Here is a 57,671-nt window from a genome sequence, read left to right as displayed (position 1 = left end):
GCTCGGCATTAAGGTCGACAAACGCAAAATCGAGCTGGAAGATCCGATTCGTTCGCTCGGCGTTACACAAGTATTGGTTAAGCTTCATCCGGAAGTAAAAGCAAAGCTAAGCGTTCAAGCGTCAGAGGAATAGAAGCGGGGCGTATGCTCACGAAGCGGGCTTTCTACACAACTAAGCTTATACTTAAGCTATATATTATGTAGAAAACCTTTAGGAGGGACCAATGAGTACAGAGCTGATGTTTGACCGTGTTCCACCGCAGAACTTAGAAGCTGAACAAGCTGTCATCGGGGCAATATTGCTGCAAGCGGAAGCGCTTATTACAGCGATGGAGCGGGTGCGCAGCGAAGACTTCTATAGCGGTCCCCATAGACAAATTTATGAAGCGATGGTCGAGATCGCTGAGAACAACCAACCGGTTGACCTCGTAACCTTGACCGCGCATTTGCAGGATCAGCATCTTCTTGAGGAGATTGGCGGCGTCAGCTATTTGGCGAAGCTGGCCAATTCCGTGCCGACTGCGGCGAACGTCGATTATTATGCGCAAATCGTCGAAGAGAAGTCGATGCTAAGGCGCTTGATCCGAACCGCAACGAATATCGTCTCCGACGGTTATGCCAACTCCGAGGATGTTGGCGTGCTGCTCGGCGATGCAGAGAAGAAAATTCTCGAGATATCCAATCGCCGCTCCGGCAGCGGCTTTATCTCCATCCGTGACGTACTGATGGAGGTCTTCGAGAAGGTTGAGCAGCTTTATCAGGATAAGGGAGGCACGACGGGCATTCCGTCGGGCTTTACCGACCTTGACCGGATGACTGCGGGCTTCCAGCGAAGCGATTTAATTATCGTTGCTGCCCGCCCTTCTGTAGGTAAAACGGCATTCGCGCTTAACGTGGCGCAAAATGTCGGCGTCCGCGCCCGCGAGACCGTGGCCATCTTCAGTCTGGAGATGTCAGCCGCTCAACTGGTTCAACGTATGATCTGTGCTGAAGCTAACGTTGATGCACAGCGCATGCGTACAGGCCACCTGGAAGGCGATGATTGGGAAAAGCTGACGATGGCCATCGGTTCCTTGTCCGAAGCGCAAATCTTTATCGATGATACGCCGGGGATTACGGTAGCCGAGATTCGTGCGAAATGCCGCCGTCTGAAGAAGGAAAAAGGCCTTGGCATGATTATGATCGATTATTTGCAGCTCATCTCTGGCCGCGGTAAAGCAGGCGAGAACAGGCAGCAAGAGGTATCCGAGATTTCACGTACCTTGAAGCAAATTGCTCGTGAGCTTGAGGTTCCCGTTATCGCACTCTCGCAGCTCAGCCGGGGCGTTGAGCAGCGGCAGGATAAACGTCCGATGATGTCCGATCTCCGGGAGTCAGGATCGATTGAGCAAGATGCCGATATCGTATCCTTCCTGTACCGGGATGATTATTATGATAAAGAGTCGGAGAAGAAGGATATTATCGAGATTATCATTGCCAAACAGCGGAATGGACCCGTTGGTACAGTAGAGCTGGTCTTCCTCAAAAAGTACAATAAATTCGTAAGTATTGATCGCGCGCATCAGGATCCGATGCAAGCATCATGAATTCCCGAACAATTGCATGTGCAACTATGCAATTGTTCGTTTTTTGTTTGACTTCTAGCAGTTGGACTGCTACACTATTAATGCTGTCTTTTGACTGGTATCACAAACCCTTTAAACGAAGGAAATTTTGTGCTGCAGCGTAATGACGGTAATTTTCGGTGTTCATAAACACCGGACGGGGGTATGATTATGTCTACGGTAGTTGTTGTTGGTACACAGTGGGGAGACGAAGGTAAAGGCAAAATCACTGATTACTTGGCAGAGGGAGCCGACGTCGTCGCTCGATACCAAGGGGGAAACAATGCCGGACACACGATCCTTATTGATAACAAAAAATACAAATTGACGATGATTCCATCGGGTATTTTCAATCATAACAAAACTTGCGTAATCGGCAACGGAATGGTTATTAATCCGGAAGCGCTGATCGACGAAATTAACTATATTCATGAAAATGGCTTCTCTACAGAAAACCTGAAAATCAGTGATCGCGCACATGTCATTATGCCTTATCATTTGATACTTGATGGTCTAGAAGAAGACCGTAAAGGCGATAACAAAATCGGCACTACACGCAAAGGCATCGGCCCTTGCTATATGGACAAAGCGGCACGCAACGGTATTCGTATCGCTGACCTGATGGATGCTGAGGAATTCGAAGCACGCGTTCGCGCAATCGTTGTGGAGAAAAATCAGCTGATAGAGCAAGTGTACGGCGGAGAGCATCTGGATGCAGATGCGATTGTACGCGATTACTTAGGCTTTGCGGAAATTTTGCGTCCTTACGTTACGGATACGTCTGTTGTACTTAATGACGCTATCGATGCGGGCCAAAAGGTATTGTTTGAAGGTGCGCAAGGCGTTATGCTCGATATCGACCAAGGAACTTATCCGTATGTTACATCTTCCAATCCATCAGCTGGCGGGGTATGTATCGGATCTGGCGTTGGCCCTTCAAAAATTCAACAGGTTATTGGCGTTGCTAAAGCATACACTACACGTGTAGGCGATGGCCCGTTCCCAACCGAACAGGATAATGAAATTGGTCAGTTGATCCGCGACAAAGGGCATGAATACGGCACAGTAACTGGCCGTCCACGCCGCGTTGGTTGGTTTGATACGGTAGTGGTTCGTCATGCTCGCCGCGTGAGCGGTATTACGGGTCTTTCCCTTAACTCGCTTGACGTGCTTACAGGACTTGAAACGGTGAAGATCTGCACAGGCTACAAACTGCGCGGTGAGGTTATCGAGACTTATCCGGCAAGCTTGAAAATGGTATCGGAGTGCGAAGCAGTTTACGAGGAGCACCCAGGCTGGACAGAGGATATCTCCAATGCGAAGACGCTTGAGGATCTTCCTGTAAATACACGCAACTATTTGAACCGCGTATCTGAGCTTACGGGTATTCCAATCGCTATATTCTCGGTTGGGCGCAATCGTGAGCAAACAAATCCGGTACGTCCGATTTACGAATAGGATCATGACAAGGGTGGCCCAAGAGGCCATCCTTTTTTTTATTTATTGGACAAGAATGTGTTCAGCACAGGGAGGAAACATGATAAGATAGCGTCCGCCATAGGATCTAAATTTATGTGGAACTCAGAAATATAATCCATGATAAGAGAATGCTTGTCCAAAATGTTGACCATAATGATAGATAGCAGATTATGGAAGACAAAGTGATCGATAGGTTAATGGTCGCTGTTGAACGGAGGGATTAGCATGAATATGTTAAAGAGCGTAGGATGGCTCGCCAAACTGGTGGCTGCGGGGTTAATATTAAGCTTTTTGTCGATATGGACGACGGGCTATATCGTCACAAGCTATGTGGAAACACTATTAAAGCAGTTTAATTTGCCGCTGGAGGTGCCTCCTATGGCGATGTCCGGCGTATGGGGGAAGCTATGGGGGGCAGATCCGCTCGTAACGACTGATTTGGTAGAGAAAGAGAAGGAAGAGACGACGCCAGAGGAAGCAGAATTACCGCAAAATGAGCATGAAACCGTTCCTGAGGACGAATCTCCGGCCGCGGTGGATGCTTTTGGCCAAGCGACGGACCCTCCGCTCACCGATATTGGAATCGGTGGAGGCACGCAGGCGGGCGGCAGCACAGCACCGGAGACCGGCGGGGTACAGGAAGGCGTAGCAGGTATAGTCGATACGGAAACAGCGATGACAACGGATGATTTGACTGAGGTCAAAGATCAAATGAGTGATCAAGACAAAGAAGTTTTATTCGGTTTATTAATAAGCAAATTGCCGCAAGAATCGATGCAAACCATCTCGCAATATATCGAAAATGGTCTTACGGAGCAAGAGCTGACAGACATTCAACAAATAATGGCACAGCATCTCGACAAGACCGAATACGGGCAAATGATGGATATTCTGAAAAAATATTAATATATTGAAGCTAGTGTAAAGGTTGCTCCAATTGTTGGGCGTATGTTAAAGTATTAGGCGAGTGATCCGACAGGATAATTCGTCTTTTTTTATGTCGGAAACCGGAATAAAAGTTGCATAAGCGCGAAAAGGAGCCAATCATGACCGTTTTCAGGGACAAAGGTCGGATTCGGAAAGTATGGGATCAAACGATTCAATATTTTCAGCAAGACCGATCGCAACACTTGAAGGGCAAGACACAGCAACAATCCGCAAGTGAAACAGAAAGCAAGCCATTTTGGCGCAAGAAGCCGGTTCAACTAGCGGGCGGGGCGCTCGTACTCCTCACAGTAGCAGGATTTAGCGGAATCCAATATGTCCAAGCAAACACAGTCGAATTTTACAACGTATATATAAATGGAACAGCCGTTGGTACCGTACACGATCCAAACGAAGTCGAGCAGCTCGTTCTGCTAGAAACCGAAGAACTGCAGCAAGCTAATCCAAACCTGAATATGGTACTGGATACAGGAACGATTGCATATGAGCCAGAGAGCGCGTTCAAAGCAGTGCCTGCTACCAACGAAACGTTGGACAAGCTGGAGGGAATGTTCACCTCTCATGCCGTTGGCGTGGAAGTGAAGATTGATGGCAAAGTAATCGGAGTTGTAAAAGACCAGCAGACGGCAGATGATGTTTTGCTGCGTGTTCAAAGTAAATTTGCGCCTGAACTGGCCGCTAAGATGAAAAATGCAAAAGAAGTAAAGTCACTCTCGTTCAATGCAAATGAAGCCGAAGCCGACCAAAAGCCTGCATCCAAAGAACCAGGGCGCGAGGTAACAGAGGTTGAGTTTATTGAAGCTGTCATGATGGAGAATATCGATACGGATCCGCAGCAGATCATGGAAGCCGAAGCTATTTACAAGCTGCTTGTGCAAGGCAGCATCCAACCGACCAAATATACAGTACAAGCTGGCGACTGTGTAGGCTGTATTGCACAGAAGTTTGATATCTCGCCTGAGGTTATTTACAAGAACAACGCATGGATCAAGGATGACAAAATTACGATTGGCGATGTACTGGATTTAACGGTGCTTCAGCCGGAGTTGACCGTAAAGACGACCGAAAATCTGGTGGAGATCGAAACGATCGAACCGCCAGTTGAAATTAAGAAAAATGAGGATATGCGTGTTGGTGAATCCAAGACCATTTCCGAAGGTACGCCAGGTTCCAAACGAATGACGTATCGGATCGTGAAGCAGAACGGTTATGTCGTAACCGAAGAGCTGCTTACGAAAGAAGTGATTAAGGAAGCAACTCCGAAAATCGTAGAACGAGGCACAAAAGTTGTCCTGGGCGAAGGCTCTGGCCGCTTCGCGATGCCGGTTTCCGGTTCACGATTAACAAGTAAGTTTGGCCAGCGTTGGGGACGCATGCATAACGGTGTCGACTTCACAGGCAATAAGAGCATTATGGCGTCCGATACCGGCGTAGTTGAGTTTGTCGGCACGAAGCCGGGCCTTGGAAAAACGATTATTATTAACCATAAAAACGGTTATACCACCGTATATGGTCATTTGAGCTCCTATAAAACAAAAGTTGGCGCCATTGTCGAAAAAGGCGAAAACATTGGTATTATGGGAAGCACAGGAAATTCGACAGGCGTTCATTTGCATTTTGAAGTGCATAAAGACGGCGTATTACAAAATCCGCTGAAGTACTTATAACTTATAACCAATTTAACCCAAAGCTAATCACTTTTGCATCCTGCAAAAGTAATTAGCTTTTTTTAGTTATTTGGGCAGGGGTAAGACAAGCCCTGGGGGTGTCGAACGTCGCTACCCTAGGAATAAAGTTTCATAGTTAAACCCCGAGTATATATGGTATTGTGACCATGCCAGCTAGATGAAGTAGAAAAAGGGAATAGGCTGAAGATCGACGCGATTATGCGGTCGGTCTTTTTTTCTTTTGGACGGTTTCCAGAAGATGAAAATGACCGATTGGCTGATCAATTCCTCTAAGCCCGCCAATAAAGGAAAAACCTTGCTAACATGAGGGAAGTTTCATTGTGAACTAAAGGATAACGTGTGTTAAAATAGAATTTAATACTAAAGGACAAGCGACGGGCGGGTGTAGCGATGCACGGAAAAATATTAGTGGTCGATGACGAACAGCCGATTGCAGATATTATAAAGTTTAATTTGGAAAAAGAAGGACATCAGGTAATTTGCGCGTTTGATGGCGGCGAAGCGGTACGGCTTGCGTTCGAGGAACAGCCGGACCTTATTTTGCTGGATTTGATGCTGCCGGTTAAGGATGGCATGGATGTATGCCGCGAAGTGAGGGCTAAGCTGCAAATGCCGATTATTATGCTTACGGCTAAAGATACCGAAATCGATAAGGTGCTTGGGCTGGAGCTTGGCGCAGATGACTATGTGACAAAACCGTTCAGTACGCGGGAGCTGCTTGCACGGGTGAAAGCTCATTTACGCAGACAGCAGAAACCGGCGGCGACTAGCGGAGATAACGCGGGGGGCGCCGCAGAGGGCCCAGCCGAGCAAGAGCAGCAGGGATTTAAGCTGTTCAACCTGTTTATAGATACCGATATGTACGTGGTGTACAAGGATGGCGAGCCGCTTGACCTGACCCATCGCGAATATGAGCTTGTTCATTATATGGCCCGCAACAGCGGAAAGGTCATGACACGCGAGCATTTGCTGCAGGCTGTATGGGGCTTTGAATATTTTGGCGATGTACGGACTGTTGACGTAACGATCCGCAGGTTGCGCGAGAAAATCGAAGATGACCCTAGTCGTCCGGAATATATTATGACAAGGCGGGGCCTTGGCTATATGATGCGCAACTCCAAAACCGGAGGCTTCGGAGCAGGATGAAGGGCAAAAGCTTCTTCCGCACGATCCAGGTCAAGCTGGTTATTATCTATCTGCTTCTGATTCTGGTAGCTATGCAGCTCATTGGCGTGTATTTCATAAGCACGGTCAAGCATTCGTTGATTGACAGCTTCACGAAAAACTTGAAGGAGCAGGCGGACATCCTCTCTAAGTTCGCCGCCCCAAGCCTTGCCGCCAAGCCGGATACGGAAGGTGATTCCTCGGAAAGCACAACAGAGGATCTTAGCTTGGTTGTTCGCAACCTATTCAGTATCAGTGGTGCTGAGGTGCAGGTGCTCGATTCAAGCGGCAAGATGGTAGCGACCTCGGTGCAAGGCAATCAGTCGAACATTGGGAAGAAAAACAAGTCGCTTGCGGTTAGCCGAGCCCTTCAAAATATTACTGACAATGAACAAGAAATTATAGATGAAGACAATACGCGCAAGAAAATGATCGCACAGCCGGTAACGATTAATGATAACAAGGTCGTTGGCGTTGTTTATGTGGTCGCCTCAATGAATGAGCTGTATGAAACGGTGAACCGGGTCAACCAAATTTTTTTCTCGGGCACATTAATTGCGCTTGGCTTGACGGGCGTTCTTGGCGTGCTGCTTGCCCATACGATTACGAGTCCCATTCAGGGGCTTACGAGGCAGGCGGAGGCGGTTGCGCAAGGGAAATTTGATCTGCAGGTACCCGTGCTTGGCGATGACGAGATTGGCAGCTTGAGCACCGCCTTCAACGATATGACGATTCGGCTCAAAGAGGCGCTGTCGGTCAATGAAGAGGAAAATGAGAAGCTGACTTCGATTCTCTCCAATATGAGTGATGGCGTAGTCGCAGCAGACGAGAATGGCAGAGTGATCGTGTGGAACCGTAGAGCGCTTGAGCTGCTCGACAAACGTACCTGCGATGGGTTTATGCTGTCAGAGCTGTTCGAGCTATCGGAGCAGGGGCTGGAGGAGCTTCAGCAAGGGCGAGGACAAACGCTGCTTATTGAACGGAACTTCGACGAGCATGAGCCTGATGATGGCAGCGAAGGCGTGCTGCGTGCCACATTTACGCCCATTCACCGACGTGACAAAGGCATTACAGGCACGATTGCAGTGCTGCAGGATGTAACGGAGCAGGAAAAGCTGGAGCAGTCACGCCGTCAGTTCGTTGCGAACGTATCCCATGAGCTGCGTACGCCCCTGACGACGATCAAGAGTTATGCGGAGGCACTTAATGATGGGGCTCTTGAGGAACGGGAGCTGTCCGAACGTTTCGTCGGCGTTATACGCAATGAGACAGAGCGGATGATCAGGCTGGTTACGGATCTTCTTCATTTGTCACGGCTGGATTCCAATCAGGCGCCGCTGCGGAGAAGGCAAACGAATATTCACGATATGCTGGACGAGGTCGCAGACCGGTTCTCCTTTCAGCTTAGGCAAAAGTCGATTAAGGCCGCGGTTTGGGTTGATGAGGGACTGGAAACGGCCTGGCTGGACCGTGATCAGATTGATCAGGTGCTTGATAATTTATTTTCTAACGCAATCAAATACACGCTGGACGGTGGAACGATTCAATTGACGGCGAAGAGGCCGGCCGACTCGGCATTGCTTGCGATTAGCGTAAAGGATACGGGAATTGGTATTCCGAAGAAGGATCTTAACCGCATTTTTGACCGTTTCTATCGGGTAGACAAGGCGCGCTCGCGCAATATGGGCGGTACGGGCCTCGGACTTTCGATTGCCCGGGAAATTGTGAAGGCGCATGGCGGCACAATTGCCCTTGATTCCGAACTGAACGAAGGAACGACAGTGACCTTCACACTCCCGCTGCTTAGTGAAGGGGGCGAGCTGGCATGAAGGAAAAAATAAAAACAACGGCGCTTATCGGTCTTGTTGTGCTTAGCCTTCTCCAAAGCTATTTGCTCGCCTATAGCATGCCTGGACTTGGCGTAACCGTCAGAAGCGATCAGGATTATGTGATTACGGAGCCGATAGGAACGGCCAAAAGCGTGGAGAGCGTTATTTTTCCCGAGGAGCTTGTTATCCATTTAGGGGGCAATAAGCATACCGTTATTTATCCGGGGACGCAGTTCTATGAAATGATTCTGAATCAGCGTATTCAGGGTAGAGAATTTAAGGGTTTCCAGCGCAGCCCATCCGATGTGCTGAACTGGGAGGAAATCCGCAAGAACGATATTGGAATCGAGCTGAGGTTCGACAATGGCATTCCTGTAGAGCTCTTGCAAAAGCTGCTGAAGCTTGAAGGAGACTTGCTGTTTCTGAATGAAACCATTGATCGCATATGGATATTCAAGACGACGGGCACAGAGGAGATCAGAACCTTCTTCTTCAGCTCAGACGGCCAGATGGTATATGAATCGGTTCGAGCGGATCTGACGGTTCGCGACGTACAGGATTACGTGGGCTTCGGCCAGTTCCAACCGTTGTATACGATGACGGCAGACGGGCTTTATCTTCCAACCGCGCCGATCCAGTCGACCGAAATGGTTTTTCCGTATGAGACGTATTCTCCGGATTTGATGCAGCGCAGCTTGTTCTTCGATCCCAGTACGACAAGGGCGCTTGAAGACCGGAGCGGCTCACAAATCTATACCGATGGCAAGCGAGGATTGAAAGTGGAGCAGAACGGCAAATGGATCAGCTATACCGATCCAAGCGCCCCTCAAATTACGGAAAATGTGCTCAGTGACAACGTGTATGCCTCCGTCGATTTTGTTAATCAGCATGGTGGCTGGGATGGCGTTCACCGTTTCGTTAATGCGCTGCCTGGAGGCGAGGGCAGATCGATTCGCTTCAAGCAATACGTGGAGCAGTATCCAGTTATTGAAACGCCGCCATTCCGATATGGTTATATGAGGCTTACCCTTCAGCAAGGCGTCGTTACGGAATATTCAAGGTCCTTGATTACGCTCGGTCCGAAATCCGAGTCTCGCAAGGTCAGATGGCTGTTAGGCGGAGAGGCGCTTCAGCAAAGCTTAACTAACTACGCCAGACGTAGCGAAGTAGAAGCGCTGTTCCCTGCGCTGCAGGCATCACCGATGGATGATAATCTCATTCGATTCACGCCGGTATGGGCTGTTCGCCTGACGGATGGCACGGAAGAAGTATTGGTGGACGCATATCCAAATGGATATGAACCGCCGCAGGAGCCTGTAGATGCGGATGGGCAAGAAACCGCGGATGCAGATGGCAAGGAAGAAACCGATGCGACAGCAGCAGCTGGAGCTGGTGCGGCGGCGCTGTCCTCTGGTGGGGTGAATCCGCTGAAGGCCAGTGATTGGAATCATATGCGATAAGCAAGGATGGACGGCGGGAGGTGAAGGCGAGTGGATTGGGGACGGGCGAAAAATGTGCTTATTATTTCATTTTTGCTGCTCAATGTTTTGCTGGGGTACCAGCTATGGCTCGATATCAGGGAGCAGCTGAACATGAACGTAAATACGGCAGAGCTGCCGCAGGATAAGGTGCTGCTTATGCAGCAGAAGCGTATTTCTTTAGAAGCCAATCTACCGCTGGAAACGCCGGAGCTCGGAGATTTAACGTATTTGCTTCACTCGGACAGCCGGAAGAACGCGGAGCCTGTTATTTTGGACAAGCCGGTGGACAGCACGATTATGTATAAGAAATCGGAATTAGTAAAGACACTCGGGAGTCGAATTCCTGAGCTTGATCAATATGCATTCGATTTGCTGAACAGCAGTGTGGATAAGTTCATCCTATACCGGGTAGTCGAAGGACGTCCGATGTTCGATGTGAAGCTGACGCTGTATATTAGCAATCAGAAAATAACCTCCTACCTGCAGGACCGAGTGGAGCTGCTTGGATCGGGCGAGGCGAAGCCGGTGCTGCCGGCTGCGAAGGTGGTCGCGAGCTTAATTGAGACCTACTTGCCGGATGGGGCCATCATTTCCGATATTCAACTGGGCTATAAAGGCCAGATCTTTGACTCGGAGAAGCAGGTTTCGGCACCATCTTGGCGGGTAATGCTGGAGAGCGGGCAATTATTTTATGTCAATGCCATTAGCGGTGAGGTTGCAACGGATGAAGAGCAAGGGGAAGCAGCAGCGAACGTGATTCACTAACGGGAGCAGGAGAAGGGACAGGAAAGAGCGATTATGGGACTGCGATTTACAGTACTGGGGAGCGGCTCGACCGGCAATGCGACAATCGTGCAAGGAAACGAGAAAATGGTCATTGTCGATGCTGGGATGAGCGCGAAGAAGCTGGATGAGCTAATGCGGGAGCGGGGAGTGACTGGCCATCAGTTAGACGCCTTGTTCGTGACGCATGAGCATTCCGATCATATTAAGGGTTTGGGCGCTTTTGCCCGCAAATACGATTTGCCGATCTATGCCAATGAGGCAACATGGGCAGCGATGGAGAGGCATGTCGGCACGATTGCTCCGGAGAAGCGCGTATTTATGGAGTCAGGCGAAGAAGTCGCATGCGGCTCGATGCTTGTGCAATCGTATCCGATCTCGCATGATGCGGCAGAGCCAGTAGGGTATTCCTTTGTAGAGGACGGCGAGAAGCTGAGCCTAGCGACGGACCTCGGTTATGTCAGCGAGAAGGTGAAGCGCCAAATTATCGACTCGGACGTATTGGTGCTCGAAGCAAATCATGATACCGAGATGCTGCGGATGGGCCGTTACCCTTGGAATACGAAGCGTCGCATTCTGAGCGATGTCGGCCACTTATCGAATGTAGCAGCTGGCGAAGCACTGCTGGAGCTGATGACCGATCGAACGAAACGTGTCTATTTGGCTCATTTGAGCCTTGATCATAACTTAATGGATTTAGCGATGCTAACCGTGAATACAATATTAGAGGATAACGGAATCTTTTATAAAAAGGATGAACATCCCTTGCGCGCGACTTACCATGACAGGCCTACGCCATGGGATGAAGTGAAGCGGAAATAAGCGATTCCAACTGGGCGTCCAGCGCATCGGCTTTCACGCTTAACTCTTCTCTCGTCAGGATTCCTTTCTCTATGAACAGCTCTAGCATGGCACTTAACGTAAGAACGGTTCGATAGTGGTCATCCTTCAGATCCGCAAGCTTTGCAGCAAGCTGAACATGCTCCCAAGCGGCAGGCGTTTTGGCTTTCATCTCAGCATCTCTCCCTTTGTTGGGACAACGGTTGATGATTTTTATGCAAAATGAAGTATGTTCGTCGTCCGAATCTATTATTATTGTAGTCATTTCTTCCGAAAACATTCCTAGATTCATAAAAAATAGTCTTGATGTCTTGAAACATCGAGAGGAGCGATAGTAATGAGCCTATTCGACGACGATTTTTATTCGACTAAAGTATCCAAGCGTGCTGCTCGTGAGAGCCGTAAGAGAGACTTGGGATTTCCATATAGAAGCGGTACCCGCAAGTGGTCTAACGTCCGTATAGCGTTCGTCTCCTCCATTACGAGCGCGGTTGCCGCAACGCTGCTGTTCGGTGTTTTTTTTGGCGGCGGTCCAGGGATTGGAAACGGGGGAGGCTCCGTGGCTACAGCGGGGACGATCTCTACAGTTGATCCGCTGGAGCGGCCCATTCAGGCATCTGCGAAGGTTCGGCCAGCTGTCGTTAGCGTGATTAATCAGCAAATGTTCGCGCCCGGCATTGGAAATGGCCAAGCGCTGCCCAAGGACTCAGAAGTGAAGGGAACCTTGCGCGAGGCGGGCGTTGGCTCCGGCGTCATTATTAGCAAGAAGGATGGCAAAGCCATTATTATTACGAATTACCATGTCATCGATCAGGCGGCAGCGGTTAAGGTCGTGCTTATGAATGGCGAAACGCGCGAGGCGCGTGTTGTCGGCAAGGATCAGATTACGGATCTTGCCGTGCTTGAGATCGATGCGAAGGGAATTGATGTCGTCGCTGAGATTGGCGATTCCTCGGCTCTTCGCCCTGCTGAATATATTATTGCGATCGGCAACCCGCTGGGACTGGGAGAGTCGGTTACAACGGGCAGCGTGAGCAAAACCAAACAAATCGTGCCCGTATCGCTGAATCAGGATGGCGTTTATGATTGGGAGCAAGAGGTCATTCAGATCGATGCCTCCATTAACCAAGGCAACAGCGGCGGACCGCTCATTGATTTGAACGGTCGTGTGGTAGGTATCAACAGTATGAAAATCGCTGATCTTGGCGTGGAGGGCATCGGCTTTGCGATTCCGATAAACTTAGCGATGCCAATCGTCGAGAGTCTGATCAAGCTGGGCCATGTGCCGCGTCCATATTTGGGCGTATACACGATGGATCTGGAGCAGTATTGGCAGCAGCAGGACTTTGAGGATGCCTTCGGCAAAGCGCTGGAAGGCGAAGATGGCAAGGCAGCCGAGAATGACGCAGAGACGGGTGAGCAAGCTGTTCCGGAAAGCGGAGGCGCGCCCCTGAAGCTGCCGGATGATATCTACTCAGGCGTCATCGTGCTGGAAGCAGTGGGTCCTGCGAAGGATGCAGGCCTTTTGTTCAACGATGTGATCGTCAAGCTTGATAACAAATCAATTGGCAGCACGATGGAGCTGCGCAAATATTTGTACACGCAGAAGAAGATCGGCGATGATATTGAAATCAGCTACTATCGCGACGGACAGCTGAAAACGACTCACTTTAAGCTGGGTCAAAAGGAAGATGAAGAGGAATAGGCTTTGTGCGTTTGGGATGAAAGAAAATGAACTGTGTCGGAGCTTGTGACGGGAGACCGTTGCAGGCTCCGATTTTTTTTTGCGAATGGATGGAATGGGTGTCGATAATTGAGGTAGGCGTAGGGGAGCTAAGCGAAGGTGCAGAATTTGTCGTCTTCACAGGGAGTGCCGTTTTCTGATATGCTGTGTGTAGATAACAAGAGTATTTGCGGGAAAAAGAGGCATGAATATTAGAAATTCGAAAATGTGTGAAAGATGGAAAGATAAGAATGGTTAGTGTAGAAAAGTGGGAAATGGGCAGTTCATAAAGTTATGAAAAAGGATTAAATCATAAAGTTAGTAAACTAATGAAAATGATTAAAGTAAAGCAAGATTAGAAAGAAATGGACAACCATCAACTAGGAATAGGAACGTGCAGATTATGTATTGTGTATGTAAAGAGCATATGGAAACAGCTTTGGACCGATTTGTAGACGAATATGAGGATGCGCCAGACGTAGTGGATCTGAAAGAAACGCAATTTGCGGATTGGGACCCGCCGCGCAAATGCGACTTTTGTGATGAACCGGCTACTTTTTTGGTAGTTTAGAGAGAAAAGTGTAAGAGCAGGATGTCAATCGATGTAGGTGGACATTAGGATAAGGCAGCGTATGGATCGTATGATCCGAGACGATAAAAGGACGTGTACGTTTTGCATATACAAATAGCTGCCGTTGGCAAGCTGAAGGAAAAGTACTTAGTGCTTGGCATAGCGGAATATGCCAAGCGGCTCGGGCCTTACGTGAAGCTCACGCTCACGGAAGTGCCCGATGAGAAGGCGCCGGAGACGATGAGTCCGGCGGAGGAAGCGATTGTGCGCGAGCGAGAGGGCGAGAGGCTTCTAGCGCAGCTGAAGCCTGAGGCGCATGTTGTCGCGCTCGCGCTGGAAGGCGAGCTCTGGTCCAGCGAGGATCTCGCGGGCCAGCTCGATAAATTAGCCACGTATGGGCGCAGCCACGTGGCTTTTGTTATTGGCGGGAGCAATGGTCTTGCTCCCGCGGTGCTTAAGCGCGCCCAGCAGAAGCTGAGCTTTGGGCGCATGACCTTGCCGCACCAGCTGATGCGCCTGGTGCTGGTGGAGCAGATTTATCGGGCTGTGAAGATAAATCGGGGGGAGCCTTATCATAAGTAACGGCGGAAAAATTTTGATGGAAAGTTCGGGTCGCCATATATTCGCCCTGTTTTTAGCCGATGTGATGAACGATAATACACTTAGAATTATGGCTGATAAGCTTCGGAAAACAGGTTGTTTCTGAAGTTCATGAATATGAAGTTAGCTGAAATTTCAGTAAAGGTGATAATATGAAAATTGAAAACTTGGATTTTCAAACATGGTGCAGAAATCATAAGGAAACTCATGTTGCAAAATGGTGTCGAGAAGTTTATCCCTGGGTAGTACTCAGGAATATAGATTTTGAATCTGTCTTTCTTAATGAAAGGCAGATTATTTCATTTAACCACATTGAGTATGAAATAACTGTACTTTCAATTGAACTACAAAGCAACGGTAGGTACAAAACAACTTTTAGGCTAAAGTCAAACATGAAGAGTGGACAGTCTGAGTGGGAGCAGAGGAAATGGGATACGGTTTTTCAAATTATTTATAATAAGGAGGGGGAGTTCATTACAGTGTTTACAAAGAAAGAGGACCCCTCAAAAGACCTTGTTGCTAAATTTATGAAAGGGAGTTTTAAAAGAATTACTGAAAATAAATCCCGCCCAGTTTCACTTTTACTTTTTAATTCATTAATTTCATATTTGATGGAAATGACGTTTCCAAATGCTGTTTATTTAAAAAGATTTGCCGTAGATACTGAAGCAGAGGGGTACAGCAAAATATTTACTATTAAATCTAAATACATATATCCATTGTTTTCGATTGATAGATCACACTGGATATTTTCAAGTTTCAACGAGGAAAGAGCACATAGAATTGGATTGAGGTTGGCTGATCAATGTGAAAAGCTAACCATTATATTTTGTAACCCGACATACACTCGCCATCACCGCTGCAAACATAAGAATGTCGAAGTAATATCACTATTTGAATTCTATAACAGATCATCTGAAAAAATCAGAGAACAATTTGAGAGACAAATAATCTTACTACAAAATCATCTGAGCTTGCCGGAATCCAAAAGTAATGAACTAATTTTAAATGAAATTTCACAACCAAAGTTTACTGAATATGAAATTAAAAAATCGGAATTATTGGAAGCACTCGCAATAATGAAAATTCCTGTTTCCAACAAGTATGTTGCATTTTATTTTTTTGCTGGGATGAATCTAATAAACTCTTGGCTAAGTGTAAATAGAAAGAATCCAGAAATATCTAATAAGGAGGAACAGCTATTCAAGGACATGTATTTTTTTAAAACATATATAAATAAAAGGATTGTTGAAATCATTGAAAATAATATAGATGGAGTTAATGTGTCATTCCAAAATCAATTCTGTTTAATTGAATTATTTAACTTCCAAATTAGTTTTTACAATTTGCCATTAATTGATACACCAGAAAATAGGATTATTTTAGATTTTGTTAGTTCACCTAAAAATAAGTATATTGAATGGAGCGGGAAGCGACTACAACCAGTAGCACCACTTATTTTTTCATTGGCACGCAATTTTAAAAGAGAATTTTACGAAAGTCTAATCAAAGTTAATAGTAATATCAGCTAATACCATATTCGACGCATCGGGGCATTCAGCTCTCTTTCCGCAAGATATATTTAAAGAGGAATTATCGGATAATCCTGTACCGGAGTCTGTAAAATGAATTATGTAAACTTCCGAATCAATTAAAATGGAAATATAAGAAAGGTTGGGGAGAACACATGGGTTTATGGACGAAACTGCAGCTGCGAGCATTCATTAAGGAGAACAAGCTCGTATCCGCACAGGACACTCATAATGCATTAAAAGATCTGTTTGCGGAGACGATCTAAGAGATACTAGAGGCTGAGATGGATGAGCATCTCGGCTACCAGAAACATGAAACATAGAAGAAGCAGACGGCCAATTGCTGAAATGGCAAAAGCAAGAAAAATATCATTAGTGAGTATGGGGAGCAGGAAATCGCTGTTCCTCGCGAACGTGAAGGTGAGGCGCTCGTCGTGAAGAAGCATCAATCCAATGTGACCGGGATTAAAGATTAAATTATTACACTCTATGCCAAGGGGATAAGTTCTCGGGAGATTAAAGATCACCTCCACAATCTATATGACATTGAGGTCTCTCCAACCTTCATATCCGATGTCGCGAACAAGATTATTCCTCTCATTAATGAGTAAAAATCGACCGTTACAAGGCGTTTACACCGTTGTTTTCCTTGATGCGATTCACTTTAAGGTGAAGCAGGATGGTGCTATTGTCAACAAAGCAGTTTACATGGTCATTGGAATCGATCTCGATGGTTGTAAAGATGTACTGGGTATGTGGATCGGAGAAAACGAGTCCTCAAAGTTCTGGCTTAGTGTCCTGAATGATCTGACAAACCGCGGTGTACAAGAATACTCATTACGTGTGTAGACAACTTAACAGGCTTCACAGAAGTGATTTCAGCCTGTTATCCCCTAACAGAAATACAAAAGTGTATCGTCCATCAGATCCTAATCTCCACTCGTTTCGTTTCTTATAAGGACTTGAAGAAGGTAACCGCTGATCTGAAACCCATCTACAAAGTCGTTAATGAGGAGATGACTCTTGTAGAGCTTGATCGCTTCGAGGAGACCTGGGGGAGCAAATATCCGTTTATTATCCGTTCCTGGCGTAATAACTGGGAAGAGCTTGCAACTTTCTTCAAATACCCCCGCAGAGATCCGTATAATCATCTATACCACTACTATTATTGAGAGTTACCACCGTCAATTGCGTAAGGTAATGAAAGGTAAAAGCATCTTTCCAACGGACGAATCCTTACTAAAATGCTTTATCTAGCAACTATAGATGTCACCCGTAAATGGACGGGGCGTGTTCAGAATTGGGGTCAAATGCTGCTGCAACTTTCCGTGTTCTTTCCGGATCGCATTGGCCAGTATTTACGATAGCCCCCTCGAGATGAAGCATTAAGAGAGTTTACACAAAATGTTTGACAGACCCAGAAAAATTGCAGACGGTAAAATTTAATGCTAAAATAAAAAAAATGAAGAATGTTACATAAATTATAACTTTAAACAATTATATTTAGTGAACAAATAAGAGCTTGAAAATTTCTTTTCGAATTCAGTTCACTCTTCAATTATTGCCTCTCGCAATTCTCTTCTGTTACCATCGTTAAAACATAATATAATGTACGAAAAGGCCATCCTTGGAGGAATTAGTTCAGAAACGAACAAACATTTAATCATGATATTTCTTCAAATCGAAAAATTTTAGTTATTTCCTTTTGTTTTTCATTATGGAGCGACCATCAAGATTTTTTTCAACAATTGATGAATTTGAAGAAGTGATAGAAAAAGTTTGTACTTCTTACTTAGTTGTGAGAGATTTATGTATAATTAACAAAAACAACTTTATAATTCAATAGAAGTAATACTTGGATGGCATGGACACGCTGTGGGTGATCTGGCTCGGTCTGCCCGAAGCAGTTGGAGAAATAAAGTTAGGTAGATAACCCTGCGTTGCCAGGTCTTCGAGCTGCCGTTACACTTCTTTAAATCTCTCTGAGTTGTGAGCACAGAAAATGTTAAAAGGGTTCTCAATGTTGTTTATGAATGACCCAATTAATACTGATTGTTAGAACGCATCCGAAGTCGTAATATCTCGTCATAACAACTTATGAAAAACTATTAGGGGTTAAATACATGACAATAGCTGTAATTATTATATTGTTGGTTATAGTAACAATCCTACTATTTTTATTTGCAAAACAAAGAAGAACTATTCAACACTTAAAAAGTGAAATTTCTGGGAATTCGTTGGAAACAGAAAGTACTGATAACGATCTTATCTTCTGGCTTAGGTTTCCTTTATACTGCTGCCTAGTTTTTTGTTGCAGCCTACTGATTCTAATGTTATTAAGTATTACGGGAATTTATAAGTTTTCAACAATACAAATGTTCTTTCTAACGGCTTCATCTTTCTTTTTTGTAGCATCGGATCTATGTCTTATAGGAATGCAAATGGAAGGTAGCAATATTTCCCCTAAATGGATTCAATTTATAGGTAGGGATACCTCTAGAAATGCATATAAAAGGTTCTTTTGGATTGCGTTTGTGTGCTTCATTGTTTCTTTTATTGTTCATCCATTTGAAATTACTTATTTTAAGGAATTAACGGATATTTACAATTCTGCTTTCGGAATAATGTCTCTATGTCTCGTTATTTTTATATATGGTTTAAGAAGTATAGAATCAATGGATAGGTATTTTAAAAAAAGGTAAGTATTGTAACACATTATGTAAGGCTGATAAACTTGAACATAGAAATACGAAGACTTGTACTTTCGTGGAGGAAGTAAGCTTAAAGATAATAATTTTGTAATAGCCGTGGGTCTAGTAACCTCGGTCATTTCTCGTTGCCGAAGCTCTCTACGAGGAGAACTGTACCATAAGTGACGGCGAAAAATTAAAGTGTGGAAAAGTTCATCTCGCCATATATTCACCCTGCTCCTAGCTGACTTAATAGATGATAATTGGATATATAACATGGTTGAAAGGGGGGAGCCGGTTACATATTAGCTCGAGCTTGGGACGTCGTACGCACATGAGCGCTGATTCGAATTAATTAAATCTATAGGTGAAAATAATGAATGGTTCAATTGTAAGGAGAATGAAAAGGTCTCACCAGAAATCAATTGCTGCTTATGATCATTTTTTCGAATTTATTGAAGATATGTTGCTTGTTAGCATTGTGCCAGATAAAATGACAGGTGAATTTATTACTTTGTTCTTGGCCCGATACGTAAAATAAATGGGGCTTTTAAAGTTCTTGTGATAAATGGGTACGAAGAAGATTCACAAGCACATTTAAGAATATTGCTAGAGCAGGCAATAACACTACTGTATATTCTTTTGAATCCTGAAGAAAGAATACAGCAATACAATGATTATTGTTATGTAGATCAACATAACACAATGGCGAAGGTCGAAAAGTATCGACCATTTTACGAAATCGACTATGATAAAGAGGAAATAATTCAGAACTATGAACGAGTGAAAGATAAATTCAAATCCAAAAATCGGTGGAGCAATAAGAATCTCCGAGAGATGGCTAAAGAAGTAGGAAAGGAAGCAGAAGAGTGGTACGAGTTTATTTATTCTTGGAATTCTAGCTATGTGCATAGTGATATATATTCATTAAAAGGTGTATTTGAACATGAGAGTTTGGAAACATCACTCTGAATCTTGGGGCAATGGATTTTAATGCCTCTCTTATTTTTGCGCGTGTTATCCAATTTACATATTCGGTTCTAAATAAAATATGTCGAGTAAATAACGTGGCAACTACTGAAATAGATGAGGTTTGGAAAGTTGCCATGGGGTTGTTAATAGAAGAGTGGGATGTTGAAGGGAAGATTAATTTCGCCTAATACTATATTTACACATCGGGTCATTCGGCCCTTGATCCGCAAATTTTAATTGAAGCGGAATTATCTGATATCCCTGTACCGACTAACCGCCGCGCAACCGTCCCCACCAACAACAAATTCTTCGGCCGTATGACCTACCCGCACCAGCTTATGCGCGTGTTAATTGCTAAAGCGGGTATATCAGGCAATTAGATTAGTCGAGGGGACAGTACCATAAGTTACAGCGAAAAATGGTGGTGGATTTAAGTAAGAGATTATAAGCAGGGAGTGGGGCCTATGGCGAAGAGAAGACCAAAAAAGCAGGGCAAAAAGCGTCTTCGTGAGATTGCAAGTATGAAAGAGCTATCCTCGAATGCAACAAGTTTGGTGAATTTGAAGCAGGCTATGCCGGTTTTAAGTCCATTTCTTAAGGAATTTGGGGCTGAAGTTGATAAGATGGAAGACGCCTTACAAGGCATAGATGGAATGGCTAGACAAACAAGTGAGTTTGTTAGTATACCCGACAGGTTTAATAACTTTTTTGCCGATCATGGCTGGATAATGTACGGCATGATGAATTTTGAAGTTGCGAAGGAAGTAGTACTAAAAGCCGAGGCGGGTAATTTTAAGGAAGCGCTAGATCAGATCATACAATATTATAATGTAGAGACGATAAGATTTCAGATAAAACGACTGAACTCAATTAAAGCTTTTCGACCAAGAAAGGAATTGGCGTTAAAAGCATTGATCGATTATGAAGAGAAACGGTATCACGCATGTGTTCCGGTTGTACTGGCTTTAACGGATGGTCTTGTAAATGAACTACATGAAGATCATAAAGGAATTTCGGCAGGGTCGACTCAATTAGAGGCTTGGGATTCCATTGCTGCTCACAGTCAAGGATTAGGTAAGCTAGTAAGAATTATACGTAAGGGTCGTCGGAAGACGACAACCGAGCCAATTAGTCTCCCATACCGAAATGGTATCTTACATGGGACAGACCTCAGCTATGATAATGAAATTGTAGCTGCGAAAACATGGGCACTTCTTTTTGCCGTTGGTGAGTGGGCTGCAAAGGTGGAACGAGGAGAAACTACAGCCCCGGAGGATAAGCCAGAGGAGTCATTCTTAGATATACTTGAAAAGGTACAAGAAATAGAAAACTTCAAGCAAGAGATTGAAAGTTGGAAGCCACGTGAATCCATCTCTATAAATCACGATTTATTTATCCAAGGTACTCCTGAATACGCGTTGAATGAATTTTTAGGGTACTGGATGCAAAAAAATTACGGAAGAATGACCATGATACTACCACACAAGGTATTTGATACAAAAACTGCACCATTAAAGGTACGAGAGCACTTTAAGAGCCAGTTATTAATTTCATACGAGTTTGTTTCAGTTATTGATGTGGGTCTTTCTAATACGAAAGTCTCTGTAAAATTACAAGTTGAAGAGTTTGGACGTCGGTTAGAGAAGTCTCATGACTTTGTAATGATTTGTGAAGATGACCAGGGCAATCTTGTTAGTCCTAATGCGACCAGATCGAAATGGATTAGTTACACGTGGTATGTTTAAATTTTATAGTGATTTAATCCTATGGAACAAGTGGATCAAGCATCAACACAGGGGGATTGTATGTCAAAATATCTACAATATATTTGCAGTTCTCAGTCAGCTTTTGTTGAACAGGAAATTTCTGTTGATTTGAGTGATGAAGAAATTAAAGAAGTGCATATCAAATTTTCAAGCGAAAGAGACAAGCCTAAAAGAGGGTTAATAAGAATAACCATTTGGTATCAAGAACCAATTGATTATGATAGGGCAAAAGAACTTGGTGACCACAAAATACAAGAAATTATAAATAGCTTGGTATTTGTGAGAGGATTTCAGGTTGGAGAGCCATATCTTATTTCTGAAAACATCAAACCTCAACCGTTGATTACCAACAGAATGTCAATTAAGTTTGATATAATGCTTGATTTGAAGCAAGAACAAATTGATGAATTTATTGGGCTGATTAAAACATCTCAGACAAGTCATATTTACTATGAATTGTATAAGCAATCAATGAATCATCATGATGGTTTGGGCAAATTTATGTTTTTGTATAGTCTGCTAATGGTAATCATAGGAGCTAGCAAACAACAGGAAGTTGATGCACATATTCTTTTAGCTAGCCCTGATGAACTAAATTATAGAAGACAATCAACAAAGATGATTAAACAAAACGGAAACATGGTTAGAAGTAATGCTTTAGAAACAAGGTTCACATGGCTTAGAAATCACTTGGGGCATACTCAAGTAGACAGTGAAATTGCTTTAGCTATTAAAGAAATAAATGAATGTCTAAATGATCTTGATGATATTGTGAAAAATGCCATAAAAGAAAAGATAACTAGGCACATGAATCCCTAAGGAGAATAAACCATGACTATGCCAACTAAAGCCCAGATTTTTGAACATTGGATGGACTGGTTAGATAAGAGGGGATTTGACTGGGGGGAACCGTGTTGTTGGGCTTGCAAACGCGATTTCAATGATACATATGATTTGAACAAGCCCAGTGCTACACGTGAAGAGATAATAAAGAATTGGGAAAGGACACCTCTTCAGCGTTGCCATATCATTGCCCGTCAGTTTGGTGGAGAGGATATCCCGGATAATCTATTTCTGATGTGTAAAAGCTGTCATGACCGGGCTCCGAACACGAAGTCACGTGGGGCGTTTTTGGATTGGGTAGAAAAGCAAGATTACACATCCTTAGTTCAAGAAGATATCATGAGAGAGTTGAGGAATTTTGAACTCTTAGACCTCATTGATAATGTAGGTGAAATGCTGGCAGATAAAGAACTCATGAAACGCTTTTTTAATAATTCTGGTTTTCATATGAATCAGGCTAGAGGCGGGTCGGAGATTACTCTTTCAAGTATATTTGTTCAAATTGCTGAAGAACTAAAAAGACGTAAGTAAGACGCATAGTCTCACACAAGCTCCACCAAGCCAATGACAAAGGAGAACGTCCATCACAGGCGTTCTCCTTTTCGTCACGCATAATCTTCCAGTGCTTCCCTTGCCACTTGTTGCACATAGGCTTCTCCCAAGCCGATGGATTCGTAATACTCTCGCGTCACCGTTTCCATAAGCTCGATCACAGCATCATGCTGCTCCACCGGAACGAACTGTAAAATCGCCGTGGTAATTGCCTGTTCCCTTGCAGCTTAATTTCCTCCAGCCCATAGTGAGTATAGCCGCCCGTACTACCATTGGTGAGCTTGTGTTTCATCTCCATCGCCTTGATGGCGGTGACAGGACTAATCACTTCCATCTTGCTCAACGTGTTGAAACCCCTGTAAATGACTTCGTCCAGCAGTTCTCCTTATACTGCGCGTTACCTTTTTCTCTTGTTTTCTTCATCGTAGCATCTTCCAATGCCTTCTTGAGCGGGTCTTCCTTCGAGTGTAGAAGTTCCATCGTAAGCCCATTTACAATCGCTTTCCGGCGTTGCCTAATGTAAGAATACATGGTGGGAAGGCTGTTCAGGAAATCGTTATCATTACACCACGCCACCAGTTTCTTCACAGGAGTACTGTCATCAATCATCGTGTCCAGAAACGGCCTGTTATTCCATTTTACCAGTGCCGCGATTTTGCCGGGCATGAATTTGTTCGTTCCATCTTTGAGTCGATCTTGCTTTTTGCTCATTATGCTCACCCCGTATCGTTAAGCTGTATAAACGTAATATAACGATTTGGGTACGAATTAAAGGTGACTGAACTTTAACTCTACATGCGTCATCCAGGAAGTATGGCAAACAGTATTGCTTTCCATAAAACAACTGCCCACCCCATAATGAGGCCACTGAAAAAGTCCGTCTCTTAGAAAAGGTACAGTCCTTCAAGAAAGTTGAAGAGACTGTACCTTTTTTGTCGTATAATTAAGTGATTACGAGAAATGGGTGAGAGCGGATGAATCGACAACAACAAACTTTGGTTTTGAGTCCTTACGCGGCACTGTATGACATTGTTGTGCCGAAGGACAATATGCTCCGTCAAATCAACGAACTAGTGGACTTTGCCTTTATATACGAGGAGCTGAAAGTGAAATATTGCTTGGACAATGGACGAAATGCCATTGATCCTATTCGCATGTTTAAGTATTTGTTGCTGAAAGCGATCTTTGAACTATCCGATGTAGACATTGTCGAGCGCTCTAAGTATGACCTGTCGTTCAAGTACTTCCTTGGTATGGCACCAGAGGAATCCGTAATTGACCCGAGCTCCCTCACCAAATTCCGCAAAATACGGTTGAAAGACATAAACCTCTTGGACATGCTCATTGGCAAAACCGTAGCACTTGCCATCGAGCAAAATATCCTGAAGAGCAACGTCATCATCGTTGACGCTACGCATACGAAAGCGCGCTATAACCAGAAATCGCCGCAAGATATTCTGCAAGATCGTGCACGGAAGGTACGAAAGGCCGTTTACACTATGGATGAATCAATCAAAGCCAAAATGCCAGCAAAGAACACAACCTCTGTACTCGAAGACGAAATCGAGTATTGTCAGAAGCTCGTCGTCTTCATTGAAACCGAATCCGGAATCGCACAGGTACCTAAAATCCTAGAACCGCTTAACCTGCTGAAAGAAACTGTAGCGGATGATGTCGAGCAACTTCGCCTGACAGCGGATCCGGATGCGCGTGTGGGACATAAGAGTGCAGACTCTTCCTTCTTTGGATACAAAACACATCTGGCCATGACCGAGGAACGTATCATTACAGCAGCTGTCATTACCACCGGCGAGAAGAATGACGGCAAGCAACTGCAAACGCTCATCGAAAAAAGCAAAGGAGCCGGCATGCAGGTCAAAACCGTCATTGGTGATACCGCCTACTCCGAAAAGGGTAACCTTTCGTACACGAAGAACAATGGGATTGAACTGGTAGCCAAGCTCAATCCGCTTATCACGCAAGGTGGCCGTAAAAATGAAGATGAATTTTTATTCAACAAAGATGCTGGCATGTACGTATGCCCGGCTGGTCATATGGCTATCCACAAGGCTCGGCAAGGTAAAAAAGGCGTCGGTAAAAACCAAGTAGATACCTATTACTTTGATGTGGGCAAGCGTTGTCCGCTCCAAGAGGGCTGCTACAAAGAAGGTGCGAACAGCAAGAGCTATTCTGTAAGCATGAAATCGGAGGAGCACTCCGCGCAAATGGCGTTCCAAGAGACGGAGTACTTCAAGAAAAAATCGAAGGGGCGCTACAAAATTGAAGCAAAGAACAGTGAACTTAAACATGGACACGGGTATGATGTAGCCACATCCTCGGGTCTGCTTGGTATGGAAATGCAAGGGGCAATGGCCATATTCGCTGTAAATCTTAAACGAATACTAAAACTGAAAGATTGAAAAAGCGCGATAAGTAGATCCATATACAACTAAAAAAGACATCCTTCCCCTTATCTTAGCAGGAAGTATGTCTTTTTTATGCCTTATGAGAGACAACTGAAGCAATATGGTGAGTTCTTCAGTGGCCTCCCCCATAATGAGTGGCTTTTGTTTGGGTACATACTGGGGGCATGGTTTACATCAAAACCACGATTTTGATTTGTTGAAAGGGGCATAGCACTTCCAGCCAGCGACTAAGAGTAAAAATCTGAACGATACGATGAAGATAAATATTATACTAGTCTAAGCAAAATTAGTTTAGTATACTTTATTTCAGAAAATAAGAAAATTATGGGGGATTTATATGAAGGAACTTCCTGAAGATATTGATTCATTATTTACAGAATTACAGTTATATGATCAATATAGTTTTAGTATGAAGATTTTTCCTGAGCTATATAGAGCAATTAACAAGCCTAAAAAGCTCGATTGTTACTGCAATGAATGTGGCAGAGATAGTATTTTTATGTCTACAGAGTCTGGAGTAAAAGAGTCGAGTAGCTGGGAATCCGATTTAAAGACTCTTCAGGATGAAGGTGTACTGGTAGTTAAATTTATATGTTCTCGTCATTCTGAACATATTATCTGGTTTCAGTTTATTATTCGAGATTTTTTTATAATGAAAATAGGACAATTCCCTTCTATCGCCGATTTCTCAAATATAGAAATAAAAAAGTATCAAAAACTTCTGGGTAAGGAAAGATATAGAGAGCTTAGTAAAGCGATTGGGTTGGTTTCGCATGGTGTTGGGATAGGTTCATTCGTTTATTTAAGGCGTATATTTGAAAATCTAATTGAGGATGCCCATCAGCAGGCTACAACTGATGTTAATTGGGATGAGTCTGCATATGAGAGGATGAGAACTGCTGAACGCATCGGAGTACTTAAAAGCTATCTGCCTTCCTTTTTAGTAGAACATAGAGGTATGTACTCGATTCTCAGTAAGGGCATTCACGAACTAAGTGAGGAAGAGTGTCTTGAAATGTTTCCTGCAGTTCGACTTGGTATTGAACTTATACTTGATGAGAAACTTGAGGAATTGGAAAGGCAAAAGAAAATTGCATTTGGCTCTAAAGCTCTTTCTTCACTAATATCGAAATATAATTAGAATATTCCAATAACTTATATATTTTTTAAAATAAATATTTTAAGCCACTCAATTTGGTTAAGAAGAGTGGCTTATTTTCTATTTGAAAATGTAAATTTTATGGTCAAACTTTACTTTGTGCTTAAATACATTACGGAGAACCGTATCACAAGTAGAGCGAAATTCGCGCCATGTGCAATTCCTAGGCAAAGTTCTTTAATAAATAGCGGCGAAGAGATAAACTCTCTTCCGCCGCTATTTTTTTAGATGAACATCATTTCACTAATACGTTATCTCCTGTAATTATGTAAGTTAAATTCCTCAAGTCTGCGCTTTTCCATCCTCGTCACATGATGTGACAATCGACTCGTATTTCATTCTTGAATACAGAGAGATTCTGTAGAATTGATCATTTGGATCCATTTCTACTTCCCATTTTTAAGTCGAAGTTAAAGTTTTCTTTAGGTTTCAGATAAGGGTTAAGTTGCTATGCTAACATGGTTGAAGAAAACAATTGGATGTACAAGAGGCTTGACACTATATATGGTGTCAGTCGTTTTTTCTTGTAACTTAAAACGGATGTAGATTTTAAAATGCTATTTCACGTAATTTATTTTTGGGGGAGTGATAGTCTTTGTACAAACGGATTATAGGTTTAATGCTTTCCGTGTTATTATCGGTGTCCCTAGTAGCGCCAGGTTTGACATCGGCGCAAACGAGCAGTTTTAGTGATCTGAGTGGTTTCAGCGGGTCAAGTAGTTTTAGTGATTCTAGCAATCCTAGTGAATCTAGAACAAAATCGATGGAGTTACCTCTATCCAATGAGTTATCTAGTGGCTGGAATGGTATAGTGCAAAATATTAATCCAGTTGTCGACGCAACGAATTTGACGAATGGGAATACAACAAGTTCTTTCATTGATGTGAAGCCAGGCTATTGGTTTTTCGATGCAGCAAATTATGTGTATCAAAATGGCCTATTCCAAGGTACAGGTGAGCACACCTTTTCACCACAAGGCACGATGACACGTGCAATGTTCGTTACCGTTCTTGGACGTGTAGCAGGAGTTGATTCTTCAAAATACACTTCAGCATCTTCATTCACGGATGTGTCCTCGGGTTCTTATTATGCACCGTTCGTAGAATGGGCGAATAAAAACGGTATTGTAACAGGGGTAGGTAATCGTAAGTTTGCACCGAGCAATACGGTGACAAGAGAGCAAATGGCTACAATTATGGTTAGATATTTTGAGGAATTTAATATCAACTATAAAACAGGAAATACCGTTATTACAGAGCCAAGCGATATTGGTAATGTTTCAAGCTGGGCAAAGGATGCTATATTGGCATTATTGAATATATGAAGTATGGGGACAGATTGAATGTTCTGAGCTATGTGACGAATGTTGAAGGTCTTGCCTTCCTTGGTTGGGAATCAATGGATGAGGTTGTTCCAGCTACATCGAAAACCTACACGGCATATTTCGATTTGAAGAAGGACATGAGGGTACTCGTAGAATATTATTCAAGAGATAGCTACGACGGAGAATTTTCGAAAGTCGGTAGTGAAATTTATTTGGCAACTGCATTCAAAGAGTTCAATGCTCGTTCCCAAGCGACAGGCTATTATAACAGTCCTAATGAGTACGAGTTAGCAGATGATTGGGGTCTTCCAACAGATTATAAAATTGTAGTAGATCCGGATAATCCTAAAAATCTTGTAGTGAAACAATACCTACAGCGTAAGTATGAGCTAACGTTTGATTTGAATGGAGGAGCTTTTGCTGATGGTGTTTCTGGGAAAAAACTGCAACCCATAAAACCTACTCCGGATTCTATGCTCTACAAGGAGTGGGTACTGATTACGAAACCATAAGCAGTGGAGTTGTTAATGCAGATGGTAGTACGACGTTGAAGCTGTATTATGATAGAAATGTGTATAAAGTGAAATTTATAGTCATTGATCCGTTTACACAAGAAGAAAAGAAAATCAATGAGGAAACTTACCGTTTTGGCGTAAAATTTATAATTCCAAGTAAATTTGTCTGGGAATTAGGATTGACTGGAATTGGATGGAAGGCATTAGATGGAGCACCGGAAATTAAGGAATTTGATTTGAACTTAGTACCTGCACAAAATGTGACTTATGAGCTTGTTTTGGCTGATGAAGAAGGCGGGGAAGGTGGAAATCCAGGATTTCCGGGATTCCCAGGAGTTCTGGTAAGTCAATTCCCTGGCCTTTCGGGTTTTAGAAAGTTTTAATGTAATTATTATAATTTAGTGGCTCAATCTCAAAATCAGTGCTTGACGAAGTGACCGAAGGATGAAAATGGAAAAACATTTGATACTCCTGTATTGTTGTAAGTCTCACCAAACAACAAAAAAGGAATAAACAGATGCAGATCCAGTATATCAATGAAATGCTCGACATACCAGAGCTACAAGTTCGTCAAATTCGGTCTATGGTGGCCGACGAACTTCATATCGAAGCCATTCCACGCAGCTATAAACAATGCTGTCCCCTGTGCAAGTCCGACCAAAACGTCATTCGTAAGGGAAGTAATGGCATGCGGATGGTAAGGCATTTGCTAGTGTTTGCGAAAAAAACCTTTCTGCATGTACCTTCCATCCGATTGTCCTGCACCACTTGCGAAGCCGGATTTGGATGGTTCTATGAATTTGTCGGACCCAAGCAGCGCTACAGTTGGTTTTTTTGTTTCAATACTGTCGAACAAGCGCTTGGATCAACGGCTGCACATAGCGCTCGTATGCAGCAACTACCTGCCAGTACCGTACAGCGCATGCATAACGAGGCTCTTCTGGTGGAGTGTGAACGCATCGAGAAGCACGTGTGGACCGAAGCGAAAGAAATGTCCAATCTGGTTTTAGGTGTCGATGATTTTGCCATCCAAAAAGGTCATACCTACAATACCGGTATCCATAATCTCAAAGGTGAGACCATGCTGGATCTCCTTCCGGGTCAAAAGCTAAACGACTTGCGGGCGTATGCCAACACTCATCCAGACTTCCTTCTGCTGAACCCTAAAGCGGTCGTCATGGATTTAGCACAGGCGTATCATACCTGGATCAGTGAGTGCTTTCCGCAAGCGATTCGCATTGCGGATCGGTTTCATGTTCACGGTTATGTGATCGACAGTGTACAGGAGGTTTGAAAAATCGTTCAGCCTACGCTATCGCCACGAGCAAGGGCTTACCTGAAAGCCCATCATCGCTTGCTTAATCCGCCTGCGGAATCGCTAGAAGTGGAGAGCCGGACCAGACTGGAGATGCTGCTATCCTTCTCCCCGCTACTTCGTAGCGTCTGGGAATGGAAGGAAGCATTCTCCACCTGGTATGACTGTTCGCCGAGCTTTAGTGCTGCCAAACTGGGCTTTGAGCGTAGGTGTAAGCAAGGCGAGAAGATGGACCATCCTGCCGTTCGTAGCACCTTAAAGACGATGCGCAATTGGAACATAGAAATCGTAAACTACCATCAATGCCGATGGACAAACACAACGGTGGAAGGTCGTCACAATCGCATTAAAGCCTTCCAGCGTCGCCATTACTTTACGCGAAATCGTAGCCGATATAAAGCAGGCACTCTCATTGAATGTAACCGCCATCGGATGTTGCGCTGATAGTCAAGCACTGATTTTGAGATTGACCCAATTTAGTTGCTTTTTATGAAAGGATTCATCGTGGCTGACTGCTGCGATGAACCTTTTTTACTGACTGCAAGCCCTTATTTTTTCTGTCCAACTAAGTGAAGCCTATGCAGTTGAAAAACGGAGTGGTAAAGTAGAAACAAGCCACCACTCCACAGAAAATATCTAACAATAGTCACCATTTTAGCTGTCAAGAAAGGTAACACTATGATAAAAGTTGATAACTTATCCTTCTCGTTTCCGCAAAAAGAACTCTATACCAACATTTCGTTCATGCTTGAAGAGGGTCAACATTGCGCTTTTATCGGAACAAGCGGCAGTGGGAAAAGTACGCTGATCGATATCCTGACGGATCCGGAAAGATATTTGTTTGATGGCAAGTTAGAGATCGACCCGGACTGCAAAATCGGGCATGTGAGTCAGTTCTCGCAAGTGGACAACACCAAAGAAATGACCGTTTTTGACTATATCGGAGAAGAATTTATCAAGATACAAGATGAAATCACATCGATTTATGCTGAAATGGCAACCACGTCGGATATGGATTCGCTGCTGGAAAAGTATCAATCGGCTTTGGACGCCTTCGAGTCGATGGACGGGGATAATTTTGAAAACACCATTAATAAGCAGCTGAACCTGGCAAACCTCATGAAGCTGAAAGATCTTAACGTATCCAACCTGAGCGGCGGGGAATTCAAACTCATTCAAGTAATGAAGGAAATGCTTAGCCGTCCGGACTTGCTAATTATGGACGAACCCGATGCATTTTTGGACTTTGAAAACCTAAATGCGCTTAAAAAATTGATCAATTCCCATAAAGGCATGCTGCTGGTGGTTACGCACAACCGATATTTGTTGAATCATTGCTTCAACAAAATCATACATCTCGAAAATACGGAGATCCAAGAGTTTGATGGGCGATATATCGATTATAACTTCTCGTTGCTTCAGACCAAAATCGAGCTGCAAGAATTCACCATTGCCGAAGAGGAAGAAATCGAGAGAAACGAGCACATCATCGATAATCTTCGAGCGATCGCCACCTATAATTCAGGAGCATCCAGAGGCAGAGCGTTAAAAGCCAGAGTCAAGTTTCAAGAAAGATTGGAAGCGCGTAAAATCAAAGCGCCGTTTGTCGATATTAAGCAGCCGGATATTCGTTTTGGTATGGATTATGAAATGGAAGACACCATTGTGGTCAATGTCCATGATTATAGTGTTTCCTTTGATGAGCTGCTTTTGGAAAATGTGAACTTTGAGATCAAATCTACGGATAAAGTAGCCATTATCGGTGCAAACGGTACCGGGAAAACGACCTTACTCCGAGAAATCTTCCAAAACAATCATGATTCAATTGAAATAAATGCTGATGTTAAAATGTCTTATTTATCTCAGCTTCAAGGCGAAACGCTAAAGGATTCCAATACCATACTAAATGAATTCATCGATGCCGGATTTAAAACTTATGATGGGATTAGATCGTATCTTTCAAACTATGGGTTTGAAGGAGAAATGCTGAATCAAAAGATCGAATCTTTATCTGGCGGAGAAAAAAACATGCTTCAATTGGCTAAAGTTTCTGCCGGTCAAGCCAACCTACTGCTTCTTGATGAACCCACAAGCCATTTAGACATCTATACGCAGATCGCACTGGACAAAGCCATTGAAGACTATAAAGGCGCGATTCTTATGATTTCTCATGATTTCTATTCAGTTGTAAATGGAATGGATTATGTGTTAATCATTGACGATAAGACAATCAGAAAAATGAGTATGCGCAAATTTAGACAGATGATTTATGAGAGTCATTTTAATAAGGATTATTTAGAAACGGAACAAAAGAAAAAGTCACTTGAAATGAAAATAGAATTGGCTTTAAAAGATACTAATTTTGAACTTGCAAAAGTATGGGTTGAAGAGCTGGAAGAGCTGATTAAGCTGCTTTAGATTACAACGATGAACATGACGATGGTGAAAAAGTATCCATAAAAAAGACACTGGTGAGTGGAATCTCAGTGTCTTTTTACTACATTTTGGAACAGCTGGACAAAACAAAACCACAAGTTCATTTCTTTCATTATTCTTTCATAACACTCTGTTATAATTCCAAAAGTAATAAAAATGGTATAAATCAGAGGTACATTAAAGCCACAAAAGAGGAATGGATGAAAAGAATAGATATGAATATGGAGATAGAAAAAGAGTTGCAGAAACGGCTACTTGTTCCGTCCGAGCAAAGATTACTGTCACTCCTGTTTAAGGAACACGTGAATATAGAAGAAATAGAGGATCAGCTTCAAGATCTGAATATGGATGCGGGTAATCATAATTATCTGCTGATGCTAGCTCATTTTGGGTATAATATCGATTGGATGGGATTTCCGGAGCATGTCATCCCGCAATTAAAAGGCATCTATCGTTATTATCAGGTGGAGAATGCACTGATGCTGCAGAAACTTTTTATGAGTACACAAAGGTTGAATGAAAAGAATATATACCCGTTGCTTTTAAAGGGAGCCGCGATGCGTCTGCATTTTGCCTCGGGAGTATCTAGAATGATGGCTGATTTAGACTTTGCGCTTGAGGGCGAGCAATATGAAAAAGTGGTGTCGATTTTTCAAGATATGGGTGCGGAGTATATAGTAGAAGCTAAGCATTCCATTACATATAAGTTGGGAAAGACGGAGTTTGATATTCATCATGTTATATTTAAGAACAATCTTGAAAAGGGCAGTGATATTTGGGAGAGAGTTGAACAGATTGAGGTTAATGGCTGTCAATTCAGAGTATTGTCACCTATAGACATGTTCGTACATATATTAGATTCGCAATCCAGATGCATATTTGTTGATGAAATGCCAGAACGTCGGATGAAATGGTTATTTGATGCAAAAATGGTGTTGAAAATGATGCCTGACACGGATTGGACAGCAATAGCAAAGCGCGCGAATGAACTGCATTGTAGTTATCGGGTTCACTTGATGATGAAATTATTTGCAACCTGTTTTCCAGAGGACATTTCGTTAGAGGATGTAGCAACTTTATTTGCAGTGGATAATGGATATGCCAAATGGCTAAAAGACGCAATGGATTTCTATGAGACGATTGTGCCCTATATGAAAGAACGCCGTGCGGGTGAAAATGGTTCAATTACGCTGCGGGTCATACAATTAAGAATCAAATACAAACCTATCAGAAAGGAGTACAGGTATTATTCTCATGAATTAAAGGAATTAGAATCTGGTATGTGTTATGCAAGATATGTTGCGGAACTTTACCATTTTAATAGACCCGTGAAATTGTATCAGAGATTTCTCTCACGGCTAAGACTTCGTTAACTTGGAACAAATCCTATGCGAGAAAAGAGAGAATAATGGATGGATAATGAAAAAGCTACAATTTCCTCTTTCTTTGAAAATGTTAACAAACGAATTTTGAAGAAAAACGGGATTCTCTATAAGAATATGCAAATAGGATTAGCTGGTAAGGTTCTTGAAATTCGATATTGGGATGACATAGAGGTTTCATTAATACGATCTTCTCTTTTGGGAAGAGTCCTCTCAAAAGAGCAGCACGTAGTACCAGATGCAGTGATCTGGTGCTATACGGATGATATTAATATCTATATTCCCGATACATTTCGCGATAAACCGCTGCTAGAAGGAGCAATAACCGATGTATATCAGGGAAAGGATACAACGGGATGCATCAAGGTTACTAGAAGTACGGAGATGGAGGGTGCCGACTACATCAGAAAGACCTATTATTTCTGCAGACAAGCAGGCACTGATTATGATGATTGCATGTTGGGACATCCACTTATAAGATGTTTTTATTTTTGGGCAGAGCAGGAGAGCCTATTAATTCTGCATTCCGCTGCAGTAGGATTTAATCATAAGGGAGTATTGATAAGTGCGCGAGGCGGTGCTGGGAAGTCAACTTTATCAGTGAGTTGCTTGCTGGAGGGGTTAGATTTTGTGGCAGATGATTATGTTATGATGCGTGAAGTCGGAGAACGAAAAGCACTGCCACTATATACAATGGTTGGATTGAATTCGGATATGTATCAGATTTTAAAACCGAACATGCCTGTTATCAAGACAGAGGAAAAGCGAAACGGGAAGAAGTTCTTTGATGCATCCGCCTATCCTTTTCAAGAAGAATTGCCGATTAAAGCTATATTGTGTCCCACTGTTACAGAGGGAAGCGAGCCAATGATTGTGCCGACGGACCGAGGTTCAGTATTGGTAAAATTGGTACATTCCAGTGTAAGTCAGATTGGCGGACGAAGAGATACAGAAATGGTTAAGAGAATGATGGACAGACTGAAGGATTTACCCGTTTATGAGTTCCGTTTAAGTAAAGACCTTAAGAAGAATGTAACCGTATTGCAACATTTTATGGAGGGACTTTAACATGTATAAATTAAACGATGAGAAGATGTTTTATGATATTGCTGACGGACAGGCCATTATAATCAATTTTGTTACTGGAATGTATTATGGAGCAAGTGCTCTTGGATCGATGGTTTTAGATGCGTTGATGCAAGGCAAGGACCCGAAGCAGATTGTCGATAAAATCAAAAACAATGAAGGCTGTGTTGTGGATATTGATCAGCGTGTAGAGCGGTTTATTGCTGCGCTTACGGAAAAGGAAATTTTTATATCAGATCATCAACCTTACAGCCAGGAATCATTGGGCGATTTTGTCATAGTTGATAGAGATTACAGCCTTGAATTAAATGAATTCGCGGAGGTTCAAGATCTTCTGTTGGCAGACCCCGTACATGATGTGGAAGCAGATATGGGCTGGCCTAAGCTAAAAGAAGAGGATTAATACAATGAGGCTATCCATTATTATGCCTGTATACAATGCGGAATATTATTTGGATGAAGCAGTGGAATCGATATCGAACCAGACCTGGAATGGCGAGAAGGAAATTATTATTGTGGATGATCATTCAGAAGATCATTCCTTTACCAAAGCCCAAAGATTGGGTGATCGTGTGGTCTCGGTGGAACATGGTGGTGCAGCAAAGGCAAGGAATGTCGGGCTCAAGATGGCTTGCGGGGATTATGTATTGTTTCTGGATGCAGATGATGTTTTGTTGCCGGATGCATTGGATAATCTTTTTACTGCCATGGAAGATGATCCGAACTGTGATGTTGTATATGGAAAGGCAAAAGATTTTGTATCGCCGGAGTTATCGAGTAAACAAAGGATGAAACTGAAGGCAAGAGAAAACGGTTATGGCGGTGTATTGCCGGGCTGTGCGCTAATCAAAAAATCGGTCTTTGATCGGAACGGATACTTCGATGAAAATCTTTCAAGTGGAGAAACGGTAGATTGGATGATGAATTTGAAGGAAGCAGGAGCCGTGGTTCGGGAAATCAATCAAGTAACGTTAAGACGGCGCCTGCATATGACCAATACAGGACGTTTAAAACGTGAAGAAGAAATGAAAAATTATGCAGCCATTTTAAGAAAAAGGATGTCAAAGAAATGAAACCGTTAGTATCCATAATAACGCCAATCTATAATGCCATGCCTTATCTGAACACCTACTTAGATTCTGTAGAAAACCAGACCTATGCGCCGTTAGAACTTATATTGGTAGATGACGGGTCTACCGATGATTCACTCTCGGTCCTTACAGAGCGAGCAGTTATAATGGAAGCAAAAGGTATATCGGTGCTAGTTCTATCCCAGAACCATGCAGGACAGGTGGCTGCTGTAAACCTGGCACTTCCGAATGTCCACGGCGAACTATTAACCTGGTGCGATGCGGATGACTATTGGACGGGGGATAGTATTGAAAAGAAGGTGGAGTGTCTTCTCACTCATCTTAATATTAATATGGTGCGAAGCAATGGATTGATCAAAGATGAGACAGAGAATCCGATTATGTATAGAGAAAAAGAAAATCAGCCGTTTTTGTCCGATATATTTGATGATTTGTTCCATGAGCGTATCTTGGAACTGGCGGGCCGATTTATGGTTCGAACGGAAGCCTTGTTTGCTTGTTATCCGAATCGTCAGATTCCGGCATCCACTGTGGATCAGAATCCGCAGTTGCTACTTCCAATCGCAAGCAGAAGCAAGTGTGCTTATCTAAATGAGGAGCTTCATGTTTATTCCAGGAGAAGTAGCGGCCATTCTAGTACGAAGCGTAGTTTCACGGAGACTATGAAACGGATAGAAGATATCAAGCAACTTTATTTAAGTATTTTGCCCTATTGTGAATGTGATCAAGAGTATTATCGCAAAGAAGTGGATCATATGACTGCTGCATTTAAGAAGACCTTAATGCAAACTACGGCTATGATGGCAAGAAAGAGAACGAGCAAAGAGTGAAGACTGAAATTAGCGTAAAGTAGTTTAAATGGACTATATGAAGAAAGCGGCGACTTGCCTTGAATAAATCACTCGGAGTGAATTTACTTTCATTATGGAACTTGTTTGGTCGGAAGCGCCAGATTCAATTTTGCGTGCTTGTCTTTTTCTATGTAATAGGTGCAGTGTTAGAGACCGCAAGCATTTCACTTATTTTTCCCTTTGTTTCTGCAATTCTAGAGGGGGATCATGAGAGTTTAAGCAAAGTTGCTTTTTTTGCGGTAATTGTTTTTATATGTTTTCTAGTCAAAAACATGTTTGTATATGGATTAGGAATTATAAAGCGCAAATATATCGTTAACAATTATAAGGATACAAGCAAGTCATTGTTGCGCATGTACCTGGATCAAGATTATCAATCTTTCACTGATGAAGATTCGTCAGCTCTTATTAATAATATTAACAAATATACGGGTTCCATCTTCCTGAGTATACAGAGTATGCTGGAATTTATTGCAGAAGCTGTAGTCATTCTCATGCTTTTGGCTTACATGTGCGTCCTAAATGTAAATATTTCGGCGGCTTTGATTCTGGTGTATGTTCTTATCATGATCTTGTTTCATCGGTTTATTTATACTAAAGTGCGAGATACCGGAAAACGTTCCAATCACAGCTTTGACCGAATGAGTGCAGTTACAAGAGAGGCCATAAATGGTATCAAGGAAGTAAAATTGTATAACGCAAAAGACGCTGTGGAGCATCTCTATGAAGGGTATATCAAGGAGAATGTAACCTTAGAAGTAAAGCAGACTGTCTATTCCACATTGCCTAGACATCTCATTGAATTGATTACGGTAGCTTGTATGTTGATGGCGTTTCTTGCTGTTTATGCAACGAATGGCTCATCCGAGGACGTCATGTCGAAAATGGCCATTCTAGCCTTAATTTTAATTAGAGTTATGCCAGGAGTGACCCGAATAAATGGTTATTTATCTTCTTTGTATGCCAACTCCTCGGTATTGGATCGGATGGACGGAGGTTTCTACGAGAAGATTCAAGGGATACTAAAGGAGGACAAACCAAGCAAACCGCATGCAGCAAATGATCAAGACAAAGATACACGTGCTACAGGCAGGTTTAATCAGGGCAGTAAAATTGTATGCAGTAATCTATCTTTTTCCTATGAGAATGGAAAAGAAGTTTTGAAGAATATAAGCGTTGAGATTCCTTGTGGTGCTATCGTCGGTTTAAGGGGCCCCTCTGGAATAGGCAAAAGTACATTGTTAAATCTGTTGACGGGTCTTCTTGTGCCGAACAATGGAAGACTCGAAGTGGCGCATGGAGATGGAACGACGGAGCAACTTAGCGAGGCAAAGCTTCGTTTCGGATATCTTCCGCAAAAAGTATTTTTGTTGAATGCAACCCTAAAGGAAAATATTGTTTTCTATCGGGACTATGATAAAGAAAAAATGAAGCATGCTATATCGGTAGCTCAAATAGCTGATATGATTGCAGGGTTAAGTCATGGCGAAAACACCAATCTAGGTGAAAACGGAATCTTTCTTTCCGGGGGACAATGCCAACGCGTGGGCCTAGCGAGGGCGGTGTACGATTCTCCGGATATCTTGGTGTTGGACGAGGGAACATCTGCATTAGACGAATGCCTTGAAGAGGAAGTGATGAGAGCAGTGTCTAGATTAAGTAATCAGACTGTTATCATTGCATCCCATCGAGAATCAACTCTAAAGTATTGTGATTTCGTTTATGAATTGAAGTGATTTAATACAGTAGATAACGAGCAGCTTTAATTGGTAATTATTTACCAATATCATTTAAAACAATCTAAAATAGCTACTCTTTTGGGTACCTTTTTAATTCGCCATTAAAGTGATAAGGTTCATCTTATCACTTTAATGGCACAGATGGAGTTCTGTATTCGTCCATTTCTGAAAAGTTTCTGTTATTGGGTATATTGACTGACATTCATAGTATCATATTGAACTGCAATCCAATAGATTATCTCATCGGTATATAAATATATGTTTAATGACTCTTGCTCATACGGACCAATTGTAGTCGTAAAGTTGCCTTCTGAGTCCAGTGAGACGTTAACATCCTCGATGCGTTGTGTTTTTTTTCCGCGAGTCTGAACACTCAAAATTAACGGCTTCCCGGCTTGAAATTTGAATTTTCCTTCTACAGTCAATGTATGGTCAACACGAAACTCGGCAACAATCATTTTATCTGACAGTACAGCTGGTTTTTTGTATACTTCTAGCTCGGGCATTGGTGGAAGTTCTGATAAAGGGGTGTTGACTTTAGAACGACCACGCAGGCTCTCAAGTTTAAGATGTACATTATTGAGCAGTTGGGCGGCCTCCCCACGAGTAATGAAATCGGAACCGCCAAAGCCGGACAACGTATTGTCCTTTTTTCCTTCCATATAACCCATACTGAGCACATACTGCACATTTTCATAACCGTTGAACCTCACGCCGTCTGCTGATGAGAACAACTCGGAAACCTTCAGTCTTGTGATCGGTTTCGACCGGTTTGCAATGTTATGAATTCCATCCAGTGAAAAGTCACGGTCGGCAGCGATTTTATAGGCAGCATCTGCCCAATGCTTCGTTACTTTTGCTCCATAAGCATTGATATCCACCTTGTACGTCTTCAGCATCATTGTCCAAAACTCTGCTTCACTTACATAAGCATTTGGGAGGAAGGTACCATTGTCATAACCAGTAATTATGCCGTTTGTCATGGCCCAGTTGATGGATGAAGCCGCAGCATGCCCATTAATATCGCTCAACTTGGCTGGGTTCGATCCTTGGTATTGCTTTATCTTGAGCTTTGGTAAAACGTTGACACCAACTTTCGTGGATACTCCCCCTAATTTGGCCGTAACGCTGTAGTTGTTACCGGCTTTGAGTCCTTTAATCTCTCCAGCAAGCGATATACTAAGGCCTGTGTTGTTGCTGCTCGTGTAAGTAATCCCATCAACGAGTGACTCGGTAACGCCATCATTGAATAAGCCTTCAATCTCTAGTTGTAGTACTTCACCTTCACTGATAACAATTTGGGATTTCTTCGGGGACAGGGCAGACAACTTATGGCCTTCACCTGTTTTAAACGACCATGATTTATTTAACTTGCCTGAACCCCCTTCCACTTCATAATCCAGGCTGACGCTGTATGTATGACTCCCCTTTAAAACGGATTTTGGAAAAAGAAACAGGGTATTGCTAAGATATTCCTCTTCATAGAAGGGCACTGTTGCACCGCTCTCGTCTGTAATGACGGCGTTATGAGCAGTTAATTTTCCTCCTACGCTTGCGGAAATAATATAGCCGGAATATTTAGCGTCGAATTGTTGAAGCGGGTTCGGAATTTCATTCCCATAGAAGCCAACGCTGACATTCGTTTGCTTATTATAAGGATATACGTAGATGTTATCAATGCCATCGGCAGTTGACGGGCTGCTATTACCGAAGTCCATGACCGCAGTTCCATTGACCAGCCCAATCCCAACCTCGTCATAAGCCGGGTTGAGTAGAATAGCCCGGTGATAGGCTGTATCCAGCCACCCTTGCGTTGCTTGAGTGCTACTTTTCTGATTAAAATGCATCACTTCACCATAGCTATAACCTCTGGTTCCGGTATTCCATCCGGCTGCTTTCATCCGGTCAAAGGCCGAAACGCCGGTGAATCCAGGCTTCCCTGCTGTTTCATCATGTGCACTTAACGTAACCTTTCCCGTATGATTTGCATTGAAATACGCGGCATGTGCCACAGCTGCTTTTGTAATGGCTGTATTCAGTTTTAATGGTTTTGCACCTATTCGGACACGGGCCTCATTTAGAAAAGCAAGAGCGGCAAGTTGGTCGTTCGTATAGCTGTAGGTATCATCAGACGCATAGGCAGTATCCGTTGCAATTCGGTTGGATGGATTATATAAAGTAACCGCAATAAGGAGTCCTGCACATAGAATAAGTTTTCCAAGTGGGTGCCAGAATAATGATCGCGGTATGGTGTTCTCTAAATTCATTCAGTTTGCATCTCCTTTGAGTATCAATAATACTATAATTTCCAAGCAACGATTACTAATAATGATTGGACATTATTTCTGTTTATCTTGGCGTATAAAACTTTTGGGTATATTATGTACCGAACATGCCAATTTCGGATGCTGGGGCTCCAGTCGCGAGTTTGTTTATTTTCTTTAAAAATACAGCCTCCTTGAACCATTTTAGAATAATTGGCTGTCGCATGTATGGCAGCTGTTTACAAGCCTTATAACCGGGGCATTAGACAAGGTGAGGGAAATTGTGGAAAACATCCCCTTAATTAATGTCGGTTGTTATAACTCTTTTTTTTACAAGAGGGGGTAATTTAAATTTTTGGTTTTAATTTATATTAATGGAATAATGATTAATAAGGACGAGATGATTAATGTTTTTGTTGTAGTGGACGTCATCGTCGTGAGATAAATCTAATTTAATTATTGGAACACCTGCAGGTCTTTGCGCATATTTTCTCCGTTAAGTTGGCCTCCTCACCAGTCTTTCATTGTGAAACAAAATCGAAATCAACGAACAGTATAATGTTTAATTATTGTTTTGGAAGGTGCTTTGTCCGATTAGGCTAGTTGTCTCTAGGTAAACAAAGAAAACGGTCATCTGCAAAAACTGCACGGTAAAATGAAAGAGGACACCTCTGAAGCCTATGGCTCTGATCGGATATCAAATTAAAAAACAAAATGACTATAATCAGGCGAGTTTTCTCTTAGGAGAGAGCTCGTCTTTTCTTCCGGGAGGAGAATAAAAGTATCCCAAATTCGACTATATTGCTACGTTCGAATAATAGATTTCGCGTGTCCTAGAGTCCCTGTTGCACAAGCAGAGAGTTTCTTTCATTATTCTTTCATAGTGGCATGTTATATTTACCGTGTTATAAATTTGTCTTAGATTAACAGAGGAGGAAAAACAGTAATGAAATCACGATATTGGACTAGAAAAGCAATGGTATGTTTCATTGTATTTGCAACGTTTTTTGGCAGTATTCCAAGTTGGATAAGTCCAGAAAGTTCTTACGTTCAAGCTGCAGGAGGCTTTGCTGGGGGAGCTGGCTCAGTCATGGATCCCTATCTCATCTCTACAGCTGATCAGCTAAGTGAAGTTAGGTTTTATCCGAATAGCTATTTTGAATTGCTTAATAATATTGATTTAAGTAACTACGGCGTTGGTAATTCGTGGGAGCCAATAGGTAATTTTGCTACTCCATTTGAAGGGAGTTTAAATGGTAATAATCATACAATCTCAAACTTGTATGTTAACACTGATTTTTCAAGCGTGTATTTAGGGTTATTTGGTTATATGCAAGGTTCTGGAAGTGTAACAAATGTAGTGCTTGAAAATGCGCATATAAAGGGTGACTACGAAATAGGTGCCTTAGTAGGATATGTTAGTAACGGAACATTTGAAAATATTACGGTTACGGGATCAGTGTATGGGGAGGAAGACCATGTAGGTGGGGTAATCGGTTATAGTGAAAATACGAAACTTACTAATGTTAATGCTGACGTATATGTAGAAGGCTTTGAATATGTAGGTGGTCTATTCGGTAGCGTTATAGACGGTACTATTCGTAATAGTAGTTCAACGGGAAATGTATTTGGCCATCAATATATAGGCGGGCTAGTAGGTGCTCTTAATCAATCATTAGTTAGTGAAAGCCATTCTCATGCAGATGTATCTAATACGGATGATGATATGGGCGGATTAATTGGAAACAGTATGAAATCACATATTGAACATTCATATGCTACTGGCGATGTAACGGGAGAAGATGATTTAGGGGGATTGGTTGGGTACAGCGAAGAGACAACAATTGAATATTCGTATGCTACAGGTCATGTAACAGGAGGCGATGATGTAGGTGGCTTAGTAGGTGATAATGAGGGAGGTACTATCTCTAATAGCTATGCTACAGGAGATGTGATTGCAGAAGCATATGTAGGTGGTTTAGTAGGTGAGAATGAATCTCCTGCGACAGCAGATTCGTTAATTGAATTTAGCTACGCGAAAGGGAGCGTAAGTGGAATTAGTGAGATAGGCGGAGTTGTAGGTTACAACTATAAGGGTATTGTTAATAATAGTTATGCAACAGGCTCTATCACTGGAGAAAATATTGTAGGTGGTTTAGTAGGTGATAATCTAGAGGGAACAGTTAAATATAGCTATTCGATTGGACTTGTAACCGGTGATTATAATGAAGGTGGATTAGTCGGGTCAAATATGGATGGCAGTATTGTACGCAGTTATTATAATACCGAAACCTCAGGACAGTCGGATAATCTGGGTGAAGGATTAGCTACACAAGCAATGAAAATAATTGACTCTTATGTGGATTGGGATTTCGATAATGTATGGCAGATAGATGTTCATAATAATGGCTATCCTTATTTTAAAGCGTACCAACCTTTTATTACTTATGTAAGTAATGATTCAGATTTAGAAGGTGAAGTAACGAGTAGCAATGCCTATATTTTGAACTCCCCAGTAGTAGTAATTGGAAATAATAAGAATTGGGAAATGCCAGGCTTTATTTTTAATCATTGGAATACAGAAAGAGATGGTAGTGGGATCTCATACAATGAGGGTGAGACGATTTCATCCAATACAAGCATCCTATTATATGCCATTTGGGTAGAGAATAATGAGAAACTCAGCGGGTTGCGTTTATCTCGAGGAGCAAGCTTAAGCCCAACCTTTTCAGAACATGTAACGAGTTACACAGCTTATGTAGAAAATTCTGTTAGTAGTATTAAAGTAACGCCAGACCTTGTTTCTTCCGCTTCAATAGCAAGAGTAGCGATTAACGATAAAGCGGCACAAATAGTACAAAGTGGTGAAGAAAGCGCTGAGCTTATCTTGAATGTGGGCGTAAATACAATTAATGTGGTAGTGACAGCGGCGGATGGAACTACAACGAGAACGTATACCGTGACTATAACGCGTGGAAATCCTCAAAACGTAGCAGCTCCTTCTCTTAGCTCCAATGCTAATATGAAGCAAATAAGTTTAGATATAGGCGTACAGCTAGATGGCGAATTTAGTCCAGATAAATTGAACTATACACTAAATGTAAATCATAGCGTGCATCAAGTAAGGATCACCCCAACTTTAGCGAATGATAAAGCAATGGTAGAGTTACAAGTGAATGGTGTTACTTATGTTGCTAAGAATGGTAGCGAGAGTGGTGAGTTGCCGCTAATAGTAGGTTCTAACGTCATTGAAATCATTATAAAAGCAGAAAATGGTACCATTAAACGTTATGCGCTGACAATTGTACGTAATGAAGAAATAGCAGTGGATAACAAATGCTTATTTAAAGACATTGAACATCACTGGGCAAAGACAGACATTTGTGAAGCAGCAAGCTTAGGAATTGTAAAAGGAACGAGTGCTCAACATTTTGGGGCAAATAATGCGGTTACTCGTGCGGAATTTGTCGTCATGTTACTTCGTATGCTGCAAGTCGAGCAGCTTGAGGAGTCAGCTCCTATTTCTTTCCTTGATCAAAATAGTATTCCAGAATGGGCTCGCCCGGCTATGTACACAGCACTTAAGCAAGGAATAATAGAAGGATATAATAATGGAACGCTGCGTCCATTGGATACAATAAATCGAGCAGAAATGGTGGCAATAATTGCACGGGTTATGAACTGGACAAAAGGTGATATTAAAGTATCAGCTTTTTCGGATGATACAGACATTCCCGAATGGGCCAAAGGATATGCGCAATCTGCCCTTGAACATGGCATCGTAACAGGCCGCGCAAATAATATGTTTGAACCTTCTGGTATAACAACTAGAGCGGAAGCAGCAGTTGTTATATTACGACTTCAAAAAATTTTATAAATTTATTTGAAATGCCCACAAAAGATAATGGTGAATTTTTTATCTCTCAAGGAGATTAAGCCGACCTTACTTGGCGAGCAGATTAGTTCGCTTGGATCGTGGGCCTGCCCATGCATATTTAATTAGAAGTCAGAATGAGGGCGCCTAAATGGGTGCCCTTATTTTGCTTTTAGAGTGGTGCGCTCTGCCTGATCACAAAAAGATATTAACGAAACAACGATAGAGAAAATATATACATTATGTTATATTTTTACTATCAAAATGATCCGTTTTGAATAGGATCTACTTCAAAATAAGGGGAGTTCACATTGTTACAGATTAGTCATCGGAAGCTACCAATTAAGCAAACTGTATTATTTGTTTTGGGCATTATCGTATTTTCTTTATGGTTTCATATTCAAGAAGTACAAGCGAGTCCGAATATTGAAGTCAAAAAGGCTCGAGAAGTAACAGATTTTAATGAAAACTTCCCAGGCGCAATTGCCTACAACGGGGATAGGTACATTTACAAACACTATATATCAGAGGATGGGTTAACTTGGAGTGAATATGATACAACGTTTTATGATGCAAATAACAAAATAACTTTAGGTGGCCTTGAAGAAAAAACCATATGGGATGGAAAACGCTTTGTAATGATTTACGGCGATGATAAGATCGCAACCTCCACTGATGGAGTAACGTGGAATTCTACTCATATTCCTCACAAAGATGCTGATAAAGTGTATACAATTCAGGATTTTTTATTTGTGAATGGCACTTATTATTTTGTAGCACAAGATCGCCCCAAAAAGGTTTATGTAGATAGTAAGTTAGGTGGCTGGTTTTATGTAGCTGGCCCAAATTACTTTTTCACGAGTAAAGATTTAAAAAGTTTCAAACTGGGGACTAAGGAAGGAATGACGAGAAGTGCCAGTGAGGAACGGCCAATTTGGAATTTAATGTGGACAGGGAAGTATTTTTTGGGGAATGGAAATGCTGTAGCTATGTCTAAAGACGGAAACCACTGGATAGGTGGCGACTCAGACAAATTCATAAGCTTTGGCAACTCGCACAATTTAAACTACACCTGGGATGGTAAGAAATTTTTTATAGCAACCCCTAGTGAGAAGGGGAATGATATATTATCCTCAGTTGATGGACTTAATTGGAAGTCAGTCTTGAGCATTTCTAATAAAAAGGTCGTCTTTACAAATGTGGGTTATAACGGAAAAGAATATATTGCAATAGGAAAAGGAAAAGTTTTCTACTACTCACTTGATGGTGTAAAGTGGAATGAAGTTGAGATAGATAGTAAAGAGGCGAATCTTCATAGTGTATTGCCAACAAAAACTGGTTTTCTCATAGCAGGCGATGCAATTTACAATATTACCAATAAGGATCTGCACACACCGAGTAATTGGGCTGCTGCGGATATTCAGAAAGCAACAAAAAACCAATTAGTATCGGATGAACTACTTAGCTATTATAAATCAAATATATCTCGAAAAGATTTCAGTAGAGCCATTATTCAATTATATGAGGCTCTAACTGGTTTGACTGCGGAGACTGCGAAAACTAATCCATTTGTGGATACATCGGACAGTTATATTTTAAAGGCCTACGAGCTTGGTATCGTACAGGGAAGAGAGAAAGGCAAGTTTGCTCCGAATGATCCCATTACTAGACAAGATATTTCGATATTGCTCTATAAAGTATTAAAAGCTGCTAATATTCAGATTTCAGTAGAAGGAAATAGTTGGCAAACTTCTTATCAAGATGTGGATCATGTAGCAGCATATGCGGTACAAGCCCTTCAATTCTTCAACCATAATCAGATCATTAATGGCAAAGAGAACAACCGGCTTATACCGAAAGGCAATACAACAAAAGAAGAAGCGATAGTTTTGCTGGAAAGAGTTTTCGAAAAATTTAATACGAGACCTATAGTCGAACTAGAAGAGAGTATTCCTGTTTCAGGTATTGAGGCTATGCAAGTCCATATGGAAAATAAAGGATATTCGTTCGGGTTAGATAGAGTAACGAGAGAAAATTATAAATTCTACTCATTAAAGAATAACAAAAATCAAAAACTTGTAGCTTACGAACAAGCTCCAAAGAAAGATCAAGCAGATATCGATCGATCAATTTATATCTTTTCAATGGATTATCCTGATTATTTTTACTCAGACATAAATTTGACAATTGACTACGCTCCTAAAAAAGATGATTATAAACTCCCACTCCTTCAAGAAATGATTGAAAGAGAAAAGGGGGTTGAACTGCCAGGTTTAAGTGATGAACTGAAAAACACTTTGCAGAATGTCAAGATATCTTATGCGCAGAACACAGGGAGAAAGTATATTAAAATTAATGGAATTAACATTATGTATATTGTGTTTCGAGAGAGTAACAATGAGGAATATATATTAAAGGTTTACTATCAGTCTGCAGATGTAGACTCCGGGCAGGAGTAACACGAAAGTTCGCTGCTGAACTCATTTCCTGAAATTTAAGGCACCCGATTTGGGTGCCTTAAAATTTCGCTCTATAGATGATATAGCAGAAGAGTTTGACAAAAATGACAGCGAAACAGATACAGAAGTAGCCATTGGTGAACATGATTGGTAGTGATGAGGAGGAAAACGGTATAGCTATCTACTTTAATATTTCAATGCCTGTTATGGATTTTCTTACTGAGAGTCATAATGCAATGCAGAGTCATGGAGTTAAACTATATGCCGAAATATTCGTTAACGGACAGGGAGAACGTCGATATTCATCTTTTGAAAGTGAAAAAAACGATTTGTTCTCCAGTTATTTCAATAATACTGCATATAACTCTTTTTTCTTTTCCTGCTACCCCGCAGAAAATATATCACAAATCAAACAATTTGGTTATTTTTATGATGAACCAAGCTCCTATTCAATTGAAGTTAAAGGCGGCAGAGAAACTTATAAAAGTCGAGAACTTATACAAATGCGTATGATAGCAAAGAATCCTAACAAACAAATACAATCTTTTTATCGAACAGTTCAAAGGGACTTAAAGAAAATTTCAGGATTGCAAAAGCATACCCAAAAGAATTATTTTTACTTGCCAACGGAAAAAAATATCATTCCTGCTAATCCACAATCACAGAACACAAGAGATAATTGGGAAGACTTTTATCTTTCAAAAATGGAGAGTGTTGAATAACTTTGAAAATAATAAAAAATGTCTTGCACAGAATTAATCGGCGTCTTGAGCGGGGCACGTTCTAGTGGCCGGAGTGACAGCGGGAAAGCGGTTGTGGTTTCAGGTCATGAGCTTCGTTGGTTTAAGGATGGACTTACAATAAGCCAGTGACATTCCTACATGCAGGATGTAGTAACGCAATTGATATTATGGAAAAATATATTAAAATAGAATATAAACAGGGGATTTATTATGAATATTTTTATTGAGGAACATTGGAATCTTGAAAAACATGAACTGCCCGGCATGAATTGTATCATCTTTCCAAATGGCACTGTAACCATTTTAAATTGTTACAGCACATATAACCCCAACACAAAAGAGAGTGAATTTTTTTGCTCTCCCTTGTGTGACACAACCATTGAAAGCATAGCAAAGTATAATGTTGATTGTTGGACGGTCGTTGATGAATGGGTCAGCATTGATTATCAAGACGGGAAAATCTATGGCGGTGATGGTCAAATGGGCAATGAAGGATTTATTGCTTGTACGGATGCTGAAGACCGTTTAGTATGGGGAATATTTTTTGAAAATTCAAATCCTATAAAAGACTTAAAAATGAAAGATAAAAACCTAATTGCTATTAATGAGCATACCGAATTACAAATTGAAATCAACTTAGAAAACCTCACCCAAATTAAAATGACATGCTTAAAATCCTATTAAGCTTTCATCATCTTTGCTTTCTCCATATACCACGAAGTAAGCATATTCTAATATTGAAACCATGATGTAATCCAGAAGCTGCATGCGGCAGGAAATTTTTAGAAATAATCCGCATTTAAGGAAACGATTACCAAATTAGATAACTTATTAATTCTCAAAAGAAAGTGGAGATGAACATGTACATAAGCAAATGGTGGGGAGATTTAATTGGCGTTTCTGATGATTCCCTTGCATTAATAGACTATTTGGAACAATTGGACTTAACGGATGTGACGCTTGATCAGATTTTAAAGGACTTGGGTTTCGATATTCTGCTTTCTGAAGGGGACTTGAAAAACGGTGGATATATTGGATTTGATATGAGAAGTGCTAACGGCAAGTTTCGGGTAGAACTTGATATTGCCTGCGGTGCATTAATCGATCTTTCAGCCATTGTGTTGGAGAGTCTTATCTCAGGCTATATCGATTTGCATGATTTGGATGAGGCTAGGCAGCCGCGCAAACTTTATATTGATGCCTCTGAAGAAAAAAGAAGGCTGCTTCAGAATGAATTGAACAAGTTTTTCCGTAATCCACTGTCCTACGATTTAGCCAAGCTTGTTCCGACCGATGATATGAAGGAGCTTGCGGAAAAGGCAAAAATGATTGCAGATGAGCTGCTTCTTGGCGGCCCATTGCCGTATTGATTGTTCCTGGACAGAGCGATACGATCCGGGCACCTTTTTGCCCCCAAACCCATGATTTTTTTTTTACCATTTGAATAACCCCATGCTTCGAAAAAATTACGGTTCAAATGATTTCAAATAGAGCAGGTGTGAATCGTTTGTTTCCTTTTCAAGCGATGGCACAACTGGTTATCTGCTCAGAATTTAAACATTAGCTTCATTAATAAATGGCCTCCCCCTAAGATAGATATACTTTCAGCGTCTCTTCAGCGGAGCTTAAGTTTAGGTTCATATGTAAAAATTTGAAATGGACTATAATCGAGGTAACCAATTTTTAGATGAAGGAGACATCTAGATGGAAACCGTTAAAAAGCCATTTCATTCTAAGTTTAAGATTAAGCTCAGCTCAGTCAGAAACAAACTAGTCATCTCGTTCATGCTTATCCTGTTGCTGCCTAGCTTAGCAATTGGAGGTTTTTCTTACATAACCGCAAAAAATAAAGTAGATGATCAGCTGCAGAGCATGGCTACAACCGATATTTCCCTTGTTAGTAAAATGGTTGACCAGTACATACAAGCAAAGATTACTGATGTAGATATGTTGTCGCAACAGCTATCGAATCAATCGGCTAGTGAGCAGCTTAATGTGTATGCACAGAACCACCCCGAGGTTGAAGCAGTCACGTTTGTTCAGAGCAGCGGTGATTATCTTTATGCCCCTAGCAGTCTAAAGCTTGCCTCGGATTACAATCCGAAAGAAAGTACATTCTACACGGAAGCGATTAAGAGTAATGGCACGGTCGTTATTACGGAGCCGTATACGTCTACGGAAACGGGAAACACGGTTGTAGCTGTAGTAAAAGCTTCAGCTAATGGTCAGTCGGTAGTCGCCGTCGTGCTTAATTTGACTGAGTTGAAGCAAATCGTTAGCGATGTGAAAATCGGCGAGAATGGCTTTATTATTATTCTCAGCTCCGATGGATTCGGCATTGTTCCTCCTCCTTGGGGGGTAGGTGAAGCGCAGGAGGGGACTAATAGTGCCGACGCCAATGCCAATACTAGTGTCAATACAAATGCAACAGAGGAATCACCAGCTAATACAACCGATCAACCGCCAGCTTTGTTTAGTGAAGAGTCAGGTCAAATTGAACAAGTATCTCCGGATGGTGATACTCGGCGTTTGATCTACATTACGAATTCATTAACGGGTTGGAAAATTGCGGGCGATCGTTCTCCAAGTGAGGTTACACGTACAGCGGCTCCCATTCTAAACAATACGTTAATTGTAGTAGTGGTGTTCACGCTTATTGGAGCGTGCCTGATGTTTTTTATCGTTCGTTCAATAACGAAGCCATTGAGAGCTCTAACGAATACATCCCGGATCATTAGCGAGGGAAATTTGAGTCGGCGGGTGGACGTTAAGTCGAAAGACGAGTTTGGAGAGCTTGGTGCTACCTTTAATTCAATGGTCGATTCGCTTAGATCGGTCTTGTCTGAAGTAGGCCATTCTGCTAATCAGTTAGCAGCTTCGTCAGAACAATTATCGGCAAGCGCAGGACAAACCGCTTCCGCTACGGAGTATATTGCAGGCACAATTGAGCAGATGGCGGATGGCGCCAATGAGCAGGTAAGCTTAGTCGACGAAAGTGCGGGAACAATCCATGACGTTTCGGGTAAAATACAGCAAATTGTCGATCATGCTCATACGGCTGCAACTATGACAGAGCAGGTTTTGGTGAAATCAACCGAAGGCGGACAAGCTGTTCAAAGCGCCGTGCAGCAAATGAGCTCAATAAACAGCTCAGTCGACGGATTGGCTGACGTCATTAGCCATTTGGTTCATACTTCAACGGAAATTAGCCAGATTATTGAAGCTATTTCATCTATATCCCAGCAAACCAATATACTAGCGTTAAATGCAGCAATTGAGGCAGCTAGGGCGGGGGAGCAAGGTCGCGGATTTGCCGTAGTTGCGGCAGAAGTTAGGAAGTTGGCCGAGCAATCAACGAAGTCGACGGAGAAGGTCGCTGCTCTAATTGTCGCTATTCGCGACGAAATCAGCGCTGTGGAAAATTCAATGCGAGTAACTACAGATGAAGTGAGCGTAGGCATGAATGTCGTTCAAATGGCGGGTAGGCTGTTCGCCGAGATTGAACGTTCTGTCGACGAAGTGGATAACCAAGTACGCGAGGTGACGATGACGGCAGAGCAGATTTCTATAGGGACAACACAAGTCGTGAAGGCGATTAAAGACATCTCGCATGTTTCTCAATCGACGGCGGCAGGTGCACAGACAGTATCGGCCGCAACGGAACAGCAGCTTGCTTCGATGGAAGATATATCTTCGTCTTCGTCCCATCTGACCCGTATGGCAGTCGAATTGCAAGCGGTTGTGGATAAATTTAAGCTATAGTGGATTTAGCGTCAAAAGGTGTCCGAATGGGCGCCTTTTTATTTTGAAGAGTATATGATCATGGTAAGGGCTTTTGCCGTGTACGATTAAACAGATGACGCGGGGTTTTTGCTGGAGCGATAAACAGGAGAAGACCGTTATTTTTACGACAAAGAGACAGCGCCCTTGGGGTGCTGTCTCTTTTGCTTTGGCTATGTTAAATTCTAATTTCCCACTGTACAATTATCCACATGCTACGTGTAGGATTTTCTATTTATTATAAAGGGATATGTCCTTAAGATAAGAGTGTAAGCAACATTACTTACAAAAACGGAGGTCAAAAAATGTTGAATTCATTGAAAAAGAGAAAGTATTCACCGTTGCTTTTGCTCGCAAGCATTTTAATCGTAGCAGGCTGCGGAAACAACAATAACGCTGCTCCAAACAATCAAACGCCTCAGGCAAGCAACAGCGCGGAGCAGGCTCCTTCGGAGCAACCGGTCGAGAAAGTTACCTTGAAGGCTATCGGTCATGCGAGCTGGTTCAAAACAGGCATTGATGCTGTTCTGATGGATGCAGCAGATAAGGCAGGCATATCGTTAGAAATTGAGAAGGTTCCGGAAGGTACAGACGGCGATAATCTGATCAAGACGAAATTCGCGACAAAGGACATTCCGGATCTCCTTTTCTACTACCCGGATACGAATGATAATTCGGGTCTCGGCAAGCTTTCAGACGTATTCGTGCCACAGGATGATCAAGAATGGATCGCGAATTTCGACAGCAGTGCATGGAACTACTTAAGCAGTGATGGGCATGTGTACGGTGCCCCTTACGGTGGAGCTAATATTGGGGTAGTGCTCTACAATAAGAAGGTATTTGAGAGCTTAAATCTAGAAATTCCAACTACTATGGACGAATTCTGGGTGACGGCAGACGTTATCAAAGAGGCGGGCAAAACACCTGTATATTTATCCGGCAAGGATTCATGGACATTGCAGCTTGCCCCGCATCAATCCGGCGCACGTCCAGCGGATAGTGATTTGTTGAAGAAAATAGAGAAGAACGAGGCAAAGCTGACTGATTGGAAAAATAAAGAGACGGGTATCACATTCCTTAAGGATATATTCGAGAAAGGGTATACGAATAAGGATGTTCTCTCTGATACGTATGACAACGCGCAGCAAGCATTGACGAATGGGGATGCCGCTATGTATTTCATGGCTACCTGGGTAATGAACGATATCGTCACCAAGTTCCCGGATCAAGTTAACGATATTGGCTCCTTTATTATGCCGTTCGACGGCGATCAATCATATGCTACGGCGTTTGCTCCTAATGCCATATTTGTTCCAAAAGGAAAAAATCAGGAAGCAGCGCAAAAATTCATTAATTATTTTGAATCTGTTGCGACGCAAGATGTCTACTTCAGCAATGAAGGCGGTATTCCAACAATTAAAGGCGTATCTAAGCTTACACTAACGCCTGCTGAGATAGAGGCCAAGGCGTTCTCCGATGCAGGCAAAGTTTTCGCTGGAGATCCCTACAAGATAAAATATGCTTATGACGCCAATTTCCCAAGCTATTTGCAAGAAGTTCTTGTGAAGGATAGAAGAACTCCGGCTCAGGTTATGGAAGGCATACAGAAAGATTTTGAGAAAAATGCGAAAGCCAAAGAAGATCCGAATTTCAAATAAAGCGGAGAAGGGGTTGGATTCTGCGTAAGCAGCCGCCCCCTTCTTTCTCTCGAGGTGTCCTATGCTTCAACGATATTACTATTCTCATATGCTGCTAGTTCCGGGTCTCATTCTGTTTGGTGTATTTTTTATTGTACCCTCGTTGGCGGCTTTCTATTTTGCCTTTACGAATATGGATGCTGCCTTTCAAGTTACGCGATGGGTTGGATTCGACAACTTCAGGATTCTGTTCGAAGATGATGATGCGATCCTTGCTTTCAAGAATACCTTTATATTTGCAGCGATAACGACGGTGTTTAAAGTATTGCTTGGGTTCTTTCTGGCTATCTTCGCCAATCAAAAGCTGAAATCGGTTTTGTTTCTTCGTTCCGTAATCTTTTTTCCTGCCATATTGAGTACGGTAGGCGTAGCAACAGCTTTTGTGTCATTCATGCATCCGAGTAATGGGTTGCTTAATGGTTTTTTGGAGCTTGTTCACCTTGATGCGCTTAAGCGCTCTTGGCTAACCGATCCTTCCATCGTTATTTATTCGATTAGCCTTGTTGAGATATGGAAATGGACCGGTTTTTCGATGATGTTGTTTCTTGCTGCATTGCAGACCATTTCGCAGGATGTGATTGAATCAGCACGAATTGATGGAGCTTCCTCGTGGCGCATGATTAAGGACATAACGGTCCCAATGATTATGCCTGTCTTGAATACGACCGTCATCCTCAATTTAATTGGGGGATTGAAAGTGTTTGATATTGTGTATGCTTTGACGGGAGGCGGACCTGGAAGTGCTTCGAGTGTATTGAACACGCTGGTCTACCGGGCATTTTCCAATGGCCGCAATGGAGAGGCGACAGCGGCGAATCTATTGCTATTCGTCATCGTGCTTGTTGTCGTTCTGCTGGTTAACCGAATTTTAAACCGACCTACTGAAAGGTGATTCTATTGAAGAAATGGAAGAGATACATCGCGGAGTTTATTGCGATCCTAATCAGCGGTTTTGTAGCGATACCGTTGTATCTGGTCGTCATAAATTCTTTCAAGACAAAAGCAGATGCTGCAGAGATGAGCCTATCCTTGCCCAAAGTTTGGAACGTGTTGAAGAACTATGAGGAAGTGCTGAAGGCGGCCAAAATCCCGCAAGCATTTTGGAACACCTCCGTTGTGACAGTAGGCTCAATCATTGTGCTCATTATTCTATGTTCATTGACTGCCTTTATCATTCAGAGACGAAATAGCGCAACAACCAGAATCACAGAGATGCTTATTATTACGGGAATTATTTTGCCGATTACAGTGATAACCACGTTTTATTTAATGGATTCTCTTGGGCTTGTCCGAACCTACATGGGTGTCATTCTCTTATATGTATCTGGAAATTTTGCTTTCACAACTTACCTGTACATTTCTTTTATTAAAGGTATTCCCAGAGAATTAGATGAAGCGGCCATGATTGATGGGATTGGTCGAGTCAGCCTGTTTTTCAAAATCATTTTTCCATTGCTTAAGCCGGCTACGGCTACCGCGGTAATCGTGGCTTTCATGTCCATCTGGAACGACTTCTTTACTCCGTTTTATTTCCTGAATACAGCGAGCAGGTATACGCTCAGCGTTACGATCTATTTTTTTATGGGGCAGCATTCAAGCGACTGGAATCTGGTCTTTGCCAATATTGTTATCGTCTCGTTTCCGGTCATTATTCTTTATTTATTCATGCAGAGGTACATTATTTCGGGGCTAACCGCCGGCGCAGTCAAAAGTTAATTCAGGAAAAAGGAAGGATTGGGTGATTTGAGAAACATACACTTACTTTGCAATGCACACCTTGATCCCGTATGGCAATGGGAGTGGGAGGAGGGCGCTGCCGCTGCCGTATCTACTTTCCGTTCGGCAGCGCAGCTATGCGAAGAGTACGAGGGCTTCGTCTTTAACCATAATGAGGTTATCTTATATAAATGGATTGAAGAGTACGAGCCAGAGCTGTTTGTTCGAATTCAGAAGCTCGTAAAGCAAGGGAAATGGAATATCATTGGCGGTTGGTATTTACAGCCGGACTGCAATATGCCATCAGGAGAGTCGATCGTCAGACAGATTCTGCTCGGCAGAAGTTATTTCAAACAAAAATTCGATGCGGAACCGACAACGGCCGTTAATTTCGATACGTTTGGACATAGTCGTGGCTTGGTACAAATCCTTAAAAAAAGCGGATTTGATTCTTATATTTTCATGAGACCGGATAGTCGTGAGCTAAGCTTGCCGGCAGAGGATTTTACTTGGGTAGGATTTGACGGATCAGAAATAGCTGTTCATCGCATCTATCCAGGGTACAATTCAGCCATGGGCAAAGCGGCAGAGAAAATCGACAAGTGGATGGATGCCCATAAGGACAAGCAGGTTGGATTAATTGCATGGGGAGTCGGCAATCATGGCGGAGGGCCATCTAGACTAGATCTCGATAGGATTGGCGAAATGATGAGCAGTTTGAAGCAAGATGTGCTCATTCATTCTAACCCGGAGGCGTATTTCCAAGAAATAAGGGAACACAATACGGTCCTTCCTAAGTTTGAGAGGAGCCTAAATCCCAACCAGGTAGGTTGTTATACGTCCCAGATCAGAATTAAGCAGAAGCACCGATTGTTGGAGAACGAAACCTACTTGCTTGAGAAAATGCTATCAAGCGCTTCTATTCAGGGCTATATGACATATCCGGCGTCGGAAATACACGAAGTCCACCTTGATCTGGCAACGGCACAATTCCACGATATATTGCCAGGTTCATCCGTCGAGCCCGTTGAACAATCATCCCTACGAATTATGGATCATGGTTTAGAGATCGTCTCCAGACTAAGAGCGAGAGCTTTCTTTGCACTCATGAACGGTCAGTCCGCTGCTCTGGAGGGGGAAATACCGATCATGGTATACAATCCGCATCCATTCCGCGTTGCAGGTATTTTTGAATGCGAATTTGTTCTTGCTGATCAGAACTGGGGACCCGATTTTGCTTGGCCCGTTATTCGCCAGAACGGAAATCTCATTGCCAGCCAGGTTGAAAAGCAACTGAGCAATTTAAACTTTTTCGATTGGAGAAAAAGGGTATCCTTCTATGCAGTTCTAGAGCCTTCGCAGATGAATCGGTTTGATTGCAGCACACAATTTATACCGGAGAAGCCCAAGGTGCAGCTTCAGGAGCAGGATGGGAAATTTACGTTTGTTACGGAAGAGCTGGAAGTTGTAATCAGTGCTAGCACCGGACTGATGGATAAGTATTGTGTGAATGGAATAGATTTTCTGAAGAGCAACGCTTTCCTGCCGCTGGTCATAGACGATGACGACGATGCGTGGGGAATGGCGGTATATCGTTTTTCAGATGTGTTAGGGCAATTTGAGCTGATGACGCCGGAAGCTGGAGCGAAGTTCTCCGGTACGACTGAAACCGCTGTTTCTTCGGTAAGAGTCATTGAGGATGGCGAAGTTCGGACTGTCGTCGAAGTGCTCTTGCAATATGGCAGCTCGGCGATATGCCAAACGTACAAGCTGCCCAAGCGTGGAACCAAGGTTCAGGTTCAAATGGTCGTGCATTGGAATGAGAAGAGCAAGATGCTGAAGCTTTCCATCCCCACTGAATTTGCAGAAGCTAAGTATTTGGGTCAAACAGCTTATGGCATAGACAAACTGCCTGATGATGGCTCAGAGGCTGTGTCACAGAAGTGGTCGGCAGTTGCCTCGCAAGAGGACGATGCGATGTTTACATGTATAAATGACGGGGTATATGGATCCGACTACCAGAATGGGGAAGTCAGAATTTCCTTGCTGCGATCGCCAGGTTACACGGGACATTCCGCCTTCGACGATTCTGGGTTTGATAGAAGTAGAACCATCATGCTTCAGGATCGCTATTCTCCACGAATAGATATTGGCGAACGGACGTTTAATTTCTGGTTTGATGGCGGACGATACGATGAGTCTCTTGATCGTGCAGATAGAGAAGCATTGATCCATAATGAAAAGCCGGTTGCGCTCTCAGTATTTCCTTCCGGGGCCGGAGTACCCGCACAGCCTCTTGTTATTCTGGACGACCAAGTTATTCAATTGGCGGCTTTCAAGAAAGTAGAGTTTGGCGACGATTATATTATCCGTTTGTTCGAGCCTACGGGGAGGAGCCGAACCACGGCACTTCAAATTCCTTTGTTCGGCATAGAACAAGAAATACATTTCAATGAATTCGAAATCAAGACGTTTCGGCTTAGCACGGTAACGAAGTCGTTGACAGAGACGGGCTTAATGGAAAATTAAGCTCGATCCTCCGGGTTTCGATATTCAGATGGAGTCAAGCCAACGACTGTTTTGAAGACGCGGCTAAAGTAATGCTGATCCCGATATCCGACGAATTCGGCAATATCCTTCAGCAGCATCGAGGGGTAAGTGTCTATAAGCTCCTTGGCTTTATTCATGCGCAAGGTTGTGAGCAATTCGACAAACGATTTGCCGCTGTAGTCTCGGAATAAATTCCACAAAT

General features: G+C 42.6%; 47 protein-coding genes and 2 pseudogenes (2 of these 49 cut by a window edge). 43 read left to right on the top strand and 6 right to left on the bottom strand.

Going from position 1 to position 57,671, the window contains the following annotated elements; all coding sequences use genetic code 11:
• The 10 genes from rplI to E0496_RS06920 all read left to right on the top strand — a co-directional run.
• On the top strand, positions 1 to 133 hold the final stretch of the coding sequence (gene rplI, locus E0496_RS06965; protein WP_141500904.1) for a 50S ribosomal protein L9. It extends 311 nt beyond the left edge of the window; the window shows 133 of its 444 coding nt (coding positions 312-444); the start codon falls outside the window, past its left edge; its stop codon occupies positions 131 to 133.
• Between the two features lie 91 nt (positions 134 to 224).
• Positions 225 to 1,586 (top strand): replicative DNA helicase, encoded by a 1,362-nt coding sequence (gene dnaB, locus E0496_RS06960; protein ID WP_139990870.1) that lies wholly within the window; start codon positions 225 to 227, stop codon positions 1,584 to 1,586.
• A gap of 189 nt (positions 1,587 to 1,775) precedes the next feature.
• Complete coding sequence (locus E0496_RS06955; RefSeq protein ID WP_141500903.1) at positions 1,776 to 3,062, top strand: adenylosuccinate synthase; 1,287 nt, start codon at positions 1,776 to 1,778, stop codon at positions 3,060 to 3,062.
• Between the two features lie 246 nt (positions 3,063 to 3,308).
• Positions 3,309 to 3,989, top strand: a complete 681-nt coding sequence (locus E0496_RS06950; RefSeq protein WP_141500902.1) for a hypothetical protein — start codon at positions 3,309 to 3,311, stop codon at positions 3,987 to 3,989.
• A gap of 140 nt (positions 3,990 to 4,129) precedes the next feature.
• The gene (locus tag E0496_RS06945; protein ID WP_141500901.1) at positions 4,130 to 5,695 is read left to right on the top strand and encodes a M23 family metallopeptidase; all 1,566 of its coding nucleotides are present in this window, start codon (positions 4,130 to 4,132) and stop codon (positions 5,693 to 5,695) included.
• Positions 5,696 to 6,106: 411 nt separating this feature from the next.
• Complete coding sequence (gene yycF, locus E0496_RS06940) at positions 6,107 to 6,862, top strand: response regulator YycF (protein ID WP_141500900.1); 756 nt, start codon at positions 6,107 to 6,109, stop codon at positions 6,860 to 6,862.
• On the top strand, positions 6,859 to 8,709 hold the full coding sequence (walK, locus tag E0496_RS06935; protein WP_141500899.1) for a cell wall metabolism sensor histidine kinase WalK: 1,851 nt from the start codon (positions 6,859 to 6,861) through the stop codon (positions 8,707 to 8,709). Before yycF ends, walK begins: the two co-directional genes overlap by 4 nt.
• Entirely contained in the window at positions 8,706 to 10,169 is a 1,464-nt protein-coding gene (locus tag E0496_RS06930; RefSeq protein WP_141500898.1) for a YycH family regulatory protein, read from the top strand. Before walK ends, E0496_RS06930 begins: the two co-directional genes overlap by 4 nt.
• A 30-nt stretch (positions 10,170 to 10,199) precedes the next feature.
• Complete coding sequence (yycI, locus tag E0496_RS06925) at positions 10,200 to 10,955, top strand: two-component system regulatory protein YycI (protein ID WP_141500897.1); 756 nt, start codon at positions 10,200 to 10,202, stop codon at positions 10,953 to 10,955.
• A gap of 33 nt (positions 10,956 to 10,988) precedes the next feature.
• Entirely contained in the window at positions 10,989 to 11,795 is an 807-nt protein-coding gene (locus E0496_RS06920; RefSeq protein WP_141500896.1) for an MBL fold metallo-hydrolase, read from the top strand.
• Here E0496_RS06920 and E0496_RS06915 read toward each other — a convergent pair.
• Complete coding sequence (locus E0496_RS06915) at positions 11,764 to 11,985, bottom strand: hypothetical protein (protein WP_139990879.1); 222 nt, start codon at positions 11,983 to 11,985, stop codon at positions 11,764 to 11,766. The two genes, E0496_RS06920 and E0496_RS06915, sit on opposite strands and share 32 nt — an antisense overlap.
• 165 nt (positions 11,986 to 12,150) lie before the next feature.
• Between E0496_RS06915 and E0496_RS06910 the strand changes: the two genes are divergently transcribed.
• From E0496_RS06910 to E0496_RS06870, 10 genes and pseudogenes are all read left to right on the top strand, one after another.
• Positions 12,151 to 13,518, top strand: coding sequence for a S1C family serine protease (locus E0496_RS06910; RefSeq protein WP_141500895.1), 1,368 nt, complete (start codon positions 12,151 to 12,153; stop codon positions 13,516 to 13,518).
• Positions 13,519 to 13,939: 421 nt separating this feature from the next.
• Positions 13,940 to 14,107, top strand: coding sequence for a CxxH/CxxC protein (locus E0496_RS06905; protein ID WP_063845975.1), 168 nt, complete (start codon positions 13,940 to 13,942; stop codon positions 14,105 to 14,107).
• Between the two features lie 102 nt (positions 14,108 to 14,209).
• Positions 14,210 to 14,689 (top strand): 23S rRNA (pseudouridine(1915)-N(3))-methyltransferase RlmH, encoded by a 480-nt coding sequence (gene rlmH / locus E0496_RS06900; protein ID WP_053373454.1) that lies wholly within the window; start codon positions 14,210 to 14,212, stop codon positions 14,687 to 14,689.
• Positions 14,690 to 14,859: 170 nt separating this feature from the next.
• The gene (locus E0496_RS06895; protein ID WP_141500894.1) at positions 14,860 to 16,239 is read left to right on the top strand and encodes a hypothetical protein; all 1,380 of its coding nucleotides are present in this window, start codon (positions 14,860 to 14,862) and stop codon (positions 16,237 to 16,239) included.
• A 155-nt stretch (positions 16,240 to 16,394) separates the two neighbouring features.
• Positions 16,395 to 17,606 (top strand): annotated as a pseudogene (locus E0496_RS06890) (IS256 family transposase).
• Positions 17,607 to 19,433: 1,827 nt separating this feature from the next.
• Entirely contained in the window at positions 19,434 to 19,901 is a 468-nt protein-coding gene (locus tag E0496_RS06885) for a DUF5677 domain-containing protein (RefSeq protein WP_338325825.1), read from the top strand.
• Between the two features lie 11 nt (positions 19,902 to 19,912).
• Positions 19,913 to 20,089: a hypothetical protein gene (locus tag E0496_RS36110; RefSeq protein WP_206669726.1), complete on the top strand. Its 177-nt coding sequence runs from the start codon at positions 19,913 to 19,915 to the stop codon at positions 20,087 to 20,089.
• 276 nt (positions 20,090 to 20,365) lie between these two features.
• Positions 20,366 to 21,646, top strand: coding sequence for a hypothetical protein (locus E0496_RS06880; protein ID WP_141500892.1), 1,281 nt, complete (start codon positions 20,366 to 20,368; stop codon positions 21,644 to 21,646).
• Between the two features lie 60 nt (positions 21,647 to 21,706).
• Positions 21,707 to 22,486, top strand: a complete 780-nt coding sequence (locus tag E0496_RS06875; RefSeq protein ID WP_141500891.1) for a hypothetical protein — start codon at positions 21,707 to 21,709, stop codon at positions 22,484 to 22,486.
• Positions 22,487 to 22,498: 12 nt separating this feature from the next.
• Entirely contained in the window at positions 22,499 to 23,041 is a 543-nt protein-coding gene (locus E0496_RS06870) for an HNH endonuclease (protein WP_206669725.1), read from the top strand.
• 74 nt (positions 23,042 to 23,115) lie between these two features.
• On the opposite strand, the gene E0496_RS36835 is transcribed toward E0496_RS06870, so the two are convergent.
• Genes E0496_RS36835 through E0496_RS06860 form a run of 3 tightly spaced genes read right to left on the bottom strand, consistent with a single transcriptional unit; the run spans position 23,116 to position 23,773 of the window.
• Entirely contained in the window at positions 23,116 to 23,241 is a 126-nt protein-coding gene (locus E0496_RS36835; protein WP_277755832.1) for a hypothetical protein, read from the bottom strand.
• Positions 23,220 to 23,405 carry a hypothetical protein gene (locus E0496_RS06865; protein ID WP_141500890.1) on the bottom strand — a complete coding sequence of 62 codons (186 nt, stop codon included), beginning with the start codon at positions 23,403 to 23,405 and terminating at the stop codon, positions 23,220 to 23,222. Before E0496_RS06865 ends, E0496_RS36835 begins: the two co-directional genes overlap by 22 nt.
• The gene (locus tag E0496_RS06860) at positions 23,402 to 23,773 is read right to left on the bottom strand and encodes a hypothetical protein (protein WP_141500889.1); all 372 of its coding nucleotides are present in this window, start codon (positions 23,771 to 23,773) and stop codon (positions 23,402 to 23,404) included. The genes E0496_RS06865 and E0496_RS06860 overlap by 4 nt, the downstream gene beginning before the upstream one ends.
• A 263-nt stretch (positions 23,774 to 24,036) precedes the next feature.
• On the opposite strand from E0496_RS06860, the gene E0496_RS06855 reads away from it, so the two are divergent.
• The 13 genes and pseudogenes from E0496_RS06855 to E0496_RS06795 all read left to right on the top strand — a co-directional run bounded on the left by E0496_RS06855 (position 24,037) and on the right by E0496_RS06795 (position 38,383).
• Positions 24,037 to 25,482 carry an IS1182 family transposase gene (locus tag E0496_RS06855; RefSeq protein ID WP_141500888.1) on the top strand — a complete coding sequence of 482 codons (1,446 nt, stop codon included), beginning with the start codon at positions 24,037 to 24,039 and terminating at the stop codon, positions 25,480 to 25,482.
• A 343-nt stretch (positions 25,483 to 25,825) separates the two neighbouring features.
• Positions 25,826 to 26,629, top strand: a complete 804-nt coding sequence (locus tag E0496_RS06850) for a short-chain dehydrogenase (RefSeq protein ID WP_141500887.1) — start codon at positions 25,826 to 25,828, stop codon at positions 26,627 to 26,629.
• A gap of 613 nt (positions 26,630 to 27,242) precedes the next feature.
• The gene (locus E0496_RS06845; protein WP_141500886.1) at positions 27,243 to 27,971 is read left to right on the top strand and encodes an S-layer homology domain-containing protein; all 729 of its coding nucleotides are present in this window, start codon (positions 27,243 to 27,245) and stop codon (positions 27,969 to 27,971) included.
• Positions 27,972 to 28,003: 32 nt separating this feature from the next.
• Complete coding sequence (locus E0496_RS06840; RefSeq protein ID WP_206669724.1) at positions 28,004 to 28,483, top strand: hypothetical protein; 480 nt, start codon at positions 28,004 to 28,006, stop codon at positions 28,481 to 28,483.
• Between the two features lie 35 nt (positions 28,484 to 28,518).
• Entirely contained in the window at positions 28,519 to 28,869 is a 351-nt protein-coding gene (locus E0496_RS06835; protein WP_141500884.1) for a hypothetical protein, read from the top strand.
• Positions 28,870 to 29,003: 134 nt separating this feature from the next.
• A pseudogene (locus tag E0496_RS06830) lies at positions 29,004 to 30,245 on the top strand (ISL3 family transposase).
• 234 nt (positions 30,246 to 30,479) lie between these two features.
• The gene (locus tag E0496_RS06825; protein ID WP_141500883.1) at positions 30,480 to 32,219 is read left to right on the top strand and encodes an ABC-F family ATP-binding cassette domain-containing protein; all 1,740 of its coding nucleotides are present in this window, start codon (positions 30,480 to 30,482) and stop codon (positions 32,217 to 32,219) included.
• 218 nt (positions 32,220 to 32,437) lie between these two features.
• A complete protein-coding gene (locus E0496_RS06820; RefSeq protein ID WP_141500882.1) occupies positions 32,438 to 33,610 on the top strand; it encodes a nucleotidyltransferase family protein in 1,173 nt (390 codons plus the stop codon).
• A 39-nt stretch (positions 33,611 to 33,649) separates the two neighbouring features.
• Positions 33,650 to 34,687 carry a phosphoenolpyruvate carboxykinase (ATP) gene (locus tag E0496_RS06815; protein WP_141500881.1) on the top strand — a complete coding sequence of 346 codons (1,038 nt, stop codon included), beginning with the start codon at positions 33,650 to 33,652 and terminating at the stop codon, positions 34,685 to 34,687.
• 1 nt (position 34,688) lies between these two features.
• The gene (locus tag E0496_RS06810) at positions 34,689 to 35,108 is read left to right on the top strand and encodes a hypothetical protein (RefSeq protein ID WP_141500880.1); all 420 of its coding nucleotides are present in this window, start codon (positions 34,689 to 34,691) and stop codon (positions 35,106 to 35,108) included.
• A 4-nt stretch (positions 35,109 to 35,112) separates the two neighbouring features.
• Entirely contained in the window at positions 35,113 to 35,778 is a 666-nt protein-coding gene (locus E0496_RS06805) for a glycosyltransferase family A protein (RefSeq protein ID WP_141500879.1), read from the top strand.
• Positions 35,775 to 36,626: a glycosyltransferase family A protein gene (locus E0496_RS06800; RefSeq protein WP_141500878.1), complete on the top strand. Its 852-nt coding sequence runs from the start codon at positions 35,775 to 35,777 to the stop codon at positions 36,624 to 36,626. Before E0496_RS06805 ends, E0496_RS06800 begins: the two co-directional genes overlap by 4 nt.
• Before the next feature lie 59 nt (positions 36,627 to 36,685).
• Positions 36,686 to 38,383 carry an ATP-binding cassette domain-containing protein gene (locus tag E0496_RS06795; RefSeq protein WP_141500877.1) on the top strand — a complete coding sequence of 566 codons (1,698 nt, stop codon included), beginning with the start codon at positions 36,686 to 36,688 and terminating at the stop codon, positions 38,381 to 38,383.
• A 182-nt stretch (positions 38,384 to 38,565) separates the two neighbouring features.
• Here E0496_RS06795 and E0496_RS06790 read toward each other — a convergent pair whose 3' ends face one another.
• Positions 38,566 to 40,653 (bottom strand): CAP and S-layer homology domain-containing protein, encoded by a 2,088-nt coding sequence (locus tag E0496_RS06790; RefSeq protein WP_141500876.1) that lies wholly within the window; start codon positions 40,651 to 40,653, stop codon positions 38,566 to 38,568.
• Positions 40,654 to 41,596: 943 nt separating this feature from the next.
• On the opposite strand from E0496_RS06790, the gene E0496_RS06785 reads away from it, so the two are divergent.
• The 10 genes from E0496_RS06785 (at position 41,597) to E0496_RS06740 (ending at position 57,448) form a co-directional block, all read left to right on the top strand.
• A complete protein-coding gene (locus E0496_RS06785; protein ID WP_141500875.1) occupies positions 41,597 to 44,527 on the top strand; it encodes an S-layer homology domain-containing protein in 2,931 nt (976 codons plus the stop codon).
• Positions 44,528 to 44,835: 308 nt separating this feature from the next.
• A complete protein-coding gene (locus E0496_RS06780) occupies positions 44,836 to 46,983 on the top strand; it encodes an S-layer homology domain-containing protein (RefSeq protein WP_141500874.1) in 2,148 nt (715 codons plus the stop codon).
• Positions 46,984 to 47,126: 143 nt separating this feature from the next.
• Positions 47,127 to 47,705, top strand: coding sequence for a hypothetical protein (locus E0496_RS06775; RefSeq protein WP_206669723.1), 579 nt, complete (start codon positions 47,127 to 47,129; stop codon positions 47,703 to 47,705).
• Positions 47,706 to 47,936: 231 nt separating this feature from the next.
• Positions 47,937 to 48,410 carry a hypothetical protein gene (locus E0496_RS06770; RefSeq protein ID WP_141500872.1) on the top strand — a complete coding sequence of 158 codons (474 nt, stop codon included), beginning with the start codon at positions 47,937 to 47,939 and terminating at the stop codon, positions 48,408 to 48,410.
• A 176-nt stretch (positions 48,411 to 48,586) separates the two neighbouring features.
• Positions 48,587 to 49,096 carry an imm68 putative immunity domain-containing protein gene (locus E0496_RS06765; protein ID WP_141500871.1) on the top strand — a complete coding sequence of 170 codons (510 nt, stop codon included), beginning with the start codon at positions 48,587 to 48,589 and terminating at the stop codon, positions 49,094 to 49,096.
• Positions 49,097 to 49,430: 334 nt separating this feature from the next.
• The gene (locus E0496_RS06760; protein ID WP_141500870.1) at positions 49,431 to 51,488 is read left to right on the top strand and encodes a methyl-accepting chemotaxis protein; all 2,058 of its coding nucleotides are present in this window, start codon (positions 49,431 to 49,433) and stop codon (positions 51,486 to 51,488) included.
• Between the two features lie 323 nt (positions 51,489 to 51,811).
• Positions 51,812 to 53,164 carry an ABC transporter substrate-binding protein gene (locus tag E0496_RS06755; RefSeq protein ID WP_141500869.1) on the top strand — a complete coding sequence of 451 codons (1,353 nt, stop codon included), beginning with the start codon at positions 51,812 to 51,814 and terminating at the stop codon, positions 53,162 to 53,164.
• Between the two features lie 61 nt (positions 53,165 to 53,225).
• A complete protein-coding gene (locus E0496_RS06750; protein WP_141500868.1) occupies positions 53,226 to 54,095 on the top strand; it encodes a carbohydrate ABC transporter permease in 870 nt (289 codons plus the stop codon).
• A gap of 5 nt (positions 54,096 to 54,100) precedes the next feature.
• Positions 54,101 to 54,919, top strand: a complete 819-nt coding sequence (locus E0496_RS06745) for a carbohydrate ABC transporter permease (RefSeq protein WP_141500867.1) — start codon at positions 54,101 to 54,103, stop codon at positions 54,917 to 54,919.
• A 27-nt stretch (positions 54,920 to 54,946) separates the two neighbouring features.
• Positions 54,947 to 57,448, top strand: a complete 2,502-nt coding sequence (locus E0496_RS06740) for a glycoside hydrolase family 38 N-terminal domain-containing protein (RefSeq protein ID WP_141500866.1) — start codon at positions 54,947 to 54,949, stop codon at positions 57,446 to 57,448.
• On the opposite strand, the gene E0496_RS06735 is transcribed toward E0496_RS06740, so the two are convergent.
• Positions 57,445 to 57,671, bottom strand: partial view of a response regulator transcription factor gene (locus E0496_RS06735; protein WP_141500865.1) — the 3' end only. 1,324 nt of this gene lie beyond the right edge of the window; only the last 227 of its 1,551 coding nucleotides appear in the window; the start codon falls outside the window, past its right edge; its stop codon occupies positions 57,445 to 57,447. The two genes, E0496_RS06740 and E0496_RS06735, sit on opposite strands and share 4 nt — an antisense overlap.

It is taken from the genome of Paenibacillus luteus, from assembly GCF_006542765.1.
Lineage (GTDB): Bacteria > Bacillota > Bacilli > Paenibacillales > Paenibacillaceae > Pristimantibacillus > Pristimantibacillus luteus.
The sequence above is the reverse complement of the archived record's forward strand: the minus strand, read 5'-3'. Positions and strand labels throughout refer to the sequence as shown.

Coding starts and splice junctions, on each gene's coding strand:
- dnaB (WP_139990870.1), top strand. CDS start 225: ATGAGTACAGAGCTGATGTTTGACCGTGTTCCACCGCAGAACTTAGAA.
- E0496_RS06955 (WP_141500903.1), top strand. CDS start 1,776: ATGTCTACGGTAGTTGTTGTTGGTACACAGTGGGGAGACGAAGGTAAA.
- E0496_RS06950 (WP_141500902.1), top strand. CDS start 3,309: ATGAATATGTTAAAGAGCGTAGGATGGCTCGCCAAACTGGTGGCTGCG.
- E0496_RS06945 (WP_141500901.1), top strand. CDS start 4,130: ATGACCGTTTTCAGGGACAAAGGTCGGATTCGGAAAGTATGGGATCAA.
- yycF (WP_141500900.1), top strand. CDS start 6,107: ATGCACGGAAAAATATTAGTGGTCGATGACGAACAGCCGATTGCAGAT.
- walK (WP_141500899.1), top strand. CDS start 6,859: ATGAAGGGCAAAAGCTTCTTCCGCACGATCCAGGTCAAGCTGGTTATT.
- E0496_RS06930 (WP_141500898.1), top strand. CDS start 8,706: ATGAAGGAAAAAATAAAAACAACGGCGCTTATCGGTCTTGTTGTGCTT.
- E0496_RS06920 (WP_141500896.1), top strand. CDS start 10,989: ATGGGACTGCGATTTACAGTACTGGGGAGCGGCTCGACCGGCAATGCG.
- E0496_RS06915 (WP_139990879.1), bottom strand. CDS start 11,985: ATGAAAGCCAAAACGCCTGCCGCTTGGGAGCATGTTCAGCTTGCTGCA.
- E0496_RS06910 (WP_141500895.1), top strand. CDS start 12,151: ATGAGCCTATTCGACGACGATTTTTATTCGACTAAAGTATCCAAGCGT.
- E0496_RS06905 (WP_063845975.1), top strand. CDS start 13,940: ATGTATTGTGTATGTAAAGAGCATATGGAAACAGCTTTGGACCGATTT.
- E0496_RS06895 (WP_141500894.1), top strand. CDS start 14,860: ATGAAAATTGAAAACTTGGATTTTCAAACATGGTGCAGAAATCATAAG.
- E0496_RS36110 (WP_206669726.1), top strand. CDS start 19,913: ATGGATTTTAATGCCTCTCTTATTTTTGCGCGTGTTATCCAATTTACA.
- E0496_RS06880 (WP_141500892.1), top strand. CDS start 20,366: ATGGCGAAGAGAAGACCAAAAAAGCAGGGCAAAAAGCGTCTTCGTGAG.
- E0496_RS06875 (WP_141500891.1), top strand. CDS start 21,707: ATGTCAAAATATCTACAATATATTTGCAGTTCTCAGTCAGCTTTTGTT.
- E0496_RS06870 (WP_206669725.1), top strand. CDS start 22,499: ATGACTATGCCAACTAAAGCCCAGATTTTTGAACATTGGATGGACTGG.
- E0496_RS06860 (WP_141500889.1), bottom strand. CDS start 23,773: ATGAGCAAAAAGCAAGATCGACTCAAAGATGGAACGAACAAATTCATG.
- E0496_RS06855 (WP_141500888.1), top strand. CDS start 24,037: ATGAATCGACAACAACAAACTTTGGTTTTGAGTCCTTACGCGGCACTG.
- E0496_RS06850 (WP_141500887.1), top strand. CDS start 25,826: ATGAAGGAACTTCCTGAAGATATTGATTCATTATTTACAGAATTACAG.
- E0496_RS06825 (WP_141500883.1), top strand. CDS start 30,480: ATGATAAAAGTTGATAACTTATCCTTCTCGTTTCCGCAAAAAGAACTC.
- E0496_RS06820 (WP_141500882.1), top strand. CDS start 32,438: ATGAAAAGAATAGATATGAATATGGAGATAGAAAAAGAGTTGCAGAAA.
- E0496_RS06815 (WP_141500881.1), top strand. CDS start 33,650: ATGGATAATGAAAAAGCTACAATTTCCTCTTTCTTTGAAAATGTTAAC.
- E0496_RS06810 (WP_141500880.1), top strand. CDS start 34,689: ATGTATAAATTAAACGATGAGAAGATGTTTTATGATATTGCTGACGGA.
- E0496_RS06805 (WP_141500879.1), top strand. CDS start 35,113: ATGAGGCTATCCATTATTATGCCTGTATACAATGCGGAATATTATTTG.
- E0496_RS06800 (WP_141500878.1), top strand. CDS start 35,775: ATGAAACCGTTAGTATCCATAATAACGCCAATCTATAATGCCATGCCT.
- E0496_RS06790 (WP_141500876.1), bottom strand. CDS start 40,653: ATGAATTTAGAGAACACCATACCGCGATCATTATTCTGGCACCCACTT.
- E0496_RS06785 (WP_141500875.1), top strand. CDS start 41,597: ATGAAATCACGATATTGGACTAGAAAAGCAATGGTATGTTTCATTGTA.
- E0496_RS06775 (WP_206669723.1), top strand. CDS start 47,127: ATGATTGGTAGTGATGAGGAGGAAAACGGTATAGCTATCTACTTTAAT.
- E0496_RS06770 (WP_141500872.1), top strand. CDS start 47,937: ATGAATATTTTTATTGAGGAACATTGGAATCTTGAAAAACATGAACTG.
- E0496_RS06765 (WP_141500871.1), top strand. CDS start 48,587: ATGTACATAAGCAAATGGTGGGGAGATTTAATTGGCGTTTCTGATGAT.
- E0496_RS06760 (WP_141500870.1), top strand. CDS start 49,431: ATGGAAACCGTTAAAAAGCCATTTCATTCTAAGTTTAAGATTAAGCTC.
- E0496_RS06755 (WP_141500869.1), top strand. CDS start 51,812: ATGTTGAATTCATTGAAAAAGAGAAAGTATTCACCGTTGCTTTTGCTC.
- E0496_RS06750 (WP_141500868.1), top strand. CDS start 53,226: ATGCTTCAACGATATTACTATTCTCATATGCTGCTAGTTCCGGGTCTC.